Raw genomic sequence first — 57,671 nt, forward strand, 5'->3', positions numbered from 1 at the left:
TTGGGGCTGATTTATTCTGGCTACAGCAACGATCAGATCGCCGGGGAATTGGACGTGGCCGCCACCACCATAAAAACCCATATCCGTAATCTGTATCAGAAGCTGGGCGTGGCCCATCGCCAGGAAGCGGTACAACAGGCGCAGCAACTCCTGAAAATGATGGGCTACGGTGCCTGACAAATACCGAAAGGAACAATGGATAGTGAAAGATGTGGTTATAGATAACGCTAAAAAATCAGATGCAGCAGAAGTCGTAAGGCTTATCGCACTGGCGGATAAAGATGCTGTACTGGCCCTGTCAGGTAAAGACGATATCAACGAAGCCCTGTTTCAGTATGAAATGAACTTCGGCCGCAATGATGTGTATTTTGGCTACAAAAATGTCTTCGTCGCTCGGGACAAGGAAAAAATTCTGGGCTGCATCCTGTATTTCAAAGGAGAAGATGAGTCGCGATTCACAGCCATAACAGAACAGCGAGCTGAAATGGACAATGAATCAGAGCACGATGAAATATATATAGATTCCCTGGCTGTCCTGCCGGAGTGCCGAGGACGTGGGATAGCAAAGTCGCTGATTAGCCGTGTCGTTGAAGAATCCAGGTTACAAGGACTCAATAAAGTCGGCCTACTGGCAGATACAAAAAAACCGCATCTCAAAGCACTGTACCGTAAGTTAGGATTCAATGTGACGGCGCAAATTGAACTCCTCAATGACCACTACGAAAAGATGACGATTCATACCGAGGCGTCGTTCGTCAGAAACCACGTTGAAGTACGCCAGGTGTAATAAACCCTAATCTTCATCTGGTCTTAATTACCGCGAAATTGACTACAATGGCGGCATATTCATATTACGAGGCAGTCAGCAGTATGGAACAGTTTGAAGCGATCAACGTTGAGCAGGCGCACAGCCGTTGGAAAGACGATAGCGCCGCCTTGGTCGATATCCGCGATCCACAAAGTTTTGAAGCTGGGCACACGCCAGGCGCCTTTCACCTCACTAACGCGAGCTTGCAGACATTTATGCAGCAAAACGATTTTGATCGGCCGGTGATGGTGATGTGCTACCACGGCAACAGCAGCCGCAGTGCAGCACAATACCTGCTGCATCAAGGGTTTGATGCGGTGTACAGCATCGACGGTGGCTTTGAAGCCTGGGCTCGCCAGTATCCGCAGGACGTTGAAACCTCCGCATAATTCTCCCCGCCACCATCGGCGGGGTTCTTTCTCGCGTCGTTAGTGCGTGTTTTTGCTGGTTTTTCGCAGATCCGTTGCCTGCGCTCAGGATTTCGACGGTATAATCAGCCGTCAACGCCGCCAGGGTAACCGACGGCTAAATCATCTCATTAAACGGAATACCTATGGTTCGAGTCATCGCCGTATCCAATCCCCGCCTGGCGCAGGCCTTTGTCGATTACATGGCGACACAAAACATTGAGCTTAGGGTGCACAATACGGGCGAAGCTGCGGAAATCTGGCTGGCTGACGACAGCCATCTGGAGCAAGTACAGCACGAACTCCAGCAGTTCCTGGTCGATCCGCTCAATAGTCGCTATCGCGCCGCCAGTTGGCAGGCTGGGAATACCAACACCGAACTGCACTATCAGGGCTATTCCTATCTGCAAACTCTGTACAGCAAGGCCGGACCACTGACGTTGAGTGTGATGGTGTTGTGCATTGCGGTGTATATCCTGATGCAAGTCCTGGGCGATGACACCGTGATGTACTGGCTTTCCTGGCCACAAGACAGCAGCCAATACCTGCAACTGTGGCGCTGGGTCAGCCACGCCTTCCTGCATTTCTCACTGCTGCATATTACCTTTAACCTGATGTGGTGGTGGTATCTCGGTGGCCCGATGGAAAAACGCCTCGGTGCCGGCAAACTGTTCGTACTCGCCGTCGTTTCGGCCTTCTTCAGCGGTTGGGCACAATCTCTGTTCAGTGGAGCCCTGTTCGGCGGTCTGTCCGGCGTAGTCTACGCATTGATGGGGTATTGTTGGCTCAGCGGCGAGCGAGCACCTGAACGTGGCCTGATGCTACCGCGCGGTCTGATGGTGTTTTCCGTTCTGTGGCTGGTTGCCGGGTATTTCGATATTTTAGGAATGTCGATCGCTAACGCGGCACACGTGGCCGGTTTAGTGTTAGGGTTATTGATGGCATTTTGGGACACGCGTCATCGGGCGCACAACGAACAATAACAGCCAGGTACAAGCCAGGCGTTTTATAACCGTCATACTTCACGCTGCATCTTTGTTGGTTGCGTCCATTCACCCCAGTCACATAGTTCGCTATGCTCCTGGGGATTCACGGACTTACCGCCGCGATACGGCTCGAATTATTTAGGGTATAGGGGATTATCGTGAAGCAAACACAGCGTCATGACGCAATTATCGAGCTGGTACGTCTGCAAGGTTATGTCAGCACGGAAGAACTGGTCGAACATTTTGACGTCAGCCCGCAAACGATTCGCCGTGATTTGAATGACCTGGCCGATCAAAACAAAATCCAACGCCACCATGGTGGTGCAGCGTTGCCTTCCAGTTCAGTCAACGCCGCCTATAACGATCGCAAGGTGATGTGGTCGGAACAAAAAGCGCGTATCGCCCAGCGTGTCGCCAGCCAGATCCCTGACGGCGCTACGCTGTTTATCGACATTGGCACTACGCCAGAAGCGGTCGCCCACGCGCTGATGAACCACAAAAACTTGCGCGTAGTAACCAATAATCTGAACGTCGCTACCCTGCTGACCGCCAAGGAGGATTTTCGTCTGATCTTGGCTGGCGGTGAAGTACGCACCCGTGATGGTGGCATCATGGGCGAGGCCACGCTGGATTTTATCTCTCAGTTCCGTCTCGATTACGGCATTCTGGGCATCAGCGGCATCGATATGGATGGCTCACTGCTTGAATTCGACTATCACGAAGTGCGCACCAAACGCGCAATTATCGAAAACTCACGCTGCGTCATGCTGGTTACCGACCACTCCAAATTCGGCCGCAATGCCATGGTTAACCTCGGCAATATGAACCTGATCGACTACCTGTTTACCGATCAACTGCCGCCGCCAAGCGTAATGAAAATCATCGAACAGTACGATGTCCAGCTGGAGTTGTGCTGAGTCTTTTACCGTTCATTTAACCCTACGCTATCCCCGCCAGACCTGCCGTTTTAGACAGGGTTCAGCCTGCTGAACCCTGCAATGCCTGACTGCCATACCCCTTCACTTTGTATAACTACTATCATCAAACTGTTACCTCTATCACGCCTAAATGTTTTTGTTTGGTTAAGTCTTGGCTTGTTTGTTGGTTTTTGATTACAATCATGAGCGAAAACGAACATGAAAGAGCTATTTCGAACATCTGGAGGAAGTTGACGTGGAAACCAAAGACTTGATCGTTATCGGTGGCGGCATCAACGGTGCCGGCATCGCGGCGGATGCTGCCGGGCGCGGGCTGTCCGTTCTGCTACTGGAAGCGCAAGACTTGGCCTGTGCTACGTCTTCCGCCAGTTCCAAACTGATCCACGGTGGCCTGCGCTACCTGGAACATTACGAATTCCGTCTGGTAAGCGAAGCGCTGGCCGAACGTGAAGTGCTGTTGAAACTGGCACCGCATATTGCCTTCCCAATGCGCTTCCGCCTGCCGCACCAGCCTCATCTGCGTCCAGCCTGGATGATCCGCATCGGCCTGTTCCTGTACGATCACCTGGGCAAACGCACCAGCCTGCCAGGCAGCAAGGGTTTGCGCTTTGGACCAGAATCGGTGCTGAAGCCAGAATTGAAGCGCGGTTTCGAATATTCCGACTGCTGGGTCGACGATGCTCGCCTGGTGGTATTAAACGCCCAGGAAGTCGAAAAACGTGGCGGTGAAGTCCGTACCCGTACCAAAGTGACCCGCGCATGGCGTGAAAACGGCCTGTGGATGGTGGAAGCGGTTGATGTCGACAGCGGCAAAACCTTTACCTGGCGTGCTAAAGGCCTGGTGAATGCCACTGGCCCATGGGTGAAACACTTCTTCGATGATGGCCTGAAGCTGAAATCCCCTTACGGCATCCGTCTGATCAAAGGCAGCCACATTGTGGTACCGCGTGTGCATGACCAGCCGCAGTCCTATATTCTGCAAAATGAAGACCACCGTATCGTCTTTGTGATCCCATGGAACGATGAGTTCTCCATCATCGGTACCACCGACGTGGAGTATCACGGCGATCCGAAAGACGTGAAGATCGACGATAACGAAATCAACTACCTGCTGAAAGTGTACAACGACCACTTTAAGAAGCAGTTGGGCCGTGACGATATTGTTTGGACTTACTCCGGTGTCCGTCCACTGTGCGATGATGAATCAGACTCGCCACAAGCAGTTACCCGTGACTACACCCTGGACGTGCATGACGAACAAGGTAAAGCACCATTGCTGTCCGTGTTCGGTGGCAAGCTGACCACCTATCGCAAGCTGGCAGAGCATGCGATGGAAAAACTGGCACACTACTACCCTGGCTGCGGTCCGGCATGGACCAAAAACGGTTCACTGCCAGGCGGCGATATCGGTGGCGATCGCGACAGTTATGCTGCGAAACTGCGCCGTGAACACAGCTGGTTGCCTGAATCATTGGCACGCCGCTATGCACGTACCTACGGTAGCCACAGCGAACTGATTCTGGCCGATGCCAAGAGCCTCAACGATCTGGGTGAAGAATTCGGCCACGGCTTGTACGAAGCTGAACTGCGCTACCTGATCGACAAAGAGTGGGTAGTGGAATTGGAAGATGCTATCTGGCGTCGTACCAAATTGGGTATGTGGCTGGATGAAGCACAGCAAGCACGGGTCAAAACCTGGCTGGCAGAACACGCGAAAGCGAAAACGCTGTCTCTGGCTTCCTGAGATAACGCGTAAAAAAGGGCCGGTTATCCGGCCCTTTGTTTATTACAGTTTAATCGGCTTGATGTGCCAGATTTCATCTGCGTATTCCTGAATGGTACGATCAGACGAGAAGTACCCCATATTGGCAATATTCAATATCGCTCGCCGTGTCCAGTCATCCTGATTACGGTACACCTCATCCACTTTGTCCTGCGTATCCACATAGCTGCGGTAATCGGCCAACAGCTGGTAGTGATCCCCCAGATTAACCAGTGAATCAAACAGATTGCTGTAACGCTTTGGCTCCTCAGGGCTGAACGTACCGGTAGCGATCTGGGTCAGCGCCAGATGCAGCTCGGGATCCTGCTCATAGTACTGATGCGGGTTATACCCATTGCGCCGCAGTTCCTCTACCTGCTCTGCGGTATTACCGAAGATAAAGATATTCTCTTCACCCACGTGCTCCAGCATCTCTACGTTGGCACCATCCAACGTGCCGATAGTCAGCGCACCGTTGAGAGCAAACTTCATGTTACTGGTACCCGACGCCTCGGTGCCCGCCAATGAGATCTGCTCAGACAGATCCGCCGCCGGGATGATCATCTGCGCCAAACTGACGCCGTAGTTCGGGATAAACACCACTTTCAATTGAGTATGCATTCGCGGATCATTGTTGATCACTTTAGCCACGTCGTTGATCAGGCGGATGATCTGCTTGGCTGCGTAATAGGCTGAAGCTGCCTTACCGGCAAAGATCACAACCCTCGACACTCGTTCAGTTTCCGGATCTTGCAATAGACGGTTATACAGTGTGATCACGTGCAGTACGTTAAGCAGTTGCCGTTTGTATTCGTGAATACGTTTAATCTGTACATCGAATAACGCATCCGGATTGACCACCACATTCAGCGTTTTCGCAATGTAAGCAGCCAGTCGCTCCTTGTTCTGTCGCTTGGCAGCCTGCACCGCTTGTAGGAAGCTCGGGTAATCAACATTCGCCTTAATCTCGCTCAGCTGGCTGAGATCGGTGCGCCAGGTCTGGCCAATGCTGTCATCGAGTACCGAGGAAAGCGGCAGGTTAGCCAGACCCAACCAACGGCGTGGCGTAACACCGTTGGTTTTATTGCAGAAACGATCGGGAAAGATATGCGCGAAATCGGCAAACAGCGATTGCACCATCAGCTCGGAGTGCAGCGCTGAAACACCGTTAACCTTGTGACTCGCGACTACCGCCAACCAGGCCATACGCACCCGGCGACCGTTGGTTTCATCAATGATCGACACGCGTGCCAGCAACTCGTTGTCGCCCGGCGCTACCTCTTGCACATGCTTGAGGAAGTGATCGTTGATCTCGAAAATCAGCTGCAAGTGGCGCGGTAAGATCCTACCGATCATATCCAACGGCCAGGTTTCCAATGCTTCGCTCATCAGGGTGTGGTTGGTATAGGAGAACACCTGCTCCACCACCGCCCAAGCGTCAAGCCAGCTAAATTTATGTTCATCGATCAACCGGTGCATCAGCTCCGGAATCGACAATACCGGGTGAGTGTCATTCAGGTGAATGGCAATCTTGTCCGCCAGATTGTCGAAGGTCTTATGCATCATCCAGTGACGGTTGAGGATATCCTGCACCGTGGCCGACACCAGGAAATATTCCTGCCGTAGGCGGAGTTCACGCCCCGAATACGTGGAGTCATCTGGGTACAGCACGCGTGATACGTTTTCCGAATGGTTTTTATCCTCAACCGCCGCAAAATAATCACCCTGATTGAATTTACCCAAATTGATTTCGTTACTGGCTTGGGCGCCCCACAACCGTAGCGTGTTGGTAGCATCGGTATCAAAACCCGGGATCACTTGATCATAAGCGGTAGCGACCACCTCTTCGGTTTCCACCCACCGCGCCTTGGCACCCTCTTGTTGGATCCGACCGCCAAAACGCACCTTATAGCGGGTATTATGGCGTGGGAATTCCCACGGATCACCGTATTCCAACCAATAGTCTGGCGACTCCATTTGCTGACCATTGACGATATTTTGTTTGAACATGCCGTATTCATAGCGAATGCCGTAGCCACGCCCCGGCAGCGCTAACGTTGCCAACGAATCAAGGAAACAGGCAGCCAGACGCCCTAAGCCACCGTTACCCAGACCTGGATCGTTCTCTTCCTCCAGCAAGTCACTCAGGCTCAGCCCCATCTCATTTAGCGCATCGTCGATATCCTGATAAATTCCCATCGACAGCAACGCATTGGACAGCGTCCGGCCAATCAGGAACTCCATCGACAGGTAATACACCTGACGCACGTCCTGTGAAAGTTGTGCACGATTAGAGCGCAGCCAGCGTTCCACCATGCGGTCGCGCACCGCAAACAGCACGGCGTTCAGCCAATCATGCTGATTAGCGATAGCGGGATCCTTGCCAACAATAAACATTAACTTATAGGCGATAGAGTGTTTCAGCGCTTCAACACTGACCGTGGGTGAGGTGTAACTAATCGGTGAAGTCATAGCTTTTCGATCCCCTGAAGGGGGCGCATATATTCGCCACGGAATACATGCGTCCCACTAAACATGGGCGCAGCATGCTGCGCCCCTACAACCAGCAATCGTGGGTGTCGCTGTATGTCACAACGCTTACAACAAGCGTTGATAAAGCGACAGGTATTCCTTTGCCGCAACCTGCCAGCCAAAATCCACGCTCATTGCGTGGCGCTGGACGTGACGCCAATGCTTAGGTCTACTCCACAGCACCATGGCGCGCCGAATGGCGTTGCCCAGTGCGGCGGCATCACAATCATCAAAGACAAATCCGCTGGCGCTGCCGTCGGCCAGATTCTCCAGCGCGCAATCTACCACCGTGTCCGCCAACCCACCGGTGCGACGCACCAGTGGCAGCGTGCCGTATTTCAGGCCATAGAGTTGGGTTAGCCCGCAGGGTTCGAAGCGACTTGGTACCATGATCACATCCGCCCCGCCGATAATGCGATGTGAAAAGGCCTCATGGTAACCAATCTGTACACCGACCTGTTCCGGGTAGTCAGCAGCAGCAGCCAGAAACGCCTGCTGCAACACCGCATCACCAGCCCCTAACAGGGCCAATTGGCCACCTTGCTCCAACAACGCGGGCAGCGCTTCCAATACCAGATCCAGCCCTTTTTGGCTGGTGAGGCGGCTCACAACCGCAAACACTGGCAGCGACTCATCGACCTTCAGCCCCATGGCTTTCTGCAGATGAAGTTTATTCTTGGCTTTGTTTTTCAAATTGTCGGCGTCATAGCGCGCGGTCAGGCGCGGATCGTGGGAAGGGTCCCAAATCTTGTCATCCACACCATTGAGAATGCCGCTCAGCCGCCCCTGCCGGTGGCGTTCTTGTAACAACCCTTCCATACCGTAGCCGAACTCCGGTCGGGTAATTTCACGCGCGTACGTCGGGCTAACGGCAGTGATGTGATCGGCGTAATACAAGCCTGCTTTCAGGAATGACATCTGGCCGTAAAACTCCAGACCGTAAACATTGTAGAACGAAGGTGGCAACCACACTTCCGGTACGTGGTGGGCGGAAAACAGCCCCTGATAGGCCAGATTATGCACGGTAAAAATAGAACGCGCAGGGTGGCCGTTGGCCGCCAGATAGGCACAAGCCAACCCGGCATGCCAATCATGAGCATGCACCACTTGCGGTCGCCAGTAGCGATCCAGCCCTTTGGCCAGTTCACAAGCTATCCAGCCCAACAGGGCAAAGCGCCGATGGTTATCGGAATAGGCATTCATGGATTGGTCGTGATACGGGCTGCCTGGCCGCTCGTACAACCAAGGAGCGTCGATCAGATAGATACCCACGCCGTGGTATGTACCGTAACGCAGGCCAACCCGGCCAGCGAAAGAATCGATTTCCGCCACCAGCACCGAATCCGGTATGCCGTTGCGCACGTCAGGAAAAGCGGGCAATAACACCCGAACATCGCCACCTTCGGCGATCTGAGCTGTCGGTAATGCGCCAACCACGTCTGCGAGCCCCCCGGTTTTCAACAGAGGGAACATTTCAGAACATACGTGTAAAACCTGCATTATCACTCCTGAGAATCGGCTAAATTACTCTGGAAAAGCAGGCTTGCCGCTGTTGTTAATCCCGCGTTGTGCAAGCCATCAGTCCGTTTATATGGCGGCAGGCTATCGTTCTGCCGACTACCTTAACTCACAACTTTGACAACATTTCGCGCGTGACCAACACAATGCCGCCTTCTGAACGATAAAAACGCTTACTGTCCTCATCGGCATTTTCGCCAATCACCATGCCCTCGGGAATGTGACAAGCGCGATCGATAATGCAACGCCGTAAACGGCAGGATCGGCCGACATTAACGTCAGGCAGTAATACGGTAGAGTCGATGGTACAGAACGAGTTCACCCGCACTCGCGGGAACAGCACCGAATGCACCACCACAGAGCCCGAGACAATGCACCCGCCGGACACCAGCGAGTTCATGGTCATACCGTGGCTACCGGAACGATCTTGTACGAACTTGGCTGGCGGTAGCGGTTCCATATGGGTGCGGATTGGCCAGGCGCGATCGTACATATCCAATTCCGGCGTCACGGAAGCCAGATCGAGGTTGGCACGCCAGTAAGCTTCCAATGTGCCCACGTCGCGCCAGTACGGCGGCAGATCGGGGTTGGAGGTGACGCAGGACAACGTGAACGGGTGTGCCCATGCCGCTTTCTGGGCAGTGATTTTCGGGATCAAATCTTTGCCGAAGTCATGGGTGGAGCCCGGCGTAGACATGTCCTCCTCCAGTAATTGGAACAGATAGTCAGCATTAAAGATGTAGATCCCCATACTGGCCAGCGACATATCTGGGTTACCCGGCATCGGCGGTGGATTGCTCGGTTTTTCCAGGAACTTGAGGATCAGGTCGTTTTCGTCCACTTCCATCACACCAAACTCGCTGGCCTCATCGCGCGGCACCGGCAAGCAGGCCACGGTACATTGTGCGCCCTTTTCCACATGGTCGATCAGCATGCGCGAGTAATCCATCTTGTAGATGTGATCGCCCGCCAGGATCACCACATACTCGGCATCGTAACGACGAATGATATCCAGGTTCTGGTACACCGCGTCTGCCGTACCCTTATACCAATGCTCGGTACTGAGGCGTTGTTGGGCCGGCAGCAGATCGACAAACTCATTCATCTCTTCGTTGAGGAACGACCAGCCGCGCTGAATATGCTGCACCAGAGTATGGGACTGGTATTGGGTGATCACACCGATGCGACGGATCCCCGAGTTCAGGCAGTTCGACAGGGCAAAATCAATGATGCGGAATTTACCGCCAAAGTGGACGGCCGGCTTGGCACGGGTTGAGGTTAAATCTTTCAAACGCGAACCGCGGCCACCGGCCAAAATCAGGGCGACAGACTTAATCGGCAGTTGGCGTGCCAACATCAGGGGGTCTTTATTTTCAAACCTAACCATAGCTGACTCCTTTTATTTTTTCTTGACCAGCACGCAAATCGAGTGCGCAGCCTGGTTCCAGGCGGGTAAGACCGCCCGCGAATCTTCCTGAGTAAAGGGGGCGACAAGCTGCCAATCGCCAGCGGGCAACGTCATCTCCACCGCCTGCGGCGTGGCGTTCACCACCACCAGCCAGCGTTGTGACAGACAGATTTGCAACTGCAGATCTCCCTGCTCCCACTGCTGCGCGCTGAGTAATTGCCCCTGCGCGTTCAGCCACTGCACGTTACCGTCGCCCTCCTGCCACCAGCGGTCTTGCTGCAAGGCGGGGATTTGTTGGCGCAGACGGATCAGTGCAGCGGTGTACGTGGTGAGTGAGTCATCCGCCGTGGCCCAGTCGAGCCAGGTGATAGCGTTGTCCTGACAATAGGCATTGTTGTTGCCCTGCTGGCTGTGTCCATGCTCATCGCCGGCCAGCAGCATCGGCGTACCCTGGGACAGTAACAGCGTGGCAAGGAGTGCCCGCTGGCTAGCCCTGCGGTGTTGCACAATAGTGTCGTCGGCAATGGGGCCTTCAACACCGTGGTTGTTGCTAAAGTTACGATCACTGCCGTCACGGTTACCTTCACCGTTCAGTTGGTTGTGTTTGCGGTTAAAACTGACCAGATCCTGCAAAGTAAATCCGTCATGCGCGGTCAGCATATTGATGCTGGCGTAGGGTGCACGCCCGCGTCGGTTGAACAAATCACTGGAGGCGGCAAAACGTTGGGCAAACTGACCCAGCGAGACATCACCCTGTAACCAGAAACGGCGCATGTCATCCCGATAATGGTCGTTCCACTCAGCGAAGCGCCCGGGAAACTCGCCGACCTGATAACCCCCGGGGCCGATATCCCACGGCTCGGCAATCAGTTTGCAGCGCGACAACAGATCGTCCGCCAGCATCGCCTGGAACAGCGGTGCATCGCGATCAAACGCTGGCGTGCGGCCGAGTACGCTACCCAAATCGAAGCGGAAACCATCAACATGGCATTCACCTACCCAGAAACGCAGGCAGTCCATCACCCAAGCCACACCCTGCGGCTGATCCAATCGCAGGGTGTTACCACAACCAGTATCGTTCACGTAGTCGCCATCCGGTGTCAGCCAGTAGTAGCCCGGGTTATCAATGCCGCGTAACGACAGCGTTGGCCCATCCATATCAAGCTCGGCGCTATGGTTGAACACCACATCGAGAATCACTTCAATACCGGCCTTATGCAGCGCTTTAACCGCATCGCGAAACTCACGCAGCGGTGTCATGTCGGCTCGCAGGCTGGAATACCGGTTATCCGGCGCAAAAGGCGCCAACACGTTATAACCCCAGTAATTAATCAACCCGAGGCGCTGCAAGCGTGGCTCAGAGCTGTGCTGCTGCACCGGCAGCAGTTCCAGCGCCGTAATACCAAGGCGCTTGAAATACGCGATCATCACCGGATGACCGAGCGCAGCGAAACTGCCGCGCAGCACCTGCGGGATATCTGGGTGTTGTAGGGTCAAACCACGCACGTGCGCTTCGTAGATCACCGTTTTACCCCACGGCGTGGCTGGGGGACGGTCATCTTGCCAATCGTAAACCTCGTCGATCACCACGCATTTCGGCATCAACCCGGCGCTGTCATGCTGGTCTGGGCGGTCATAGCCACCATGCAGATAGGGATCGTCCGCCACGGGTCCCTCTACCGCACGGGCTGCTGGATCCAACAGCAGTTTATTGGGATTAAAACGCAACCCTTGTGCAGGATCGAACGGGCCATGTACCCGGTAACCGTAACGCTGGCCCGGTTTGCCTCCCGGCAGATAGCCGTGCCAGATATCACCGCTACGCGTCGTCAGCGGCAGACGTATTTCGCGTTGCTGTTCATCGAACAGACACAGTTCAACTCCCGTAGCATGGGAGGAATACAGGCTAAAGTTGATGCCATTACCGTCATAATGCGCCCCGAGAGGCGCGGCGATACCCGGCGTCAGCTCAGTCATGGCGCCTCCCGCAACAGGTAGATGGTCGCCAGCGGAGGTACGGTCACGCTAATCGAATGCTCGCGACCATGATGGCCTGTTTGCTCGGACACTACGCGGCCTTGGTTGCCGGTATTGCTGCCGTGATAATGGTGTGAATCGGTATTGAGAATTTCTCGGTATTCACCGGCGCGTGAAATACCGATGCGATAATGATGGCGCGGCACTGGGGTAAAGTTGCTGACAGCGATCAGCTCATTGCCCTGTGCGTCATAGCGGGCAAAGGCAAAGACCGAGTTATCGTGGTCATCCACAACCAGCCACTCAAAGCCGTCTGGGCGGTAATCCCGCTCATACAACGGGGCTTGTTGTTGGTAGCAATGGTTAAGATCACGTACCAGCCGCTGCACACCATGATGCCAGTTATCCAACCCTTCCAGCAGATGCCAGTCGAGACTGCTATCAAAATTCCACTCGCGCCCTTGGGCAAACTCACAGCCCATAAACAGGAGTTTTTTGCCCGGGTGCGCCCACATAAAACCATAGTAGGCACGCAGGTTAGCAAACTTTTGCCAGGCATCGCCGGGCATGCGATCGAGAATGGATTTTTTGCCGTGTACCACTTCGTCATGAGAAATCGGCAGCACAAAGTTTTCGGTGTAAGCATACAACATGCCAAAGGTCATCTGATTGTGATGATACTTACGGTGCACCGGGTCACATTGCATGTAATTAAGCGTGTCATGCATCCAACCCAGGTTCCATTTGTAGTGGAACCCCAACCCGTTAGATTCTGGCGGCAGTGTCACGCCTGGATAGTCAGTGGATTCCTCCGCCAACGTCACAGCACCGGGGCGCTCCTTGCCAACGGTATGGTTGGTATAACGCAAGAAGGCGATCGCCTCCAGATTCTCGTTGCCACCGTAATAATTTGGCACCCACTCGCCCTCGGCACGGCTGTAGTCGCGGTAAATCATTGAAGCCACCGCATCCACACGCAGCGCGTCGATACCATAGCGCTCTAGCCAGTAAAGTGCATTGCCCGCCAAATAGTTACGTACCTCATTGCGGCCATAATTGTAGATCAGGGTGTTCCAGTCCTGATGGAAACCTTCGCGCGGGTCGGCGTATTCATACAACGCGGTACCGTCGAAATTTGCCAGGCCATAGGCATCGCTGGGGAAATGCCCTGGTACCCAGTCCAGGATCACGTTGATACCCGCCCGATGCGCCGCCGCAACAAAATCTTTAAAGTCGGCCGGAGTGCCAAAGCGCCGTGTCGGGGCGTACAAGCCTAGCGGTTGATAACCCCAGCTCCCGTCAAACGGGTGCTCATTAATCGGCAGCAGTTCGATATGGGTGAACCCCATGTCTTTAACATAGCCAATTAACTGTTCTGCCAGTTCACCGTAGCTGAGCCAGAAATTATCATCAGTGTGACGGCGCCATGAGCCAAGATGCACCTCATAAATCGAAATCGGTCGGTCAAAATCATTGGCTCGCCGACGTTCGGGAGTATTTTCTACTACCTCCGGCAACGGCGTCACCAGCGACGCAGTGTCCGGCCGCATCTGCGCTTCAAAAGCGTAAGGGTCAGCCTTCAATTGGGTATTGCCATAGCAGTCAATAATTTCGTACTTGTACAACTGCCCGGCGCTCACTCCCGGTAGGAACAGCTCCCAAATGCCGTTTTCACGACGCAGCCGCATGGGGTGGCGACGGCCATCCCAGAAGTTGAACTCACCTACCACCGAAACACGCTGGGCGTTCGGTGCCCAAACGGCAAAGCTGACACCTTCAACATCATCAAGCGTAGCGAGATGCGCGCCTAAGCGTTCATAAGGGCGTAAATGGGTGCCTTCCGCCAGCAGCCAACTGTCGATATCTTGTAACAGCGTGCCAAAACGGTAGGGATCGTCGACGATCTGCTGGTGATCGTGCCAGCGGACCTCGAGTTGATAGCGAAATGGTGTTTTACGGCGTGGGACCGTGGCGCTGAAAAAGCCGCGATCATCGTCACAGTTGAGCTGTACCAATCGGCGGCCTGTTTGCTGTTCCAGCAACCAGACTTCACTGGCATCAGGCAACAGTGCGCGTACTTGCAAGCCGTTGTCAGCCGCATGCATGCCCAGCAGGGAAAAGGGATCGGCAAAGTTGCCGGAGAAAAGCTGATCAATCACGTCACGATCGGGAAGTACAGGCATAGTCTTCTTCCTAAGATTAAGAGCATGATTTATAAGAGGCCGCGTAATCCCATCGCCTTTCAGGTTACAGCGAAGAGGCTGTACCTTGAGATCCACAGGGCATAACGCTTAATCCATAGCCGTTTTGGTTATCATGCAATTCATTCGGTATCTAAAGCGTGATTGCGGTCGGTTATTGATCAATTCTCACCTTCCCGGTCCGAATTCCGCTCTTTATGCTTATTTTTAGCGCTGGTGGAAATTTATCCGCCAGTTCTTTAAGCATAGCTAATGTCGGTTAAAAACATTGCCCATTACCAAGGAAAACGCTTCATTAAGAAAACTGCCAGCCTGACAACGTCTTTGCGCTGCTGCCTGCATGGAGATGTGATGATGATTTGTGCGCTTTCTCCCCTTTACAGCAACTGAGTCCATGGCGCGCCGAAACAGAGAAAAAGAAAGAAAATAAGGCTTTTGGGGGCTGAAAGAGGTCAGCCCCCGGGAAGTACAGTTCAGGTTACAGCAGGATGCGCAGCATGCGGCGTAGCGGTTCAGCCGCGCCCCACAACAACTGGTCACCCACGGTGAACGCAGACAGGTATTCCGGCCCCATATTCAGCTTGCGCAGACGACCGACTGGCGTATTCAACGTCCCGGTTACCGCTGCTGGCGTCAGTTCACGCATGGTCAGTTCACGGTCATTCGGGATCACGCGTACCCAATCATTGTGCGTCGCCAGCATCTGTTCGATTTCCGGCAGTGAAACGTCTTTTTTCAGCTTCAGGGTGAACGCCTGGCTATGGCAGCGCAGCGCACCCACACGCACACACAGACCGTCGACAGGGATCACGCTACCGCTGTTCAGGATTTTGTTGGTTTCCGCCTGACCTTTCCACTCTTCGCGGCTCTGGCCATTATCGAGTTGCTTGTCGATCCACGGAATCAGGCTACCGGCCAGCGGCACACCGAAATTATCGGTTGGCAATTTACCGCTGCGGGTAGCTGCGGTGACTTTACGTTCGATATCCAAAATGGCCGAAGCCGGGTCCTGTAGCTCCTTCGCCACGTCGGCGTGCAGCATACCCATTTGGGTCAACAGTTCACGCATGTGGCGCGCGCCGCCGCCGGAAGCCGCCTGGTAAGTCGCCACTGACGCCCACTCAACCAAATCATTGGCAAACAGGCCGCCCAGAGACATCAGCATCAGGCTAACGGTGCAGTTACCGCCAACAAAGGTCTTGATGCCTTTATCCAGCCCCTGCTGAATCAGCGCACGGTTGACCGGATCCAGAATGATAATCGCGTCATCTTGCATACGCAGAGAAGATGCCGCATCGATCCAATACCCTTGCCAGCCGGTTGCACGCAGCTTCGGGTAAATGTCGTTGGTATAATCGCCGCCCTGGCAGGTAATAATAATGTCGAGCGCGCTCAGCGCATCAACATCGTAAGCATCCTGCAGCGTGCCCTGCTGGCCGCCAAATACCGGCGCCGCTGAACCGTGTTGCGAGGTAGAGAAAAAGACCGGGCGAATGGCGTCAAAATCGCGCTCTTGTGTCATGCGTTGCATGAGTACGGAGCCGACCATTCCGCGCCAACCGATGAAACCAACGTTTTTCATAATGACTGTCCTGCCTTGGAGGATGACTGCTATAAGTTGTGTGCAATATCTCTCCACCTTACAAAATGTCGGCGCAGGCGCAAAGTGAATTTATTCGATAGGTGAGCGATTCTCAGCAATCCTTCTTATATACCCGTCTATACCCGTCGTCTTTCAAGCCAAAGCGTTGTTATCTACCTTGGTTACGGTAGGGTGCGAATATACCCGCACTGCATAATACGGGCTCAGCATGCCGCGCCCCTGCAATACTGAGGGTACGCAAGCTGGTCGCCTGGCTGTAACTTGAAAGCCATAGGGTATAGGTTATTAAGCGGTCGGGATGGCCGACGCGTTTTTCAGATCCAGAGGTAGTAATGACAGAGATGATTTCAGTCACGGTATTGCTGTTTTTAATCATGGACCCACTGGGCAATTTGCCCATTTTCATGTCGGTACTCAAACACCTGGAACCGCGCCGTCGGCGAATGGTGCTGATCCGCGAGTTGCTGATCGCCCTGCTGCTGATGCTGATTTTCCTGTTTGCCGGCGAGAAAATCTTGGCGTTCCTCAACCTGCGTACCGAGACTGTGTCCATTTCCGGTGGGATCATCTTGTTTCTGATCGCCATCAAGATGATTTTTCCCTCACAAGAGGGCGATAGCAGCGGGCTTTCCGCCGGTGAGGAACCCTTCCTGGTGCCGCTGGCAATCCCACTGGTTGCAGGGCCTTCGATTTTGGCGTCATTGATGCTGCTTTCGCACCAGTATCCAAACCATATTTCGTATCTGGTGGTGGCACTGCTGATTGCCTGGGGTATTTCCGCCGCTATCTTGCTGATGTCAAACCTGTTCCTACGCCTGTTGGGCAGCAAAGGGGTCAGCGCGCTGGAAAGGCTGATGGGGCTGATTTTGGTGATGTTGTCGACCCAGATGTTCCTGGACGGCGTGCGGGCTTATATGAAGTTGTAGTGAGGGTACTGGCGCCTGCTCAGCGCCGGTACAGAATGGCAGCCCGGCTTACTGGGCTGCAACACGCCGAATATAGGCGAGAGTATCCGCGACCACACCGTCCAGCGGTTGGTTTATCTCGATCGCCTGCACGTCTTGTTCTTGCTCGTTAGGCTCTTCTAACGTAGCAAACTGGGAAACCAACATCTGCGGCTTGAAGAAATGGCCCTTACGCTGCTTCAAACGCTCCTCAATCACCGCCTTGTCACCCTTCAGATAGATAAAATGCAGGTTGCGGTTGCCTTCACGCAGGCGGTCACGATAGCTTTTTTTCAGCGCGGAACACACCAACAGGGAAACGTCGTTGGTACGCTCCATGGCAAAGATCGCGTCATTTAATGCCGCCAGCCATGGGGCGCGATCGTTATCGTCCAACGCATGCCCGGCAGCCATTTTGTTGATGTTGGCACGCGGGTGCAGGTAGTCGCCGTCCAGCATTGCGGCATTGGCTTCATGAGCGACGGCGCTGGCCACGGCGGATTTGCCGCTGCCTGAAACGCCCATCAGAATAAATACGTGGTGCTGTGGATTACTCATATGTCATGCCCTTATGGAGTCAGATACACGTTATGGCGGCAGTTCATGCCACCAGCGTCATCAAATACGCCCCAAACTCAAAATAGTTTCCGACACCACCCTGGCACCGAAAACCTCACTAAATACCAACGAATTTCACGTTACAGCCAGGTGGCCAACTCACCAATCCCCTGGGGTTGCAGGGGCGCTGCATGCTGCGCCCCTGCCATCATTGAGATTTGAACGTCACCGCTTTAAAGGCGACGGAGATGTTAGACGACCGTCGCCAGCAGCAGACAACCTACCAGGCCGCAGACTGAGATGATGGTTTCCAATACCGACCAAGATTTGATGGTTTCCATGATGCTCAAGTTGAAGTATTCCTTGAACAGCCAGAAACCGGGATCGTTGACGTGAGAGAAAATCACGCTGCCAGACCCAACAGCAATCACCATCAGTTCCGGGCTGACCCCGGTGGTGGCAATCAGCGGTGCGACAATACCACCAGCGGTTATTGCTGCCACGGTAGCAGACCCCAACGCCAGACGCAGAGCCGCGGCAATGGACCACGCCATCAGAATCGGTGATACATTACTGCCTTCCATCAGCGCGGCAATGTACTTCTCCACGCCGCTGTCGACCAGCACCTGCTTGAAGGCACCGCCACCACCGATGATCAACAACATCATGGCGATAATTTTGATGGAGTCAGTGATGGTCCCCATCACCTCATCCATAGTGCGCCCACGATTCAGACCAAAGGTGAAGATGGCGATCAGTACCGCAATCAGTGTTGCCATTACCGGGTCGCCGAAGAATTCGGCAAAACGCAGCAGGCTATGGCCCTTCGGCAGCACCATTTCGGCTACCGCACGCAGCGCCATCAGGATCACGGGTACCAAAGAGGTAGCAACACTGATGCCAAAGCTTGGCATTTCTGCTTCGGTGAAGATTTTTGGGTTATACAAACCTTCAGGAACCGGCTTGTCGATGCCTTTCAAGAAGCGGGCATAGACCGGACCGGCCAGGATCACCGTTGGAATAGCCAACAGCGTGCCGTACAACAGCGTTTTGCCCATATCCGCATGGAAGATGGTGGCGATCGCCGTTGGACCTGGGTGCGGCGGCAGGAAACCGTGGGTCACCGACAACGCAGCCGCCATCGGCACGCCGACATACAGCAGTGGCACACGTGCCGAAGCCGCAATGCTGAAGACCAGCGGTAACAGCAACACGAAACCGACTTCATAGAACAGAGCAAAACCGACGGTAAACCCGGTCAGCACCACCGCCCATTGAATATATTTTTGACCAAACTTCTCGATCAGCGTGGTGGCAATGCGCTGGGCACCCCCACAGTCCGCCAGCAGCTTGCCGAGCATGGCGCCGAAGCCCATGATCAGCGCCAGGCTGCCTAACGTGCCGCCAACGCCGGCCTTGATGGAGCCGATCACTTTATCGACCGGCATGCCCTGAGCGATACCCACCGCCAAAGCAACCAGTACCAGAGAGATAAAGCCGTTCAGCTTAAAGCGGATCATCAGCAGCAACAGCAGCGCAACGCCGCCTGCAACAATCACTAATGGCATAATTTTTCTCCAACCTTTTTATCGCAGACCCTCTTTACAATAGGTCGTAAAGCGCGCGTTTGTTGTATTTTTAGGCTCTTCCCGGTGTTAGAAGACGAGCTGTAGGTGGTGTTGAGTCAAAGGTTCTATCTTGAGCAATACAACCGCATACTCATTGTTACCGGTATCATGATACCGGTAACAGCATGATTGCCGGAACCGGGGTACGGGCTAAAATTCGCGTTCTGGGATAGAGATCAAACTTATGAGGGTAACAGGCGGCAAACTTACAGACGGGTGTGAAAACGCGCCAAACGACGCGCTTTCATCATTAAAATCGTTCAATCAGCGGGTTAAAACCGTTCAGATACTGCCGCCGGGGATCACGGTGAAACCAACGTCCACCATGCGTGGACTGACCGTTTCGCCACGCAAACGAGCCAACAGACGTTCAGCGCCGATTTGCCCCATACGTTCACGCGGCGTCAATACGCTCGCCAACTTCGGCACCATAACCTGGCCGATATCGTGGCCGTGGAAACCGGCAATTGCCATATCATTGGGGATCGACAGCCCTTGTCGCTGGCACTCAAAGGTCGCACCAATCGCCAGGTCATCGTTGGTGCAGAAGATACTGTCTATCTGCGGATAATCGCGCTGCGCCTGGCGCAACAGCTCACCACCGGCAGAATAAGACGACGAACGCGCAGTCATGACGCTGTATGGCTCCAGACCGGATTCGCGCATTGCCTGCTCATAGCCCTGCTGTTTGATAATGGTACGTTCATCCTGACGTGCGCCGAAGTACACCACGTGACGATGGCCGTGTGCGATGATTTGCTGGGTCATCTGGCGTGCCGCTTCAAAGTTATTGAAGCCTACGGCCAGATCGATGCAAGGTGAAACGCAGTCCATCAGTTCGACGACCGGGATCCCCGCGACCTCAATCATTTTCATGGTACGTGGTGTATGGTGCCGCTCAGACAGAATCAACCCGTCAATATTGTAAGACAGCAACGAGGTCAGACGCTGTTCTTCACGTTCCGGCAAATAGCCGTAGTGCGCCAGCATGGTTTGATAATTGTGCGCATCAGTCACGCTCTCAATGCCGCGGAGCACTTCGGCGAACACCTGGTTGGTCAACGACGGCAACAATACGCCAATAGCACGGCTGGTTGAGTTGGAAAGAATATCCGGCGCACGGTTGGGGATGTAGCCCAGCTCATCAAGCGCGACGGCAATTTTTTGCTGCAAGGCGACAGAAACCTGATCGGGATTACGCAGATAACGGCTCACCGTCATCTTGGTAACGCCAACCTTGTCCGCGACATCTTGAAGTACCGGCCGTTTTTTCTTCATTATCAATGAACTGGCTAACCGTGAATGGGCGCTCATTTTAGCAAAAAAAAACCGGGGCCGATATTGTTGGTTACTGGGAAGCCGAACGCAAAAAGGGCTCACCTTGTGAGCCCTTGATATTTACCACTTAATCAGACCGGTGGCAGATCGAACAACAGGATTTCACTGTCTTCATCGGCATGAATCGACAGTGCCGTTTCGTCCCACACCGCGAAAGCGTCGCTGGTACCAGCCTGCTGACCATTAACAACAACCTTGCCACGTACCACCTGGATCCAGACACGACGCCCTGCTTCAATTGGGCATTCCGCCTGTTCGTCTTTATTCAACGCCCAGCGGGACAGTGTCATATCCTGGAACACCTTCAGCGAACCTTCACGCGCATCCGGTGACAACACCAGCTGACGGCCCTGCGGCGCATCAAACATGCGTTGTTCATAGCGTGGTTCCAGCCCGACCTGATCAGGGATGATCCAGATCTGGTACAGGTGCAACGGACGATCGTTGTTACCGTTGTACTCAGAGTGACGCACCCCGGTACCCGCACTCATGATCTGGAATTCACCAGCCTGGATCTGCTCTTTATTACCCATGCTGTCCTGATGCTCTACTGTGCCGCTCAGCACGTAGGTCAGGATTTCCATGTCTTTATGCGGGTGAGTACCAAAACCCTGCCCTGCATCGATCATGTCTTCGTTGATCACCCGCAGCGCCGAGAACCCCATAAAGTCAGCATCATAATAGTTAGCAAATGAGAAGGTGTGCCAGCTATCCAGCCAACCATGATTGGCATGACCACGATCTTCTGCCTTACGTAAATAAATCATATTCAACTCTCCTCAATGTTTTTTACAGTCTAGTCCTGGCAGCAGAATAAGAAAGCGTAAAAAACTCATCCCTCTGTTCAAAAAATTAGATGGAGTAGTGAAGCAATTGGCAATGGATTTGTTGAAGGCATGCAGGGCTGAAAACAGGCAAAAAAAAAGCCAGCACCCGAGCTGGCTAAGTAATACTTGGAAGCAATGTGAGCAATGTCGTGCCTTCGCAGTGAGGATATCAAAGGTTGATACTCTCCCCGGAACGCATCGCAATAATAATCATTATCATTCGCACCTGTAAAGCGTTTTTTTAACCAACACGTAATAATATTGACTCGACACAATAAACGGATAAATTCAGAGGTTATTCAACCGGTAAGCCAAAGGAGCAGCGTAATGAGTGAAATCGTAGTTCGTCACGTGGAAACAACAGATGCACAGGCCCTGTACCAGCTTTACTCTCAGCCGAAGGCTTACCGTGACACACTACAACTTCCGTTACCGTCAATTGAGCAGTGGCACAAGCGCCTCGCCAACCTCGAACCGGGCACTCACAATTTGGTGGCCTGTATCGACGGGCAGGTCGTCGGTCAGTTGGGCCTACTGCTGAACCAGCGCGTACGGCGCCGTCACGTGGCAACCTTTGGCATTGGCGTCGATGACCACCATCACGGCAAGGGCGTCGGCAGCAGCCTGATGAAGGCGATGATCGACCTTTGCGACAATTGGGCGGCCATCGAACGCATCGAACTGACGGTGTTTACCGACAATCAGGCTGCCATTGCGCTCTACCGCAAATTCGGTTTTGAAATTGAGGGCACCAGCCGCGCCTATGCTATACGCGACGGCGAGCTGGTCGATTCCTATCATATGGCGCGCTTTCGCAGTGAACAGCGGAAAAACACATCATCATGAGTGATGCCAAAAGTAGATCAGGGGCGGTTAACCGCCCCTTAACCGTCAGCCGCCGCACCTTTGTACAAACGCTGGCCTGCGTAACGGGTGCTATTGGCATCCTTTCTCCTACCGCACTCTTGGGGGCTGCAATGCCAACCTCTCCTGCCGTACGCACCGGCACCCGTAACCTGATTACCGACGTGCCTGGCTTACGGGTCGGCATCGCCCAAGACAGCCATGTACGCACCGGCACCACAGTGATCCTGCCCGATCACCCCACGATCGCCGCGGTTGACGTGCGCGGTGGTGGCCCTGCAACCCGGGAAACCGATGCGCTTGGGGAAGATAACCTGGTGCAGACCATTGATGCTTTAGTACTTAGCGGCGGTTCCGTATATGGTTTGGCGGCGGCGGATGGTGTGGCAGCCTGGCTGGGGCAACAAGGCAGAGGTTATGCCCTTCGCCCGGCGCCCGGTGTGCCGGTGTCTCCGATAGTGCCCACGGCCTGCCTATATGATTTAAGCAACGCAGGTGATAAAAACTGGCAGCTTAATCCACCTTATCGTCAACTGGGGATAGAGGCCGCAAGCAAAGCAGGCCTCGACTTCCCGCTCGGCACGGTGGGTGCAGGCTATGGCGCAATGACCGGTATGGGCAAGCTGAAAGGCGGCCTGGGTTCAGCGTCAATCCTGGCAACGAATGGCGCTACCGTCGGTGCACTAGTGGCGGTCAACAGTCTGGGTTCTGTGGTGGCCCCCGGCACCCACGCCTTCTGGGCCACACCTTATGAAATCAACGGCGAATTTGGCAACGGCGGAGCCGCGGCACTGGCACAACTGCACGGCCAGGGCGAAGACTGGATGCCCGAAGAGCCGACGGGCGGCAGGAAGAACACCACCCTGGCCTGTATCGCCACCGATCTGGCCTTAACTCGGGTAGAACTGAAACGCGTGGCGATCATGGCACAGGACGGCATGGCGCGCGCCATCCGCCCACTGCATAGCCCGTTCGACGGCGACGTAGTGTTTGCCTTATCCACCGGGCAGCGCAAAGTCGAAGGGAGCCGAGAGCTGGCGGTGCTGCAAATTGGCGCACTGGCAGCGGACACGTTGGCGCGAGCGATCGCCCGTGGCGTTTACGCCGCCACTCCTTGGCCTGATGGACAAGTTACCACCTGGAAAACACTGACCTGATACCAATAAAAAAGGGCGCCTTGATTGCTCAAGCGCCCCTTGACGTTCTCAGTCAGGTTAAATACCGGCGGTCTCTTTGATATAACGACGTGCTTTCACCGCATATTCAAACGGGTTAGCCAGCGCCGGATCTTGCTCAGCCTCGACCACCATCCAGCCTTTGTAGCCCCGCTCATCCAGTAATTTAAATACCGGTAGGAAGTCGATTACCCCATCACCCGGCACGGTGAAGGTGCCTTTCTTCACACCGTCAAGGAAGCTCAGTTTATTGGCCTTCACTTCTGCAACAATCTCATCACGCACGTCCTTCAGATGTACGTGGTTAATACGCGGCAGGTATTTTTCCAGTATTGCCATCATCGCCTGCTGGCTGCCTTCCGAATAGTAAGCATGCCCGGTATCAAACAGCAGGTAGACGTCGTCGTTCACCATACTCATGTAGCGATCGATCTCTGCGGTAGTCTGAATGCCGGTACCCATATGGTGGTGCAGGCAGACCTGCATACCTTTATCGGCAGCAATTTTTGCCAACTCATTGTAACCATCGGCCACCCGCTGCCACTCTTCATCGTTGAAATATGGCTTCTCTTCAAACACCCCTTTGGTGGTGCCCTGAATACTCTTGCTCTGCTCGGAGCAGCCAATCACTTTTGCTCCCATCGCATGCAGGAAATTCATATGGTTAATAAATTCATCGATGGTTTTTTCTTTCAGGCCATCGGCAAAAAATGTGCTAAACCAGGCATTGCAGATTTGAATGCCGCGAATGTCCAACATCGGCTTCAGCACTGCCGGATCTCGTGGGTACTTGCTGCCGACCTCGCTGCCGGTGAACCCGGCCAGTGCCATTTCACTGACGCACTGCTGGAAAGTGTTTTCTTTGCCTAACTCTGGCATGTCGTCATTGGTCCAGCCGATCGGGGCGATGGCCAGTTTTACGTTGTCTTTATTCATTTTCAGCCTCAGTAATATACCGTCGTCTTTCAAGCCGCAGGGTATAGAGCCGGTCTGTAGGCGATTTTCACCCGCGCAGCCGGGAAATTATTTACCCAACAGCTCTTTTTCGATGCGCTCTCGGGTCGCTACAGCCTGGGTTTTCATTCTTTCCGGGTAACCAAACAGTGAGGTGCAGATAATCGACTCGCCGCCGACCTTAAAGTTGCGATTAGCAAACTCCATATCACGCAAGGTCTGGAACAAAGTCTCGAAGTCCACTTCTCCTTCGCCGATACCCATATGCTGATGCACCGCAGCATCAACACCAGGCGGATTGACGATATAGCGACAGTGTTTGGTATGGTTCATGGTGTCGGCGATAAGCACATGCGAGAGATCGTCACCGGCATATTGCAGCATGCCAGCCACGTCACCCTGACCTTTGTCGTAGTAAAAGGTATGAGGCACGCTGTAGAGATATTTAACGTGATCGCTACGCAGCGACTTGACGATATCCGCGGTTTCGTTGCTCAGTTCGCAGAAGTCCCATGGATGTGACTGGATCTCCATGCGAATACCTTCCCGCTCGATAATCGGCAACAGCTCTTCCATTGAGCGATACCACAACTCTTCACAGATTTCCGGCTCATTAGGATTGCCCGCCAGTTCGGTATTGATTACCTGCACGCCCATTTCTACCGCGATTTCGATCATCCGGCGCCAATTTTTGACTGCCGCCTGACGACGATCCTCACCTGGGCCAGACCAGCGATAAACGACAATAAACGAGGAAATCTCCACGCCGGTGGCCTTCAGGACGTTTTTGTATTCCGTCATGACCTCACGCCCAGCTTTCGGATGCTTATAGAACGGATTGATCTGCGGGTGAGGTGACTGCTCAATATACTGATAGCCCCAGTCCGCCACCTGCTGAACCATTTTCGTGATGCCCAGGTCTCTGATGACATCAACATCAAAAGCGATCTTCATGGTCATTCCTCGTTAAACGTGGATACGGGTGGTCAGAACACTATTTGTTGTAGAACGACGGACGTGGTGGCAAGGTCACAGGGACAATCTCACCGCTGAGCTGCGCAGCCACACAGGCATCAGCCGTCACCGCCGCAGCATAACCATCCCAAGCGGAAGGACCTGTCAGCGAACCTGCCAGTACGTCGTTGATAAAGCCTTGTAACTCAACGTCGTAAGCATCAATGAAGCGGTCTTTCCAGTCAGTTAGAATCTCGGTAGACAGCTTGGCACCGCTGCGCATCTGCACTGATGACGGTTCTGGCAGTTTGGCGATACCACTTTCACCGACGACTTCACACTGGATGTCATACCCGTATTGGCAGTTAACGAAGATTTCGACATCAATACGTGTACCCTTCGCGGTTTCAAACAGCACAATTTGCGGATCTTTCAGATGCGGGAACGCCTTGGCGCTTTTACGTGGGAATACCACCTGTACCGACACATAGTCGTCATCCAGCAGCCAACGCAATACGTCAATCTCGTGGATCAAGGTGTCAGTGATCGCCATATCTGTGGTGTAAGCTTCACCGACAGTCGGGTTGCGGTGTGCACAATGCAGCATCAGTGGCTCACCAATTTGTCCACTGGTCAGCACTTGCTTCAGCGCTCGGTAGCCTTGATCGTAAGGGCGCATAAAGCCCACTTGCACCAGACGTTTGCCGTGCTTTGCTTCAGCCTCAACGATGTTTTTACATCCTTGAGCCGTGACTGCTAACGGCTTCTCACAGAACACTGGCTTTCCAGCAGCAATCGCTGCCAGCACGAACTCTTCGTGGCTCGGGCCCCAGGAAGTGACCAGCACCGCCTGCACGTCCGACGCTTTGACCAAGTCATGGCCATTGTCATACACCTTGGCGTCCAGTTTCAGGTCGCTCACGACCTTGGCGGCGTTGTCACGGTTAATATCGTTGACCGCCACGATGCGGCTGCCCTGCAACACCTTGCTGCAGCGACGAATGTGATCCCGACCGATTGCACCGGTACCAATAACCCCAATGTTCAGTGTCATTTTCGTTATCCTCTTCAAATAGTTGCGGCAGACGCAAGGTCTGGGTAATCAAGCAATGCGTTAATCAGTAGTCGCGGGCCTTGTCGATGTTCTCTTGCAGCTTGCGAGCCACAGCGACAATTTTTTCATTGTCGGCAACCTGGGCTCCGCCCACGCGCCACCAGCTGAGATACTTGTGCACCATGGTTTTTGGCAGCACTTTAATATCCAGCAGGGTAGAAACGGTTTGCCGACGGGCATCGGCTAATGCCTCGATCAATTGTTGCTCGGTCGTTACGCTGTAGGTTTTACAACCGTAAGCTGCTGCCAGCATCGCGAAGTTGACCGGTACCAACTTGCCGTCAAGTTTGCCACCCTGCGGGTTACGGAAGCGGAACTCGGTGGTATAGCTGTCCATGCCATGTTCCATCTGCAGATTGTTAATGCACCCGTTGGTCATGTTGTCGAACAGCACTACGTTGATTTTGCATCCTTCCTGAATCGACGTAACCAGCTCGGAATGCAGCATCATGAAGGCGCCATCGCCCACTATGGCGTACACCTCACGCTGCGGCTCGGCCAGTTTGACCCCCAGTGCGGCATTAACCTCGTAACCCATGCACGAATAGCCATACTCCACGTGGTAGCCATGTTCACCATGGTTCTGCCACACGCGTTGTAAATCGCCCGGCAAGCTGCCGGCGGCGGCCACGATCACGCTGTCCTGCGGCAAGTGCTGATTCAGTACACCCAGAACCCGGCTTTGGGTCAGCAGCGAGTCGGTCTTTTCGATGAACTCAGCAAACACGCTCTCGCGATCGAGGTGGTCGTCAATTTCCGGCACAAAACCTTCGCCGGTATATTCCACCGCATAAACGCGGGCTGTTTCTTGTTGCTGTGCGCTGCGCGCTTCGCTAATCGCCTTGCCCCAACCAGCACGGTAATCAGATTGTGCCAACAGCGTGCCCAACGCGGACAACGCTTCGCGGGCATCGGCAAGAACCTGCACACCGTCGAGCTTGCCAGCATCAAAGGCACTGACGTTAATATTGAGAAAATCGACGTTGGCATTTTGGAACAGCCATTTTGACGAGGTGGTGAAGTCGGTATAACGGGTGCCCACGCCAATCACCAGATCGGCCTGTCGGGCAAGGGTATTGGCAGCCAGACAGCCGGTTTCGCCGATGCCGCCCAAGTTAAATGGATGATTAGACGGTACAGTCCCCTTACCGGCCTGAGTCTCCACAAACGGAATCTGGAAGCGTTCGGCAAACTCGCGTAGCGCCTGACCAGCCTGTGAGTATTTCACCCCACCGCCGCACACCAGTAGCGGTTGGCGTTTGGTCGTTAGCAACGCCAGGGCATCCGCCAGCATACCTTCCGTTGCCGGTCGGCGATCAAGCCTGTGCACTCGCTTCTGGAAGAAATAGTCAGGGTAGTCGTAGGCTTCGCCCTGCACGTCTTGCGGCAAACTCAGCGTCACCGCACCGGTTTCTGCCGGATCGGTCAGCACGCGCATTGCATTGATACAGGCGCTCATAAGTTGTTCTGGCCGTACAATGCGATCCCAGTATTTGCTCACCGCACGGAAAGCATCGTTGGTGCTAATGCTGAGATCGTAGGTTTGTTCAATCTGCTGCAACACCGGGTCTGGCTGTCGCGAAGCGTAAACATCACCTGGTAGCAGTAATAAGGGAATACGGTTGGCGGTAGCCGTTGCAGCGGCGGTGATCATATTGGCAGCGCCCGGACCGACAGAAGAGGTACAGGCGTAGATCTGCTGACGCAGTTTCTGCTTGGCGAACCCAGTCGCTGCGTGAGCCATGCCCTGCTCGTTTCGCCCCTGGTGCACGATCAAGTCACCGCTGTCTTGTTCCAGCGCTTGCCCAAGACCGAGTACGTTGCCGTGGCCAAAAATCGCAAAGATACCTTTAACGAATTTGGTTTCCACGCCATCGACCAGCAGATACTGGTTGTCGAGGAACCTGACGAGTGCCTGTGCCATGGTTAACCGAATCTTGCCCATTTACTCACCCTTTTAGATTAGTCACGCCCGCTCCGACACCACCCGCATGCCGAACCATAGAAAGTGTGTAATGCCTGTCGTCTTCAAGCGTGTTGCTCAACTTAAACCGACTATGTGAAACGTGAAGCGATTATAAACAAATATATTTTTCATAAAATCACATTACAGAAGAAACATTTCATTTTGCGATAAAGATCGCATTATGATGAAAACCCCGTTTCATCCATGCCTTTAGAATTCACTGACTTAGCCATCCTTTCCTGCATTGCAACTACCCCTCCATCGTGGCTGAACTCACCGCAACCCTTGATAGTGTCTGGCTGTCACACAAGATATATCTCTGCCGTTGGCTGGCGCTTTCCCGGCAAGCAGGACGCAGTTTCCCGCCCCTTTAACCTCGATCTTTAAGGTGTTTTAAATGCATCACATTTTCGGGGTGTAAATTTCATTCATTCTTGAAATTGAAATTTTTATTCCTCATACTTCAAAATATGCTTCGTAGTCGGGGTTTGGCTTAATACAGAAGGAAACGGGTATGGCTACACAAGAAAAACAGCTTGATGTCATTTGTCTCGGGCGTATCGCCGTCGATTTCTATGCACAACAGATCGGCGCACGCCTGGAAGATGCCAGCACATTCTCCAAATATCTCGGCGGATCTTCCGGCAACGTGGCCTATGGCACCGCAATCCAGGGTCTGAAGTCCGGCATGCTGGCCCGCGTCGGCGACGAGCATATGGGCCGTTTCCTGCGCGAAGAACTGCAACGCGTCGGTGCCGATACCCAAAGCCTGATCACTGACCCACAGCGCCTGACCGGCCTGGTGATCCTCGGCATCAAGGATCAGGAAACCTTTCCGCTGATTTTCTACCGTGAAAACTGTGCCGATATGGCACTGACACCGGACGATATCGACGAATCCTACATCGCATCATCACGTGCTCTGGCTATTACCGGCACCCACCTGTCCCACCCGAATACTCGCGCTGCGGTGTTGAAGGCGCTGGAATACGCCCGCCGCCACGGTTTGCGTACTGCGCTGGATATCGACTACCGGCCGGTACTGTGGGGCCTGACGTCTCTGGGCGACGGTGAAACCCGTTTCGTCGAGTCAGAGAAAGTGACCCGCGAGCTACAAGAAGTGCTGCACCATTTTGATTTGATCGTCGGCACTGAAGAAGAGTTTCATATTGCCGGTGGCAGTACCGATACCCTGACCGCGCTAAAAAATGTGCGCAAAGCGACGCAAGCCACATTGGTCTGTAAACGCGGTGCTCAAGGTTGTTCGGTGTTTGAAGGCGAGATCGCCGCCGACTGGCAGCAGGTAAAACTGCATTCCGGCGTGCGGGTTGAAGTCCTGAACGTGTTAGGCGCAGGTGATGCCTTTATGTCTGGTTTGCTACGCGGCTATTTGAATGATGAAGGTTGGGATCAAGCCTGTCGTTATGCAAATGCCTGTGGCGCACTGGTGGTGTCGCGCCACGGTTGTGCACCGGCAATGCCCAGCAAACAGGAACTGGATGATTATCTAGAGCGCGAACGGGAAGTGAAACGCCCTGACCGTGATGAGCGGCTTAACCATCTGCACCGGGTCACTACCCGTAAACAGCAGTGGCCCGAGCTGTGCGTGTTTGCTTTCGATCACCGTAAACAGTTGGCGGATATGGCTCGCGAAGCCAACGTCAGCGAAGAACGCATTCCTAAACTGAAAACCCTGCTACTGGCTGCAGCGCAACAGGCAGCCGAAGTCGCTGGTCTACAGGGTAATAGCGGTATTCTGGCCGACACCACCTATGGTCAGGCAGCACTGAACGAAATTACCGGCCAAGGCTGGTGGATCGGCCGACCGGTCGAACTGCCCGGTTCACGTCCGTTGCGGCTGGAGCACGGTAATATCGGCTCACAACTGATCGACTGGCCGCAAGAACACGTGGTGAAATGCCTGGTGTTTTACCACCCACATGACGCCGTCGACCTGCGCCGCGAGCAGGATGAACTGATTAGCGACGTATATCGCGGCTGCTGCAAGTCTGGCCACGAATTGCTGCTGGAGGTGATCCTGCCGGAAAGCAATGCCGACAAAAACGAAAGCTACTATCTGGAGATGTTGCAACACTTTTATCAATTAGGCATTAAGCCTGACTGGTGGAAATTACCACCGTTGAGTGCAGAGAACTGGCAACAGATCGGCGCCTTGATCGACGCTAACGATCCTTTCTGCCGTGGCGTACTTATCCTGGGGTTGGACTCACCGGAAGAAACGCTGAAAGCCGGTTTCGCCGCGGCTGCCGACGCGCGTTGGGTGAAAGGCTTTGCCGTAGGCCGCACCATCTTCGGACAGCCTTCACGGCGTTGGCTGCTGGGTGAACTGGACGACGTGGCTTTAATTGAACAGGTGAAACAAAAATACCTGACACTGATTGGTTTCTGGCGTCAATACCGCCCGACCTCCCACCAGCATTAATCGCAGAACCCTCCCCTTAAACGGATTTTCGCCGCTTTAAGGGGATTTTTTGCCTGTTTTCTGTGAAGTAACGCAACTTGCAATCGAATAAATCGCTTTTTGGTGAAATGAAATTTCCGCTCCATCTGTTAGAATGTCTTGTCAATAACTCAGGCGTCAGGCCGATACGCCTTAGCCCCCACTGCGAGCCGAATGGATGAACAACCCAACTCAACTTTCGCTGTTACAGGACGAAATCCGCCACCGCTATGAAACGCTGAGCAAGCGTTTAAAACAGGTGGCGCGTTACATTTTGGATAACAGTAACAGCATTGCTTTCGATACCGTCGCCTCCATTGCCGCACAGGCCAGCGTCCCGCCGTCCACCCTGATCCGCTTCGCCAATGCCTTTGGCTTCAGCGGTTTCAACGAAATGAAACAGGTTTTTCGCCAGCACCTGATGGAAGAAACCGTCAACTATACCGAACGAGCACGCCTGTTTCGTCAGACCTCTACCGACGATAATGTCGCACCGGAAAAGCCGGCAGAAATCCTTAACGTTTTCACCATGGTGAACTCCCAGGCACTGCAACAGCTGGCAATGCAAACCAGCCCCGAACAATTGGATCGAGCAGTTGAGTTACTGAACAACGCCGAGAATATTTACGTGATTGGTCTGCGCCGCTCATTCAGTGTCGCCTCCTATCTCACCTATGCATTGCGCCACCTGGAACGCCGGGCGTTCCTGATCGACGGGCTGGGCGGTATGTTTACCGAACAGCTCAGCATGGTGAAACCTAATGACGTCGTGATCGCCATCAGTTACTCCCCCTATGCTCAGGAAGCGCTGGAACTGGTTGAACTGGGTGCCAAGAGCGGTGCGCAGCAGATCGCCATTACTGATAGCCAGGTTAGCCCGCTAGCCGCCTTTAGCGACGTGTGCTTTGTCGTACGTGAAGCCCAGGTGGATGGATTCCGTTCTCAGGTCGCGTCAATGTGTCTGGCGCAGACTCTGGCAGTGTCACTGGCATTGAATAACGCCAAAGAAGAGTAACCCGCTCATAGATCAACAAGGCCCGGCAAGCCGGGCCTGATAAAGATTATTTGGCCGCTGGGTAGCCGTCGGTGTTAATCCATGAGTGGTCTTTTTCCCACGTGAATTTCCATAGCCGTACAGGCCCCGCCATCACATTGAGATAATAATTGTCGTACCCGGCTAACGTCGCCACAGGGTGGTAACCGCGCGGTACCTTGACCACATCACGGTTATACACCGGCATGCACTCATCCAGTGAGCGATCGTCGGTATACACCCGCTGCATACAAAAACCCTGTTCCGGCTGAATCCGGTGATAGTAGGTCTCTTCCAGATAGGTTTCATCCGGCGAATCTTCCTGATCGTGCTTGTGGCTAGGGTACGAACTGGTATTGCCTTCATCCGTATACACTTCTACTACCAGTAAGCTGTCTGCCGGTTCGCTATCGGGTAGAATATTGTGTACCAGTCGCTGGTTACGCCCTTTACCACGACGTTCGACACCCACCTCCGCCGGAGTAATCAACCGCGACGGCAGATGCCCATTACCCGGCGCACTGCAGACCGCCAACTCCAGGGCGCTTTCCGCCCGCACTTCAACCTTGTCGTGATGCGGCACGTATACCGCATAAGGCGGTGTACGTTCAAACGGGCTCATGCGTTTGCCGATGCTCGGGTATTCCGCTCGCAAGGTGGCAACGGAAGCGATGCCGGCGACCAGCACCAGGCATAGCTCTTTGTCGCCGCTTTCCAACCGCAGCGATTGACCGGCTTCAAGGCGATAAACATCAAACCCAACAAAGCGCCAGTCAGCATTCTCTGGGGTGACATGCTGAATGCGGCCCTGACCATCCGGCTGCTGACACTTGGCAAGTAATGAAGACATAGTGATCCTCCGAATTAACTCCCCGTCGACTTTCAAACTGTAGCGTTGTTACCTGCACTCAGTTGCGTGGCCCCATCCGTGGGCCACGCAACTGAGTTGGCCGCTGAGCTACAACTCGAAATCCATAGGGTATTGGCATAGCTCAAGCGTAGAACCTTAACCCAACGTCGGCATACTGTATTCAGACACCGTCTGCTGCCCCGTTGGCCAGCGAGCAGTGGCCGTTTTCATGCGGGTATAGAAGCGCACGCCGTCAGTACCATGAACGTTCAACGCCCCAAACACCGAGCGCTTCCAGCCACCGAAGCTGTGAAATGCCATAGGAACCGGTACCGGCACGTTAACCCCGACCATACCAGCCTGTACTTCTTGCACAAACTGACGTGCATAGTGGCCGTTACTGGTAAAGATAGCGCTGCCATTGCCAAATTCATGGCTGTTTACCGTATCGATCGCCGTTTGGTAATCCGGTACGCGGACAATGCCCAGCACCGGTCCGAAGATCTCTTCGCGGTAGATACGCATGTTCGGTTTGACGTGGTCGAACAGGGTGCCACCAACATAGTAGCCATCCGGGTAGCCCGACACTTGATAATTGCGGCCATCGGCGACCAGCGTTGCGCCCTCTTCGACGCCCAGATCGATATAACCCAAAACCTTCTTCTGGTGCGCTGAGGAAACCAAAGGCCCCATTTCGTTTTCTTCACCGCCATGCTGAATCCCAGGGCCAACGCGCAATTGAGCGATCAAGGGTTTCAATCTGGCAATGAGTTTATCGGCCGTGTCATCACCGACGACCACGGCAACGGGCAACGCCATGCAACGCTCACCGGCAGAGCCAAATGCGCCGCCCATCAGGGCATTGACTGTCGCATCCAAGTCGGCATCCGGCATAATGATGGCCTGGTTTTTTGCGGCACCGAAGGCTTGTACCCGCTTGCCGTGGGCGCTGGCCGTCGTATAGATATGTTCTGCCACTGCCGACGAACCTACAAAGCTTACTGCCTGAATGTACGGGTCGGTGCACAGCTGCGCGGCGTCTTCGTTAGCGCAATGCACGACGTTGAACACGCCGTCCGGCAGGCCTGCCTCCTTCAGTAATTCCGCCATCCGTACCGATGCCGAAGGCACTAATGCCGGAGGCTTAAGGACGAAAGTATTGCCGCAGGCCAACGCAATAGGGAACATCCACATCGGTACCATTGCCGGGAAATTGAACGGGGTAATACCCGCCACCACACCCAACGGCTGCATCAACGAGAAACTGTCCACGCCGCTGCCAACATCCGCTGAATATTCGCCTTTAATCAAATGCGGAATACCACAGGCAAACTCAACCACTTCAATCCCACGGGTCAGCTCACCCAAGGCATCAGAATAGACCTTGCCGTGCTCACTGACGATCAACGCCGCCAGTTCGTCACGATGCTGTTCCAGCAGCGCCTTAAAATTGAACATGATGCGCGCACGGCGTAACGGTGTAGTGCGTGACCAATCGGCAAACGCCTGGTGGGCCACATCAATGGCCTGCTTTACCTCGGCGGCGGTGCTTTGCGTGACCCGACGTTCAACCTGCCCAGTAGCCGGGTTATGCACGTCGACGGTTTGATTGCTGCTGCTCAGGCACACCTGCCCGCCAATAAAGTTACCCACGGTTTTCATGTCTCGCCCTCTTTTAAGTCTGCTGTCGCCGGACAGTGTGCGCAGTACCGCACGCCGTAGCGTTTTCATCACACCGCTTACCGGGTTATACCCATAAGCAGGCTAAATCCTGACCTGATGAAGCAAACTCTATTTCATTGAAAAAAAAGTTTCAAATAAATTATTTTAGAAAATTTGTTTTTAGTGCGAGAGGTCGCAGTTTTGCCAGATCATTAGCAGGAGGATTACATTTCAGGAAAAAACCTGTGATTTCACCTATTCGTATTGCCGTGGTGATTAGCCCTGACTTTTATACAGAAATAGGCACTCTAGTCGGCAATACGCTGAAAACTGTTGCTCAAAGATGGCACTGCATCGCTTGTAGGGTGTTTGCGTTTTTTTTTGAACTGGATCTAAAAATCAATATTTCATTATTCACTAATTATGAAATAAATGTTCTTGTTTAGAGAAGAAGCATTCAAATATCACCGCCTTAATGACAGGCACGGTTCACACCCTTCCGCCTCCCTCTTCCCTACAACCTACTGCGCGGGTGGAAGCCAGGATAAAAATCGGAGCAACACATGTCATATCAGCGTAAGCATAATACCGGGTACATATTGCGAATTTGCGGCATTGCGGCACTTGGCGGCATTCTGTTCGGTTACGATACCGCCGTGATCTCCGGCGCAATCGAAGCGCTAAAAGCCTATTTTGATCTCAGCCCGGTCGAAACCGGCTGGGCGGTCTCTAACGTGGTCATCGGTTGTGTGGTCGGGGCTTTTGGCGCCGGGCCGCTGGCCGCGCGCTACGGCCGAAAAAAAGCCTTGATGCTGGCAGCAGTGCTGTTCACCATTTCGGCAATTGGTGCGGCTCTGGCTGCCACCTTCAGCTGGTTTGTGATTTACCGCATTATCGGTGGTTTGGCCGTCGGTATCGCCGCCACGGTTTCCCCAATGTACATGTCGGAAGTCTCTCCAAAAGACATGCGTGGTCGTGCGCTCAGCATGCAGCAATTTGCCATCGTGTTTGGCCAGATCGTAATTTTCTACGTTAACTTCAAAATCGCCAGCATCGCCAGTGAAGCCTGGTTGGTAGAAATGGGCTGGCGCTGGATGATCGGCTCAGAAGTCATCCCGTGTATTTTGTTCTTGATGTTGGTGTTTATCATTCCAGAATCGCCACGCTGGAGTGTCATGGTTGGTCGTGACGATCAGGCTTTGGCCATGTTGACCAAAATATCCAATGCCACCCATGCGCAAAAGTTGTTGTTGGAAATCAAAGATTCACTGCATCAAGACCAGAAGCAACACCAACAGAAGCTGAGCTACGGTGACGTACGGGTACGTTTCATTCTGTTTGTTGGCTGCATGATCGCCATGTTGCAGCAGGTCACCGGCGTTAACGTGATGATGTATTACGCACCGATGGTGCTAAAAACCGTCACCGAAAATGCCCAGGAAGCGCTATTCCAAACCATTTGGATCGGTGTACTGCAATTGGTTGGCTCTGTGATCGGCGCCATGCTGATGGATCGCATCGGTCGTATCCCACTGATGCGTTACGGCACTCTCGGCGCGATCGCCGGGTTGCTGATCACCTCTTACGCGCTCTACACCCAAGCCACCGGCTATTTCGCCTTGTTCGGTATGCTGTTCTTTATGGTGTTCTACGCGCTGTCATGGGGTGTGGGTGCATGGGTATTGGTATCAGAAATCTTCCCTAACCGTATGCGCGCGCAGGGCATGAGCATCGCCGTCGGTTGTATGTGGCTGGCCAACTTTGTCGTGTCACAGACCTTCCCGATGATCAACGACAATCCTTACCTATTCTCGAGCTTCCACGGCGCCTTCCCGATGTGGATCTTCGCCGCCTGCTGCCTGTTCAGCTACTGGTTTATTGGCCGCTATATTCCTGAAACTAAAGGTGTATCGCTGGAAAAAATGGAAGACGTGGTGATGGCAAAACGCTATCGCCAAGCACAACCCGAAACACAACGCACGCCGCTTTAAGTCGGTGAATCTTAGGTTTTCTCAACCTTCTCAGGAGTAATGCATCATGACCATTGCGCCAGACCGTTTTTGCATCAACCGCAAGATCGCGCCAAATCTCGATTTGGCACAATTTTTCAGCCTGGTGAAAAAGTGTGGGCTCAGTAAAGTAGAGCTGCGCAACGATATGCCGAGCGGCAAGGTGACCGATAACCTGAGCAACGATCAATTAAATGCGTTGGCAGCAGAATACGGTATCGACATTATCACGATTAATGCCCTCGGCATGTTCAACCTACTGGACGATCAGGTCACGTTGCTGAAAAACGCCGAGGCGCTGTTGTCACAAGCTCAGGCTATTCATAGCAAGGCATTGGTGCTGTGTCCGCATTGCAGTGCAGGCGATTCACGCAGCGAAGAGCAGAAAAAAACAGATACATTGGCAGCCCTGAAGCTACTGGCGCCACTGTTCACGAAATACGGCGTGCAGGGTTATGTAGAACCGCTGGGGTTCGGCATCAGTTCTCTGCGCTCATCGTTGCTGACACAGTCCCTCATTCGTGATTCCGGTGCACCGTACAAAATCGTGCTGGATACCTTCCACCATTATTTGAGCGATGTCGCACAGCCTGAGTTTGATGCGCAAATTCAGATCGACGGTATTGGTTTAGTGCACCTTTCCGGAGTGGAGGATCCACAAGCCAAAAACACGTTAAGCGACGAAGAACGTATCATGTTGAGTGACAAAGACAGACTGGAAAGCAAAAAACAGGTGCAGAATTTGGAACGCCTCGGCTACACCGGCATTTATGCCTTTGAGCCATTCTCTTCACAACTGGACAGCTGGTCAGAGGCGGATATTGAACGTGAAATCCGCCAAAGTATCGCCCTGCTGCAAGGGTAATGGTCGTAGCGTAGGGGTCGAGCATGCTCGACCCGATTTAACCGGGCGCAGCACGCTGCGCCCCTACCATTAAATCATAGGCTCTACTTCAACGAGCTAACCACCAATTGATGACGAGCATTGTAGAACTTACGATACGCCAGATAGCAGGCAATAATCGTCGACAAGCTAGCGGTAGAAAGCAGCATAAAGGTCACCATTATCTGGTACTTAATCGCTTTAACTGGATCAATACCGGCGAAGATTAAGCCGGACATCATCCCCGGCAGACTGACCAGCCCAACGGTTTTGGCCGAATCCACCGTAGGGATCAACGACGCGCGGATACTGTCACGGATCAACGCCGCCGAGGCAAACTTCGGTGAAGCTCCCAGACTGAGCATCTCCTGAATCTTTTGTTGATCGCTTTTAAAACGCTGCCCAAGGTTGTTGTAACACAGCCCGACGGCGACCATCGCGTTACCGGCAACCATGCCGGAAATTGGAATCACCTGCATGGGAGTGAACTCGATCGAACCGGTCAGCACTAACACCACCAGCGTTAATACTGCCCCAGTGGTGATGGCAATAAACGACGTCACAAACGCATGATCGATATATTTACTGCGTTTTTTCGCGTTGTAAGCGGCGTTAACGCAGATGAACAGCACCATCAGCACCGTAAGAATGGCGTTGTTCACATCAAAAATATATTTCAGTACATAGCCGACAATAATCAGCTGCACCACCGCCCGGCAAATGCTCCAGATAATGTCTTTTTCCAGCGCCAGTTTTTCTTTATGGCTGATTAAAATGGCAATAATCACCAATACCATCGACAGGGCTAAGGATTCATTGCTGATGTTATGCTGATTCATCGGTTTTCTCCTGTGCCCGAGCGCCGTGTGCACTTAAGGTAATCACATCATCCGCATGTTTGATTTCATCTTTATCGTGTGTCACCCATAGAACTGCGACACCCTGTTGCGCAACCAACTGATGAATAATTTCATTGACGTTACGTTTGTTATCTTCATCTAACGCGCTGGTAATTTCATCCAACAACAACACTTTGGGGGTAAACTGCAGATTACGGATCAAAGAAATACGCTGTTTCTCTCCGCCCGATAATTCGTTAACGCTTTTTTTCAGCATATTCTCCGGCAACCCGAAACGCTCCAGGTCAGACCGCATTTTTTGCTCATCCGGCTTTTGCTTACGAATCTGATAAGGCAAAGCAATATTGTCAAACACACTGTCGCCAAAAAGTGAAGGTGTTTGAAAACAGTAAGAGACCTGTTGGCGATATTCTTCCGGCGGTATATCGGTAATGGCCTTACCGGCAAAAATAATTTTTCCACGGGTCGGATCGATCAGAGAGGAGACGATTTTAAGCAGGGTGCTTTTTCCACAACCAGACGGCCCGGTAATCAGTTTAAATTCACCCTGATTCAGGCCGAAAGAGACGGAATCCAGAATAACCTGCTCGCCTATTTGATAATGAATATCATCCAATAACAGTAGTTCTTTGCTTTCCTTCATTATAAGCCCGTATCCCTCATATCAATATTTGTACTCAGGTGACCAGTATAGGGCTTGGAAAAACACACTGGCAATGGCTGGTCATTAGTCGTAACAAAGGAGTCGGGCTGAGGAGCTGGTAGCCCCACAGCCCTATATTAATCCGCTGTGAAAGGTAGTCAAAAACACAAGGCAGGAAAGGAATTACACTTTTTTTGGCGATACGCAAATATACCAGCGTAACGAGTTATTGATACTTCGGTGGGTACAGCTCACTTTACCCTCTTTTTCCAACGCCAATAATAATGTGCGCGTGGTGTAAATATTCTCACCGCATTTATCCGCCAGTTCCCTGGTTTTAGGCCAGTGTTCCGGCGCGGGCGGATGATGCCCTCCCGCCCCAGCGGCACGTTCCATACACAGTTTTCGTAACACGTTTAGCATATGTGACTTCCTGATTTCATATGTTATCGGCACCTTGGCCATCGCGTTCTCCTTGAGTTACTTTCGTCTACTCCTGTCCTGCGGTAGCGCGTCGGCCACGCGCAGGGTGTAAATCATGGTTGCTCCCGGTGGAATAGCGGGTGGACTCCCCTTATCGCCATACGCCAGCGCAGGTGGGACCACCAGCGTAATGGACCCGTGTTTATTCAATTTGCTAATAGCTGCGCGAAACAGCGGGGGATATTTTGCTAACGGTTGTGAGATCACTGTGCCGGCGACGTCCATATCCTTAATCACTTGTCCATCAGGCAGGCTCTCGCGCACGACAATATCGACATTGTCATCTGCGGCTATCTGACCACTGCCGGCATAATCCACACGGTAATAGAAACCGAGCTCATCCTTTTGCACCCCAGGTTGTTTGGCAAAATCGGCAAGGTACTCCTTGCCATCCTGTCCAATAGACTGTTGCCGTTTCTGCTGAACCTGTTGAAGCACCTCGTCTGCTGCCTGCAACGCGCTGTCAACGGCCGCATCGTCCAGTCGCGGCTTGCCTGTCAGTGTGTCCGCAATTCCCGCAAGCAAGCGTGAGCGATCGACATCGATACCCAGCAGACGGTTCTCTTCTTGCAGTTGTAAGATGTCGCGCCCGAGCGAAACGCCAGCGGCATAAGCCTGTTTATCCAGATCGCTGGCCAGCACCGGCAACTGTCGCAGGGCTGCCAACTGATGGTTAAGCCGCTGCAACTGCTGATCTTGCTCTGTGGCTACCCGTTGTTGCCGAGCCAGGGATGCCGCCATTGCTATCAGCTCCGGAGGGGGTGCGATGGCCCGACGAATCCCCTTCAGCGCCGTTACAAGTGGTTTGATATCCACAGCGGGTTCCTTGGTTACCGGCATGGGAGCAGAAGTCTGAGCCGCTAATTTCTGTTCAAGCAGGCGGATAGTGTCAGCCTGTTGCTGTAGGGTCTGATTCAGTGCGGCCAACCGAGCCCTCTCCCCCCCCATTGAAGTGGTAAGTTTGGGCTTGGCGATAGCCGGCTGCCGAGACGTCGGCGGGGCTTTTTCTACAACCGGTACCGCCTGCTGCTCGGCAAATTTCAACAACGCGGGAATACCGTCATCACCCGCAAACGCAGTCTGTCCCGTCAATAACAACAGCAAAGCAGCGGCTCCTTCCGCGCACTTTCTCATAGCTATAAGCTCTCCACCCGGCTGGACAGATCGGACATCAACTCATGTTCAACGTCAGCGCAGAATTTCTCAGTTTTATATTTATAAAGCGCGTCTATCGCCTTACGTGTGCTTTCATCAACATTGCTACGAATACCAGCATATCCAGAAGCGTTGGTCAGCAACCCGTTAAAATAAGCAATCCGTTTCTCATAGCTTTGCGGATTAATATTCTTAAGTGAATTAACCCGCTGCTGACAGAGCGCGATACGTTGCTCATCGGTTTTTTCCTTAGGATTGTTCTGTGAAACATTTTTCACAGCAACAGTACCAACACTGTTTTTCCCTGCACAACCTGACAACAGTAAGAAAGACATTATCAGCACAGATGTAGCGACTACAGATCGGCGCATTGAATCATTAATTATGGTAATCATTCCGTTTATCATCTCTTAATTATCACTTAGGTCATTATTATGTCGCGAAGCCCTGCTAGATCTGACTGTTTCTGATTAATCCTAACGAGTTAAATAACAAAAAATCGCAATGACTGGTGGATATTGGTAATAATCCTACCCACATTGACATTGTTATAATTTTGTTAATCACTGAAAAGAAATTATCGTCGCAACGATGAATAAAAGCCGCATTCCAAGCCAGTATTACTGACCTGCTTACCTTTCAAAACAAAGAGTTAACTTTTAACCTATGATTAACAGCCAGAATTCATCATCTGCTGCCTGATGGCGATATTATCAAAACAATATTGTTAATTGTAGTGTGAACACTAATTCTGGCGATCTAATATCTCGCATATTGCCATTTATATAGTCATTTATTCTGGATAATATTTGTATACGATCTATTGATTTTCAATCATATATATTTCTTTTTCCTTTTGGTTTTATATTCTGTATTTGACTTAAATTAATAAAAGCTATTCCCAATCACGCCTATTATTTGCAAGAATAATCCCAGCAAGACGCTATGGTGATATACCTATTTTTCTTTTAAGGATTTCGATTTTACGATTTCCAAAAACTTTCGTTATTCACTCATGAATAACGGATGGTGGCGTATTGCCCAGAGCAAAAGGATCTGGCTCCAACTACGGCGTCGGCGACATGACGTTGCCGCTGTTGTGGGGGATTTAGATGTGCTGTTCTTTTTATTTAAATACTCTCTACAGGAACTTGAGAAATGAAACTGAATAAATTAATGCTGGCAACCGTGATTGCTTTCGCTTCTGCATCTGTTGCTCATGCCGCATCTAACCAGGGTAGCGGTAAAGTTACTTTTACCGGTGAAATTATTGATGCGCCATGCAGCGTAGCACCGGAATCTGTTGACCAGACTGTACCAATGGGCCAAATCAGCAGCCGTCTGCTGGCTAAAGAAGGTAAATCCAGCTCCGAGCCATTCAGCATTGAACTGAAAGACTGCTCTATCGCGACCATGAAGAACGTCCAAGTGACCTTCACAGGTACCCCAGATCCAGATAACAGCAAACTGCTGGCTCTGAGCGGTACTGCAACCGGCGCTGGCATCATGATCTATGACAACCTGCACTCCAAAGATGTTGAGTTGGGTACAGCGACCGATGGTCAGGGCCTGACCGAAGGTAACAACTCCCTGAAATTCGCCGCCTATCTGCAAGGCAGCAGCGCTTCTGGCGCCGTGGTTCCAGGCGAGTTCACCAGCGTTGCAAACTTCACTCTGGCATACCTGTAATCCCGTCGGGGACGCCGTTTTGGTGTCCCCGTTTTACCTGCACGGATATTGGGTAACGGGACCAACGGCAACAGGGAGACGCCAGCATGACAAACCCAATTTGGGGCGTACTGCTTATCGCGCTCAGCGTTTGTAGCGCGGGGGCGGAGGCAGCGGCAAAAAATCAGGGCCACGGCACACTCAGTCTGGGCGGCGAAATCGTCGAAACCCCATGTGGAATTGCCAGTGAAAGCCTGGATCAGACCGTCGATTTCGGGCTGGTATCCATGACCGATGCCTCCTTGGATTCGCAGCCGGTACTGATTGGCAGCCGACGCAATTTTGAGATCAAGCTGGTGAACTGCGAACTGGCCAGCATTGTAAAACCCGACTTTATCTATCGCGCAGCCACAGTCACTTTCGACGGTACAGCAGACAGTCGGGATCCTGCGTTATTGGGTGTTTATGGTGAAGCACAGGGTGTAGCCATTGAGCTGCTGACTGCAGCCGGTACCCCGATCCCTTTAGGTAGCACCACAGCGGATTACCAAATTGTTGCTGGCGACAATACGCTGCGCTTTGGCGCCCAGCTACGCATTCACCCTGATAGGGCCCGAGCCGGCGGATTCAACTCACTGGCAAAATTTACCCTGTCTTATCTGTAACGCCTTGTTAGGCGGGTGCCGATTTTGGCACTGAATGACATCACGTATTACGTATTCAGGTCGTACAGGATGACCTGCTATTGGGCGCGGATTTGCCATGAGTGATTATTCTATGACGTCATTACTGACACGGAAAAAAATACCCCTCACCGTCATTCTATCTTTCCTCTGGGTGCATTCGGCTTTTTCCGCCACGGAATTTAATACCGACGTATTAGATATTGGCGATCGCAGCAAAGTGGATTTATCACGCTTTTCCGACGCCGATTACGTCATGCCCGGCGCCTATCTGCTGGATATTAAGATCAACCAGAAAACCCTGCCACAGCGCAGCATTCACTATTATCCGTCGTCGGATAAACAGGATCGCTCCCGTGTCTGCCTGCCACCCGATCTGGTGGAAAAAATGGCGCTTAAAGAAGAAGCCGCCAAGAAAATCACCCTGTGGCATAACAACAGCTGTGCCGATATCAGTGGCATCAAAGGGGCGACTATTTCCGACCGTATTGGCGGAGGCGTTCTGGCGATCACCATCCCACAGGCCTGGATGAAATATTCCGATCCGGATTGGACCCCACCGGAACAATGGGATGACGGCATCCCCGGATTGCTACTGGACTACAGCATCAGCGGCCAGGTCGGTAAACAGAGCCACAATAACAACACCGCAGAAAACCTCAGCAGTTACGGGACGGTAGGTGCCAACATGGGTGCCTGGCGTCTGCGCGCCGATTATCAGGCTAATTACAACCAGCAGGCCGGCGAGCGCGACAGTAATTTCGACTGGAATCAGATCTACGCCTATCGCGCGCTACCGATGCAGGCCGCCAAACTGACCCTTGGCGAAATTTTCCTCGACTCGGGCGTGTTCGATTCTTACCGTTTTACCGGCCTGAATCTGGCCAGCGACGAACGTATGCTGCCACCGAACTTGCAGGGTTATGCACCGGAAGTTCGCGGTATTGCCAAAAGCAACGCCAAAATCACCGTGTCGCAAGAAGGCCGCACGTTGTATGAAACCACCGTACCCGCCGGGCCGTTCGCCATTCAGGATCTCAACAGTTCGGTACGCGGCCGTTTAGATGTAAAAGTGGAAGAGCAGGACGGCAGCGTATCAACTTTCCAGGTAGATACCGCCACCATCCCTTATCTGACGCGCCCTGGCTATGTACGCTATAACGTCGCCGTAGGCAGACCCTCAGCTTACGATCATCGCATGCAGGGGTCGCTGTTCTCCGCCAGTGATTTCTCCTGGGGGCTGACCAGCGCCTGGTCACTGTATGGCGGGGCACTGCTTGGCGGTGATTACAACGCTTGGGCAATCGGCCTGGGCCGTGACCTAAATGTGTTTGGTGCCATGTCGTTGGATGTGACTCAATCCATCGCCCGCCTGCCCAATGAACCGACCGCCAGTGGTCTGTCGTTCAAGGTCAACTACGCCAAACGTTTCGATGAGTTGAACAGCCAGATTACCTTCGCCGGCTACCGCTTCTCACAGCGTAAATTCATGAACATGTCGCAGTATCTGCAAGAGCGCTACAGTGACTACGATGAACGCTACGACGGGCGCCAGAAAGAGCTGTACACCATTACCGCCAGCAAAACCTTTATGGCGGAAGACAGCGCCAAAGCGATCACCGCCTACCTGACCTATTCACACCAAACCTATTGGGATGCGAGAGCGCAGGACCGTTACGGATTGTCCGCCAGTAAATTGTTCAACGTCGGCAATATCAGCAACATCACTGCATCGCTGTCGGCTTACCGCACGACCTATCACGGCCGTACCGATGACAGTGTGATGGTGAATTTCAGTGTGCCTATTGGCGATCGCCGTCGGGTGGGTTACTCGCTGCAAACCAGCAATAGCGACGTTACTCAGATGGCGTCCTACAACGATTACACCGACCCGAACAATACCTGGCAGGTAAGCGGCGGCTTTAACCAATCCGGTAAATCACTGGCCCGTGGCTACTACAGCCATAACGCATCGTTTGGCTCACTTAACGCCAGCGCCTCTTACCAACAAGACAGCTACTCGTCGATTGGCGGTACTTTCCGCAGTGGCATTACCACTACCCGACATGGCGTTGCCGCGCATCAGAACTCCAGTAACGGCGGCAGCCGGATGATGCTGGATACCGACGGTATTGCCGGGGTGCCAATCAATAACGGCCGCGCCTACAGTAACCGCTTTGGCCTGGCGGTGATCTCCGACATCACCAGCTACTACAACACGGATACCCGCATCGACGTCAATACGCTGGCTGACGATGTAGAAGCCACCCGCGCAGTGGTGCAAGGCACGTTGACCGAAGGTGCCATCGGTTACCGCCACTTTGAAGTCGTTAAAGGCAGCAAACTGCTGGCCACCATCAAACTTGCCGACGGCAGCGAGCCGCCGTTTGGTGCCACGGTGCTGAGTGAACGCGGTCGCGAAGTGGCAGTAGTGAACGACGGCGGCTCGGTCTATCTGACCGGTGTACAGCCGCAAGAACAACTGGATGTCGCCTGGGAAGGTCAGCGCCAGTGCCGCATTGTCATACCGGGCGCCGCCAAGCCGCTGGACCAGCTGTTGCTGCCGTGCGCCAAACTGTAATCCGTAACACAGAGAATTGATGATTATGAATAACTCCCCGTTAGCAAAAATGGCCGCACTGGGCCTGGCATTGGCCGCTGTAGCACCTGTTGCCAATGCGGCGATATCACTGGATCGCACTCGTGCCGTCTATCTGAGTGATGCGAAGTCCATCAGCCTGAATATCGTCAACGAAAACAAGGAACTGCCTTTCCTGGCCCAGTCTTGGCTAGAGAACGAGCAGCACCAGAAAATCACTTCTCCTCTGGTGGTGTTGCCACCGTTGCAGCGGGTTGAGGCCAACGAACGGAGTGTGGTGCGCATCACCAAGACCCCTGAGGCTGACCGTCTGCCACAGGATCGCGAATCGGTGTTCTATTTCAATCTGCGTGAGATCCCACCGAAAAGCAGCAAAACCAATGTGATGCAGTTGGCCCTGCAAACCCAGATCAAACTGTTTTACCGGCCGAAGGCTATCGTCGCGCCAAAAGGTGAGGTGTGGCAGGAAAAGCTGGTGTTCCACAAAAGCGCTGGCGGCTTCACCGTTGAAAACCCTACGCCGTTTTATATCACTCTGACCGGTATGACCCGTCAGACGCAGAAACAGGGCGGCGGCGCACTCAGCGATTTCCAGCCCGTCATGCTGAAACCGAAATCCAGCGAAACGCTCAAGCTACGCGACAATGGCCTCAACAGTTTTGTCGTCACCTATATCAATGACTACGGCGGCCACCCGGAGCTGCGCTTTGCCTGTAACGGCAGCGTCTGCAACGCCGTGCCCGATGCAAAAAAATAAGGAGATTACGCATGGCTGAATTCACCGGCGGCCGTCTGCGGCCCCTGCTGCTCGGCGTATTGCTGTTCACAGGCAGTGCAACGGCGGCGACACCACTGGGCGTAATCCAAGGCACCACTGGCACCGTCAGCTTTCATGGTGGCCTACTCAGTTCCCCCTGCAGCTTGACGCCGGACAGCCAGGATCAGGCCATTGATTTGGGCGACGTCAACGCACGTGATTTCCAAAATGCCGGCGATCAAAGTACGCCGGTGCGTTTTCGCCTTTCGTTCCGCAACTGTCTGCTGGGGGCCAAAGCACTGGCGGATAACCCCGCCGGTCAGCGAAACGGCGATGCCGGACAGCTGTATTTAAAAGGTGAACAAGCGGCCACGCTGGTGTTTCTCGGCGACAGCGATATCAACAACCCGGACCTGCTGAAACTTAACGGCGGCGTGCAAGGTATTGGCCTTCGGTTGAAGGATCAGCAGGGACGTGCGCTGTCACTTAACCAACAGAGCCAGCCCTACATTCTACAACCCGGCAGCAATACGTTGTGGTTCAGCGCCAGCGTGGAGTCAACACAGCGGGCAGTGATGGCGGCCGGCTTTTCCGGCGTGGCACACATTCAGGTGATTTACCTGTGAGGTTCAAAAACGCGATGAAAAAAACCTACCTGAACACTTGCCTGCCGCTAGTACTGACGCTGTCGACCCCTGTAGTTTGGGCTAACGGCTATGTGACGCCAGACGGCGGCCCAAAACAGTTTTATATCGATCTGAACGAAACTAACATTACTAATACAGTCGGCTTTACCAAGCTGTTTCCCTATGATCTGGGCGGCACTTATACCGGTAAAGTCTATTGCGATACGCCTATTCCTACCAGCCCGCACTTTTATAAGTCGGATTCGGCACTACCGCCTTCCGAATACGGCAACGGTTATTTAAAACTTAATGATTTTCTGGATTTAAAAGCCGAAGTTTGGATCGCCGGCAATAAAAATGCCTATATCACGGTGCCGTTTTATAACGAGTCCAACCTGTTAAACCAGCATTCTTGCCGACCGCCTTATTTGCAGGTCAATAATTACGGCAGCGGCTCCAAAGGCAAAATCACGTTCCGGGTACGCAAAAAAATCATCAACGGCGTGCAGATTAATGACCGACAAATCATCGAGATGTATGGCCGGTTAGGATCAACAGACGCAGGTTTTGGTCCTAACCCGATGGCACAGGTGTTTATTCAGTCCGCCATTTTATATGTGCCGGATAAATGCGTGGTGAATGAAGGCCAACTGATCAACGTCGAATTCGGTGAAATCAGCGGCAGCAACCTGAACGGTGCCAGCTATCCACAAAGCATACCGGTACGTTTTCAGTGTGAAGGTGGCAGCTTCGAGGACGGCACACTGAATATCAAACTGGCGGTATCCGGCACCCCTGCGCCTTTTACCAATAACGCGTTTAAAACCGATAAATCCGATCTCGGTATCGAGATCAAACATAACGGCCAATTAGTGATCCCAAATGAGTTTTATCCGGTACCCAATATCGGTAATGGCGGTAGTTGGAATTTAGTTGCCGCACCGTTGGCCAACGGCGGTAAGGAAATCGCGGAAGGGGAATTTAACGCCTCAGCCACCATTGTGGCAGCCTTCGAGTAGCTCAGGGAGAAAAGACGATGCGTTTACGTGCTTTAGCACTACTCAGTTGCACACCCTTATTGTTTGCAGCGCTGCCCACCCAGGCGGACACCGAGCTGGTCGGTTCGCCATTGCAGTTTCACGGCACTGTCGTGAGCCGGCCGTGCAATATCGAACCACAATCAGCCGATCAGGTGGTGGAGATGGACACCGTGATCGTCAAAACCCTGTATCGCTACGGCCATAGCACTCCGGTACCGTTCAGCATCAAGCTGACCGACTGTAAAACAACGGTGTTCAAATCCGTCAATGTGACCTTTAGCGGTACCGAAGACGGCGAGTTACCGGGCAAGTTGGCGATTAATAACGGTACCAACGGCGCTGCCATCGCCCTGTTTGACAGCAAGGGAGCAGATATTGATTTGAACCAGGCCACCAGCGCGGTGACATTGCAGGACGGCGCCACTATTTTGAATTTCACTGCCTATGTGCAAGGTCATCCCAGCGCGATACAGAATAAAACCATTACCGAGGGTGAATTCAGCTCGGTAGCCAATTTCGTACTGGCTTACCAATAAGCCCGGCGTCTGCAGGAAGAAGTGATGATGTCCAAATCAAAAGCAGCCTGGTTATTCGGGCTGGTGGCGTTTTATTGCCTGATCGCCATGCACATTTACTGGCCCAATCGCGGCGGCAGTGGCTTTTATCTGCCGTGGAATCTGGTCGGTGGGATATTTATCGCCCTGATGATTCTCGGTGCGATGCTATTTAGTCAGCGACCGTTGGTGACCTCGGTCTTTTTTAACCGACTGGCGTTGGGCGGCCTGATTTTATTATTGCCGTTGCTATGGACACAGCAACCCTGGCTGAGTGAAGCCCTGCCGCGTCTGATGGGACTGGTACTTGGCGTGCTCGCCTACTTCGCACTGCTGCAAATTCCACTCGATCGCGTACGCAGGCGCAACCTGCTGATTCTGTTACTGGCAGCGACGGTGATCGAAGCCTTGTTCGGTCTGGTGCAATACACTCTGCTGCAACCGGGTAACTGGATCGGTTACAACAGCCTGAAAAACCGCCCTTACGGTATCTTCCAACAGTGGAACCTGATGGCCAGTTTTATGGCCACCGGTTTGGCGTTGGCACTCTATCTGCTGAGTAACCAACGCCGCATGTCATATCGCCTGCAATGGCTGAGCGCCTCTATTCTGGTTTTGGCACCGCTATTACTGATCGTTATCGCCTCACGCGTCGGCCTGTTGGCGGCACTGCTGCTGTCGCCACTGCAACTGTGGATGTTGTACCGCCTCAATCGTCGCCGCGCCACCGCTGCCCTACTGCTACTGATCGCCGGGGTGGCTACCGGGATACTTTTGGTGATGCTCAACGGAGCGACGAGGGTAATCACCGTCGCAGAACCGATTTTTTACCGACTGACTTACTGGCAGGAAGCGCTGCGCATGATCGCCGAGCGCCCATGGTTTGGCTGGGGCTATGGGCATTTTCAGCACGATTTCCTGCATCACTTTTACACCACTCATAGCACGGGCATGGAAAGTGTCGCTATCAGCCATCCGCACAACGAAATATTGCTGTGGGGCATTGAAGGCGGTCTGTTGAGCCTGAGCGGCGTTACCGTGATCTGCTGGGGATTTTGGCACTTGCTGCAACGCACGCGCGCTCTGCCTTTGCGCCCTGCGCCATGGATGGCGGCGCTGCCCATCCTGTTACATATGATGGTGGAATATCCACTTTACCTTTCTGCTGCTCACGCCGTGTTGTTGTTGGTGATTCTCCGCACGAGCGATGTGCGCCGCCGCTTGCGATTACTGCCCCGCTCACAACTGACATTGCGTCTGCTGACTGCGGGAGTGGCTGCACTGATGTTGCCTTATCTGTTCAACGGCCTGCATAGCGCACTGATCATTACCGCCGTGGAAAAAACCGGCCTGCGGCAATTTGCGCCCATGAGCCAGGTGATGGCACCCACGCCCTGGCAGGTACGCTATGACTACGATGTGCAGTTGCAGCGGCTACTGCAATACCCACAAACCCGCGATACCGCGACGCTACTTCGCTATCAGCAGTGGGCGGAAAACGAGATCCTCGTGCGGCCGGACGCCAATATCTACATCAATCTCATGGCTGTCAGTCGGTTATTGCAACAGCCACAGCGGGCCGCCGATCTGCAACATCAGGCACGCCGGTTATTTCCACACGATATGCGTTTTGAGGAGTAATCATGCTTAATATCCGATTCACCCTGCTGGGCAGTGATAACTTTTATCAATTCGGTTTACGGCTGTTGCTGGAAGAATATCTGCATGATCTGAACGCATCCAGTCGGGCATATCCCGTTGATCTGCAAAATCTGGAGCCGATCGAGATCGTGTTTCGTACCCTCGAAGACACTTGTGGCTGCGCCCGCTGCTACCAAAGCCCGCACCAGACACCGCGCCACCGGCAAATGACCGTGTTGATCCTCGACGATCGCGATACCCGCTATTTGCATGCCCACCCTGCGCTGTTCAGCATTAATCGACGCGATACCCCTACGGTTATCCGCAACACGTTGCAAATGTCATTGGAACGTTTTTGCCAACAGCCTTGGGTGGCACTGCACGCCAGCGGTATCTGGAAATGCCGGCAATGCCGCATCGCCGCCTTGAGCAGCTGTGAAAAAAAAGTACTGAGGCTGATGAGCACCGGTATGTCTGCCTGTACCATCGCTGGCATGCTTCACCGCAGCCAAAAGACAATCAGCGCCCATAAACGCTCGGCAATGCGTAAACTGAATGTCCACAAAAGCACCGAGTTGCATAAAATGCTGCTTAATCAGATGGGGTTGAACTGAAACAATGTGTAGGGTTACATCACGGCCCGTTTCTTTTGCAGGAAGATCTCCGCCAGCATGCATCGTGCCCCGCCGCCGCCAAGATCTTCAATGATGTCGATAGGCCCCAGTGCCAACCGGGCATAACCGCCAATCAGTGCCTGCTGTTGTGGTGTAAAACTGGCCCAGGCACGGGTCGACATGGCGTAAACCGGGTTGCCATCTTGCGCACGCAGCTCCAAAACATTGCAGGCAAATACCTCCATCTGGGCGAAACTGACGTCAATGATGGTTTTTCCACTGCGTTGCAGCATGGCGATCAGGTCATTTTTTTGCGCCACCCCGCGGATGCTTTCAAGGCACACGATGGCATATTGAGCGCCAACGCTCATCATCACATTAGTGTGATAGATAGGCCGGTTATGACGATCCGCAGCATCAAACCAGACAATCTGATAACCGGAATGCTGTTCGAACTCTCGTCCCACTTTAGGTGAGCTACGGGAAGATTGGCAGGCATAAGCCAGCTTGTGCTCGTGATCCAAAATCAGCGATCCGGTACCTTCCAGAAAACACCCCGTCAGTTCGTGGCCGGAGAGATCGACACACCTTTTAATCACAAAGTCATCAGCGAGCTGCGCAATAATATCCTGGCGGCGTTCCCGTCGCCGGTTCTCCACTTCCATCGGGAAAGTGAACAGGGTGCCGTCTCCCAACAGTGCAATCCAGTTATTGGGAAATAACGCGTCTGGTGTCGCCTGCCCACGTATCTCATCAATGACCCTGACATCGATGCCCGCCTGTTGCAGAGCCTCGACGTAATGGTTGAAGGCCACTAGCGCCTCAGCCGTGTGATTCTCATTTGTTTCCGTGAATTTCTGGAAAAAATTGCTGTGTCTGGTTTCTTGATTGGCTGCAAAGTCAGATGGCCTGATCATAAAAACGGATTGGGTGGTTTGCATGGTCTTTGTCACCGGGTTCAGAGGATTAGCCAGGGGCTGGCGCGAGACCATTATGGATAATCAACTTGGCGCCAAACAGTGTGAAAAATGACTAAATTGCTCTATATTTTTACAAATCGACACTAGCCAGTGACACTTTGACAACATGAATGATACCGACCGCCAGATCCTCTTACTGCTGCGTGAAAATGCCCGTGCTTCGATTACCGAGATCGCAAGCAAGGTGCGCGTCTCGCGTGCTACGGTACAAAAAAGAATTGAGGCGCTGGAAGCACAGGGAATCATTACTGGCTATACCATCCGTATAAAGCCGGGCGTGGAACATAACCGCATTCGCGCCTGGATGTCTGTGGCAGTTGAAGGCACCAAGGCGCAAAGTGTGTTGCAGCAATTGCGTATTGAACCTTCGGTCTTCACCCTGCATACGACCAACGGCAAATGGGATATTTTGGTGGAAATCCGTACCGACAGCCTGGAGAACTTCGATAAAATTTTGGGGCGTATCCGCCGCATCACCGGCATCTCCAGCACCGAGACCAGCATCCTGCTGTCAACACACAAGGCCTAGCCACCCCTGGGGTGTTTGACCACCCCAAATTTTAAACAGGCGATGCCGCAGATGATGAGTAAAAAACCCAACAACTTAAACACCGATATCGGCTCTTGAAACAACAGATAGCTCAGTGATGCGATCAGCAAAATACCAATGCCTTCCCAAAGCGCATAAGCAATGCCCAAAGGGATTTTCCTGATTGCTTTGGCAAAGAAGAAGTAGGACGTGCATATCGCGACCAGTGTAATAAGGTGAAGTTTATTGCACTGATAAACTTGCGCGTACTTAATAAAAATGGTTCCTGTTACTTCAAATGAAATAGCCAGAAGCAGCATAACCCATTGCATTATCCTTCCTGATAATTTAGATGTAAGTTAAGGCGGGGTTAATTTCAGATCGGCAGGGCGTGCACGAAAACGTTCTTTGTCTTTTTCACTCCAATCCGGATCTATCAGGCTTAATTTACCTTCAGTGATTTTTATAATGCTTTCACCGGCCACGGCCGTTCCATAGATAGAGGACAATGCATCTGCCATACCTCTACCGTATTTTTGGATAAAAGCCACGGCCAAGCGTGGGGTTTCCGTCCCCTGATTAATGTCACAAATACGCCCCTGAATAAAACGAGTCAGCTCTCTTTCACAAATGACGATCGCTATGGTCATATCTTTCATGATATCAAACCTAAAAAATGAAACGGAATGGGTTAGTCGTGGATACGATGTTGCATCTCCAACTCAAAGATAATCGCCTCCGCCTGGCAGGAAAACGTCATATCAATTCTGGCAATGTACTTTTTATTCAATATCTTAATGGTATGTGCCATATGACAGGGATACTTTTCTGATGCCACATTGTTGGCACTGATTTCCATCTCTTCAAAGTGCGCCATTGCCTGCTCATAGGTATCAAAACGGTTAGTCACAGTGACCGTGCAATTTTCATTATCCAGCACTGAACCAATATCAATGGAGCACCCTTTATCGCTGCATTTATCCAATAGATCTTTCATTTATTTTCCTCGTCAGCATGTTGTTGGCATCATGTTAATAATTAACTTTTTGCGTTAAAAAAATGAGGGAACAAAAGTCGGAAATCATCGTTCCCCCAAAACCAGAAAATTGGATTCACAAATTGCATACTTAACGCCATCGCTACCTAGGATTAACGGATAACCACCTCCTTTGAATTTACGTTTTGCGACTGCTTTGCTTTCGATGATTGATAATAAACATTGTTAACGATCGAATTCAACGCCCACGTTAATATAAAAAAGTAGTCATGATAACCGGTTATTCAGGTTTGATTTAAATGCCTTCTGGGTAGACTCTATTATCAAGATAATCATAATAGAAAAGGAGAGTCGTATGCTTTATAAAAATATTCTTGTGGCATTGGACTTGAAAGACAACAACAAGAAACTGCTCGACCGTGCTCTTTCCCTCAGCAATGCCACCCAGGCTAAATTGTATGTAGTGCATGTCGGCGTCGATGTCGGTGAGCTTTATTCTGGCGTAGTTATCGATCGTCTGGATAACTTTCAAACCCGAGTGATTAACGATGACGTTAACCTGTTAAAAAAATTTCTACGCGATGGTGGCTATGATACGTCATCGATTGTTGAAGCACTGGAGGTCGTCGGTGACTTTAATCGGGAAATCGAAAAAATCCTGTTTGAAAAACATATCGAACTGCTGATCTGCGGGCATCGGCATAATTTCCTGAGCCGACTCATGCCGACGTCTCGTCATTTGATCAACAATGCCAAAACCGATGTTTTGCTGGTGTCGTTGCCCGAGAAAATCGATAGCTGAGCGCCATTGCTTTCAGGGCGCAAACCTTGGGTCACTCAGTCTTTGCGGAGGAGGAACATCGCCTCCAGCCTTTCGACGATCAGCGCCAGTATAATTGTCTGATCAAGAACATCGACATCAAGATGCAGCCAAAAACACCATTCAGGCTGCATCTTGATGTTTAGTGCGGTGATTTCAGGAAACATAATGCTGCCACGGGAACCTGGCGCTGTTGCTTTTAAAATTGTCGCTATCCATTTTGAGGGAAAGCACGCCATACATCTGGAATCCCCTCAGACGATCGTTACTCTCCCCAAACGTGATTGCCCGCAAGTGCCGATGTTGGTGAGAGGTATCAATGCCCAAGTGCCTACTACAGCGTAAAATTCCTCACTCGAGGCCGGGCGCGGTTGATCAGCGCCCCGGCAGTGAGGAAAGCCCTTAACCACATATCTCGCTATGCACGTCTGACATCAACAAAAATACCTGCGGGATCATAATGCTGACGCAGCGTATTCAGTTAAATCATTAGCCAGTCAATGTAGATGAATTAAAAACCGTCAGTTTAAAATTAAGATATAAATCCAACCAGCAAGTATAATAAAAAACATCGTGCTAACAATCTACTTATTTCAAATTAAAAATATTACGCAATGAAAAACACAAAAACATATAAAATAACGAATTAATTAAAACCGTCTTTTATATGTTTACTGTGATTATTTTCATATACCAATAAATATTAAACCAAAATATCTTAACTCATTATTTCTGCACAAGCGCCAGCGCTTGTGCGCACGCCCAAGCCGAGCTCCAGGCCCATTGGAAGTTATAGCCCCCCAGCCACCCTGTCACATCCACCACTTCACCGATAAAGTACAGACCTGGCACCTTTGCCGCTTCCATAGTCTTAGAGGAAAGTTCCTTAGTATCTACACCGCCGAGTGTCACTTCAGCCGTGCGGTAACCTTCGGTACCGTTCGGCTGAACGCGCCAATTCTGCAATGTTTCTATCAGCGCCGCCTGCTGCGTAGGGTTCAGTTGCTTCAGCGTAACTTCCGGTAATTGCCCCAACGTCTGCAAGCACTCCACCAGGCGCTTCGGCAGATGCAGCGCGAGAGTATTCTTCAGGCTTTGGTTAGGATGAGCCTGGCGTTGCTCATTTAGGAAGCCCGCCAGATCAAGCGCAGGAAGTAAGTTAACGCTTACATACTCACCGGGTTGCCAATAACTGGACAGTTGCAATACCGCCGGGCCAGACAAACCACGATGGGTGAAAAGCAGACTTTCACGGAAGCTGACACCGTTTTCGGCGGTGATCACCGCAGGCACAGAGACGCCGGACAGGGTTTGCAGGTGTTCCAACAGCGGTTTATGCAGCGTGAAGGGCACCAGCGCGGCGCGTGTTGGCAGCACCTTCAATCCAAATTGTTCGGCCAACTTGTAGCCGAACGGTGAAGCGCCCAATCCCGGCATCGACAGACCGCCGCTCGCGACCACAAGTGAGCGAGCGCTCACTTTCTCGCCATTCAGTGTCAACTCGAAGCCTTCCGTGGTTTTTTCCACACTCAGCACCTCGCTGCGCAGGCGCGTCGTCACCTGGCCCAGTTCACACTCTTTAACCAACAGTTCGACAACCTGCTGCGCCGAGTCGTCGCAGAACAGCTGTCCCAGCGTTTTCTCATGGTAGGCGATGCCATAGCGGTTGATCAGATCGATAAAATCCCACTGGGTGTAACGCGCCAGTGCCGATTTACAAAAATGCGGGTTATTCGACAGGTAAGCAGCCGGTTCGGTGTACATATTGGTAAAGTTACAGCGTCCGCCGCCGGACATCAGGATTTTACGCCCCGGTTTTTTGCCGTTGTCGAGCAGCAGCACCCGGCAACCGAGTTGCCCTGCCTGAGCCGCGCAAAACATGCCCGCTGCGCCCGCACCTATTACCACGACATCAAACTGTTCCACCTGCGCCTCTCTGAATAAAAACCACAATCGCGACAAAAGGCCGCCATATTACGCCGTTTCGCCACCGGTAACCGGCAACTTTACGGCGGCAGATTGTAAAGCCATGACGCCGACAACGCCATAGTAAGAAAATATTACAACGGGCCAGACAGCATAACGCGCTGATATTTCATATCTTTGTCATAACAACGCCATCATTTCGTCATATCTAAATCAAAAAAACGTCATATTTTCCTTTTCCCCGGCCCCGGTTGTCACTGATAATGCGCGGCGTTCATGTCCACAAACTGGCGTAACGCTTATGCTGCATTTGTTCGCTGGCCTGGATTTCCATACCGGCCTGATGTTAATTCTCGCATTGTTGTTCGTGTTGTTTTATGAAGCCATCAATGGTTTTCATGACACGGCCAATGCGGTTGCTACAGTAATCTATACCCGTGCCATGCGCTCGCAACTTGCGGTCGTGATGGCTGGTTTGTTTAACTTTCTTGGCGTTATGCTCGGCGGTTTGAGTGTTGCTTACGCCATTGTTCATCTGTTGCCAACAGATCTGTTGTTGAACGTCAGTTCAGCACACGGATTAGCCATGGTGTTCTCCATGCTGCTGGCGGCTATCATCTGGAACCTCGGCACCTGGTATTTCGGTCTGCCGGCCTCCAGCTCCCATACGCTGATTGGCGCAATTATTGGTGTGGGTTTGACCAACGCACTGATGACACACACTTCGGTGGTGGATGCGCTTAACGTCCCGAAAATGATTGGTATTTTCCTGTCATTGCTCATCTCGCCGCTGGTTGGCATGATGGTCGCCGGGTTGATGGTGTTTGCCTTGCGCCGCTATTGGAGTGGCACCAAGAAACGCCAGCGTATTCACATGACCCCTGCGGAACGTGAAAAGGTCGACGGCAAACGTAAGCCGCCGTTCTGGACGCGCATCGCATTGATCCTGTCGGCTATTGGCGTCAGCTTCTCGCATGGCGCTAACGACGGTCAGAAAGGTATCGGCCTGATCATGCTGGTGCTGATCGGCGTTGCACCCGCTGGCTTCGTGCTCAATATGAATGCAACCGGTTATGACATCACTCGTACGCGTGATGCCGTGGCCCACCTGCAGCAATATTACGAGCAACACAGCGATGCCCTGTCGCACGTGGTCGCTCTCACTCCGTTGGTGCCAAGCCCGGATGAGGACGTATCGCCGGATAAACCCGTCGAGTTCCACTGTGACAGTGCCCGCGCTATGCCAGCGATTCAGCTTGCTTCCGGCTTGCTGAACAATCTGCAAAGTTACGATCAACTGACGGTAGATCAGCGCAGCCACCTGCGCCGCCTGCTGATGTGCGTAACAGATACCGCAGACAAGATCGCTAAGCTGCCTGAAACCTCTAGCCAGGACCAACGTTTCCTGAAAAACCTGCGTCAAGATCTGCTGCAAACCGTTGAGTATGCACCGATCTGGATTATCGTCGCGGTTGCTCTGGCGTTGTCACTCGGTACGATGGTTGGTTGGCAGCGCGTGGCGACCACCATTGGCGAGAAAATCGGTAAGAAAGGCATGACTTACGCTCAAGGCGTGTCAGCTCAGATGACCGCAGCCTTGTCGATTGGTGTTGCCAGCTATACCGGCATGCCGGTTTCCACCACCCACGTACTTTCTTCGGCAGTCGCCGGGACAATGATCGTGGACGGTGGCGGCGTGCAAAGCAAAACCGTGAAGAATATCCTGTTGGCCTGGT

53 protein-coding genes (2 of these 53 cut by a window edge) are annotated in these 57,671 nt (G+C 52.7%); 26 read left to right on the forward strand and 27 right to left on the reverse strand.

Annotation, left to right across the window (positions count from 1 at the left end):
- From malT to glpD, 6 genes are all read left to right on the forward strand, one after another.
- Positions 1-177: the 3' end of an HTH-type transcriptional regulator MalT gene (gene malT, locus SGBXF1_RS22665; RefSeq protein WP_061808520.1), read on the forward strand. The gene continues 2,538 nt to the left of window position 1, outside the view; the window shows 177 of its 2,715 coding nt (coding positions 2,539-2,715); its start codon lies off the left edge, out of view; its stop codon occupies positions 175-177.
- 25 nt (positions 178-202) lie between these two features.
- On the forward strand, positions 203-787 hold the full coding sequence (locus SGBXF1_RS22670; RefSeq protein WP_037426555.1) for a GNAT family N-acetyltransferase: 585 nt from the start codon (positions 203-205) through the stop codon (positions 785-787).
- An 83-nt stretch (positions 788-870) separates the two neighbouring features.
- Complete coding sequence (gene glpE, locus SGBXF1_RS22675) at positions 871-1,197, forward strand: thiosulfate sulfurtransferase GlpE (RefSeq protein WP_020837374.1); 327 nt, start codon at positions 871-873, stop codon at positions 1,195-1,197.
- 164 nt (positions 1,198-1,361) lie between these two features.
- On the forward strand, positions 1,362-2,198 hold the full coding sequence (gene glpG, locus SGBXF1_RS22680; protein ID WP_037426557.1) for a rhomboid family intramembrane serine protease GlpG: 837 nt from the start codon (positions 1,362-1,364) through the stop codon (positions 2,196-2,198).
- A 161-nt stretch (positions 2,199-2,359) separates the two neighbouring features.
- Positions 2,360-3,118 carry a DeoR/GlpR family transcriptional regulator gene (locus SGBXF1_RS22685; RefSeq protein ID WP_020837378.1) on the forward strand — a complete coding sequence of 253 codons (759 nt, stop codon included), beginning with the start codon at positions 2,360-2,362 and terminating at the stop codon, positions 3,116-3,118.
- Positions 3,119-3,374: 256 nt separating this feature from the next.
- A complete protein-coding gene (glpD, locus tag SGBXF1_RS22690) occupies positions 3,375-4,883 on the forward strand; it encodes a glycerol-3-phosphate dehydrogenase (RefSeq protein WP_061808521.1) in 1,509 nt (502 codons plus the stop codon).
- 42 nt (positions 4,884-4,925) lie between these two features.
- Here the strand turns inward: glpD and glgP are convergent, their stop codons facing one another.
- The 6 genes from glgP to asd all read right to left on the reverse strand — a co-directional run bounded on the left by glgP (position 4,926) and on the right by asd (position 16,119).
- Positions 4,926-7,373 (reverse strand): glycogen phosphorylase, encoded by a 2,448-nt coding sequence (gene glgP / locus SGBXF1_RS22695; protein ID WP_186427575.1) that lies wholly within the window; start codon positions 7,371-7,373, stop codon positions 4,926-4,928.
- A 126-nt stretch (positions 7,374-7,499) separates the two neighbouring features.
- Entirely contained in the window at positions 7,500-8,933 is a 1,434-nt protein-coding gene (glgA, locus tag SGBXF1_RS22700; RefSeq protein ID WP_061808523.1) for a glycogen synthase GlgA, read from the reverse strand.
- 127 nt (positions 8,934-9,060) lie between these two features.
- A complete protein-coding gene (glgC, locus tag SGBXF1_RS22705; protein ID WP_037425021.1) occupies positions 9,061-10,338 on the reverse strand; it encodes a glucose-1-phosphate adenylyltransferase in 1,278 nt (425 codons plus the stop codon).
- Between the two features lie 12 nt (positions 10,339-10,350).
- Positions 10,351-12,336, reverse strand: coding sequence for a glycogen debranching protein GlgX (gene glgX, locus SGBXF1_RS22710; protein WP_186427576.1), 1,986 nt, complete (start codon positions 12,334-12,336; stop codon positions 10,351-10,353).
- Complete coding sequence (glgB, locus tag SGBXF1_RS22715; RefSeq protein WP_037425025.1) at positions 12,333-14,519, reverse strand: 1,4-alpha-glucan branching enzyme; 2,187 nt, start codon at positions 14,517-14,519, stop codon at positions 12,333-12,335. The genes glgX and glgB overlap by 4 nt, the downstream gene beginning before the upstream one ends.
- Positions 14,520-15,015: 496 nt before the next feature.
- Positions 15,016-16,119 carry an aspartate-semialdehyde dehydrogenase gene (gene asd / locus SGBXF1_RS22720; protein ID WP_061808526.1) on the reverse strand — a complete coding sequence of 368 codons (1,104 nt, stop codon included), beginning with the start codon at positions 16,117-16,119 and terminating at the stop codon, positions 15,016-15,018.
- Between the two features lie 353 nt (positions 16,120-16,472).
- Here asd and SGBXF1_RS22725 point away from each other — a divergent pair, with 353 nt between their 5' ends.
- Positions 16,473-17,066, forward strand: a complete 594-nt coding sequence (locus SGBXF1_RS22725) for a YhgN family NAAT transporter (protein ID WP_061808527.1) — start codon at positions 16,473-16,475, stop codon at positions 17,064-17,066.
- 48 nt (positions 17,067-17,114) lie between these two features.
- On the opposite strand, the gene gntK is transcribed toward SGBXF1_RS22725, so the two are convergent.
- The 4 genes from gntK to SGBXF1_RS22745 form a co-directional block, all read right to left on the reverse strand.
- Complete coding sequence (gene gntK, locus SGBXF1_RS22730) at positions 17,115-17,642, reverse strand: gluconokinase (protein ID WP_037425031.1); 528 nt, start codon at positions 17,640-17,642, stop codon at positions 17,115-17,117.
- A 251-nt stretch (positions 17,643-17,893) separates the two neighbouring features.
- Positions 17,894-19,210 carry a gluconate transporter gene (gene gntT / locus SGBXF1_RS22735; protein WP_037425035.1) on the reverse strand — a complete coding sequence of 439 codons (1,317 nt, stop codon included), beginning with the start codon at positions 19,208-19,210 and terminating at the stop codon, positions 17,894-17,896.
- Between the two features lie 342 nt (positions 19,211-19,552).
- The gene (gene gntR, locus SGBXF1_RS22740) at positions 19,553-20,548 is read right to left on the reverse strand and encodes a gluconate operon transcriptional repressor GntR (protein ID WP_061808528.1); all 996 of its coding nucleotides are present in this window, start codon (positions 20,546-20,548) and stop codon (positions 19,553-19,555) included.
- 131 nt (positions 20,549-20,679) lie between these two features.
- Complete coding sequence (locus tag SGBXF1_RS22745) at positions 20,680-21,375, reverse strand: pirin family protein (RefSeq protein WP_037425040.1); 696 nt, start codon at positions 21,373-21,375, stop codon at positions 20,680-20,682.
- Between the two features lie 387 nt (positions 21,376-21,762).
- Here SGBXF1_RS22745 and SGBXF1_RS22750 point away from each other — a divergent pair, with 387 nt between their 5' ends.
- The gene (locus SGBXF1_RS22750) at positions 21,763-22,281 is read left to right on the forward strand and encodes a GNAT family N-acetyltransferase (protein ID WP_037425043.1); all 519 of its coding nucleotides are present in this window, start codon (positions 21,763-21,765) and stop codon (positions 22,279-22,281) included.
- The gene (locus SGBXF1_RS22755; RefSeq protein WP_186427577.1) at positions 22,278-23,456 is read left to right on the forward strand and encodes a P1 family peptidase; all 1,179 of its coding nucleotides are present in this window, start codon (positions 22,278-22,280) and stop codon (positions 23,454-23,456) included. Before SGBXF1_RS22750 ends, SGBXF1_RS22755 begins: the two co-directional genes overlap by 4 nt.
- Positions 23,457-23,513: 57 nt before the next feature.
- On the opposite strand, the gene iolE is transcribed toward SGBXF1_RS22755, so the two are convergent.
- From iolE to iolD, 4 genes are all read right to left on the reverse strand, one after another.
- Positions 23,514-24,410: a myo-inosose-2 dehydratase gene (gene iolE / locus SGBXF1_RS22760; RefSeq protein WP_061808530.1), complete on the reverse strand. Its 897-nt coding sequence runs from the start codon at positions 24,408-24,410 to the stop codon at positions 23,514-23,516.
- Positions 24,411-24,497: 87 nt separating this feature from the next.
- Positions 24,498-25,382 (reverse strand): sugar phosphate isomerase/epimerase family protein, encoded by an 885-nt coding sequence (locus SGBXF1_RS22765; protein ID WP_037425050.1) that lies wholly within the window; start codon positions 25,380-25,382, stop codon positions 24,498-24,500.
- Positions 25,383-25,422: 40 nt separating this feature from the next.
- The gene (iolG, locus tag SGBXF1_RS22770) at positions 25,423-26,436 is read right to left on the reverse strand and encodes a bifunctional inositol 2-dehydrogenase/D-chiro-inositol 1-dehydrogenase (protein WP_037425052.1); all 1,014 of its coding nucleotides are present in this window, start codon (positions 26,434-26,436) and stop codon (positions 25,423-25,425) included.
- 64 nt (positions 26,437-26,500) lie between these two features.
- Entirely contained in the window at positions 26,501-28,441 is a 1,941-nt protein-coding gene (gene iolD, locus SGBXF1_RS22775) for a 3D-(3,5/4)-trihydroxycyclohexane-1,2-dione acylhydrolase (decyclizing) (protein WP_186427578.1), read from the reverse strand.
- Positions 28,442-28,976: 535 nt separating this feature from the next.
- Here iolD and SGBXF1_RS22780 point away from each other — a divergent pair.
- Both SGBXF1_RS22780 and SGBXF1_RS22785 read left to right on the forward strand, forming a co-directional pair.
- Positions 28,977-30,905: a bifunctional 5-dehydro-2-deoxygluconokinase/5-dehydro-2-deoxyphosphogluconate aldolase gene (locus tag SGBXF1_RS22780; protein WP_186427579.1), complete on the forward strand. Its 1,929-nt coding sequence runs from the start codon at positions 28,977-28,979 to the stop codon at positions 30,903-30,905.
- Positions 30,906-31,101: 196 nt separating this feature from the next.
- Positions 31,102-31,938 (forward strand): MurR/RpiR family transcriptional regulator, encoded by an 837-nt coding sequence (locus SGBXF1_RS22785; protein ID WP_037425059.1) that lies wholly within the window; start codon positions 31,102-31,104, stop codon positions 31,936-31,938.
- A 46-nt stretch (positions 31,939-31,984) separates the two neighbouring features.
- On the opposite strand, the gene iolB is transcribed toward SGBXF1_RS22785, so the two are convergent.
- Together iolB and SGBXF1_RS22795 are read right to left on the reverse strand one after the other, a co-directional pair.
- The gene (iolB, locus tag SGBXF1_RS22790; RefSeq protein WP_186427580.1) at positions 31,985-32,806 is read right to left on the reverse strand and encodes a 5-deoxy-glucuronate isomerase; all 822 of its coding nucleotides are present in this window, start codon (positions 32,804-32,806) and stop codon (positions 31,985-31,987) included.
- Between the two features lie 156 nt (positions 32,807-32,962).
- On the reverse strand, positions 32,963-34,468 hold the full coding sequence (locus SGBXF1_RS22795; RefSeq protein ID WP_037425063.1) for a CoA-acylating methylmalonate-semialdehyde dehydrogenase: 1,506 nt from the start codon (positions 34,466-34,468) through the stop codon (positions 32,963-32,965).
- 245 nt (positions 34,469-34,713) lie between these two features.
- On the opposite strand from SGBXF1_RS22795, the gene SGBXF1_RS23935 reads away from it, so the two are divergent.
- The 3 genes from SGBXF1_RS23935 (at position 34,714) to SGBXF1_RS22805 (ending at position 37,342) form a co-directional block, all read left to right on the forward strand.
- A complete protein-coding gene (locus tag SGBXF1_RS23935) occupies positions 34,714-34,914 on the forward strand; it encodes a hypothetical protein (protein ID WP_130382313.1) in 201 nt (66 codons plus the stop codon).
- 117 nt (positions 34,915-35,031) lie between these two features.
- On the forward strand, positions 35,032-36,459 hold the full coding sequence (locus tag SGBXF1_RS22800) for a sugar porter family MFS transporter (RefSeq protein ID WP_037425065.1): 1,428 nt from the start codon (positions 35,032-35,034) through the stop codon (positions 36,457-36,459).
- 46 nt (positions 36,460-36,505) lie between these two features.
- The gene (locus tag SGBXF1_RS22805; RefSeq protein WP_186427581.1) at positions 36,506-37,342 is read left to right on the forward strand and encodes a TIM barrel protein; all 837 of its coding nucleotides are present in this window, start codon (positions 36,506-36,508) and stop codon (positions 37,340-37,342) included.
- 83 nt (positions 37,343-37,425) lie between these two features.
- Here the strand turns inward: SGBXF1_RS22805 and fetB are convergent, their stop codons facing one another.
- From fetB to SGBXF1_RS22830, 5 genes are all read right to left on the reverse strand, one after another.
- Positions 37,426-38,199 (reverse strand): iron efflux ABC transporter permease subunit FetB, encoded by a 774-nt coding sequence (gene fetB / locus SGBXF1_RS22810; protein ID WP_037425072.1) that lies wholly within the window; start codon positions 38,197-38,199, stop codon positions 37,426-37,428.
- Positions 38,186-38,863 (reverse strand): iron efflux ABC transporter ATP-binding subunit FetA, encoded by a 678-nt coding sequence (fetA, locus tag SGBXF1_RS22815; RefSeq protein WP_186427582.1) that lies wholly within the window; start codon positions 38,861-38,863, stop codon positions 38,186-38,188. Before fetA ends, fetB begins: the two co-directional genes overlap by 14 nt.
- Before the next feature lie 183 nt (positions 38,864-39,046).
- Positions 39,047-39,328: a FaeA/PapI family transcriptional regulator gene (locus tag SGBXF1_RS22820; RefSeq protein ID WP_186427583.1), complete on the reverse strand. Its 282-nt coding sequence runs from the start codon at positions 39,326-39,328 to the stop codon at positions 39,047-39,049.
- Positions 39,329-39,343: 15 nt separating this feature from the next.
- The gene (locus tag SGBXF1_RS22825) at positions 39,344-40,480 is read right to left on the reverse strand and encodes an FKBP-type peptidyl-prolyl cis-trans isomerase N-terminal domain-containing protein (RefSeq protein WP_186427584.1); all 1,137 of its coding nucleotides are present in this window, start codon (positions 40,478-40,480) and stop codon (positions 39,344-39,346) included.
- A 2-nt stretch (positions 40,481-40,482) separates the two neighbouring features.
- A complete protein-coding gene (locus SGBXF1_RS22830) occupies positions 40,483-40,896 on the reverse strand; it encodes a hypothetical protein (RefSeq protein WP_186427585.1) in 414 nt (137 codons plus the stop codon).
- A 763-nt stretch (positions 40,897-41,659) separates the two neighbouring features.
- Here SGBXF1_RS22830 and SGBXF1_RS22835 point away from each other — a divergent pair.
- The 9 genes from SGBXF1_RS22835 to SGBXF1_RS22875 all read left to right on the forward strand — a co-directional run bounded on the left by SGBXF1_RS22835 (position 41,660) and on the right by SGBXF1_RS22875 (position 50,683).
- Complete coding sequence (locus SGBXF1_RS22835) at positions 41,660-42,190, forward strand: fimbrial protein (protein ID WP_006317526.1); 531 nt, start codon at positions 41,660-41,662, stop codon at positions 42,188-42,190.
- A gap of 86 nt (positions 42,191-42,276) precedes the next feature.
- Positions 42,277-42,834, forward strand: coding sequence for a fimbrial protein (locus SGBXF1_RS22840; RefSeq protein ID WP_061808537.1), 558 nt, complete (start codon positions 42,277-42,279; stop codon positions 42,832-42,834).
- 97 nt (positions 42,835-42,931) lie between these two features.
- Positions 42,932-45,433 carry a fimbria/pilus outer membrane usher protein gene (locus SGBXF1_RS22845; protein ID WP_186427586.1) on the forward strand — a complete coding sequence of 834 codons (2,502 nt, stop codon included), beginning with the start codon at positions 42,932-42,934 and terminating at the stop codon, positions 45,431-45,433.
- Between the two features lie 19 nt (positions 45,434-45,452).
- A complete protein-coding gene (locus tag SGBXF1_RS22850) occupies positions 45,453-46,208 on the forward strand; it encodes a fimbrial biogenesis chaperone (RefSeq protein ID WP_082797649.1) in 756 nt (251 codons plus the stop codon).
- Positions 46,209-46,219: 11 nt separating this feature from the next.
- Positions 46,220-46,834: a fimbrial protein gene (locus tag SGBXF1_RS22855; RefSeq protein ID WP_061808539.1), complete on the forward strand. Its 615-nt coding sequence runs from the start codon at positions 46,220-46,222 to the stop codon at positions 46,832-46,834.
- A 14-nt stretch (positions 46,835-46,848) separates the two neighbouring features.
- Positions 46,849-47,853 (forward strand): fimbrial protein, encoded by a 1,005-nt coding sequence (locus SGBXF1_RS22860; RefSeq protein WP_186427587.1) that lies wholly within the window; start codon positions 46,849-46,851, stop codon positions 47,851-47,853.
- Between the two features lie 17 nt (positions 47,854-47,870).
- Complete coding sequence (locus tag SGBXF1_RS22865) at positions 47,871-48,410, forward strand: fimbrial protein (RefSeq protein ID WP_186427588.1); 540 nt, start codon at positions 47,871-47,873, stop codon at positions 48,408-48,410.
- Positions 48,411-48,434: 24 nt separating this feature from the next.
- Positions 48,435-50,069, forward strand: a complete 1,635-nt coding sequence (locus tag SGBXF1_RS22870) for a PglL family O-oligosaccharyltransferase (protein ID WP_186427589.1) — start codon at positions 48,435-48,437, stop codon at positions 50,067-50,069.
- A gap of 2 nt (positions 50,070-50,071) precedes the next feature.
- Positions 50,072-50,683, forward strand: a complete 612-nt coding sequence (locus tag SGBXF1_RS22875) for a helix-turn-helix transcriptional regulator (RefSeq protein ID WP_037426222.1) — start codon at positions 50,072-50,074, stop codon at positions 50,681-50,683.
- Positions 50,684-50,697: 14 nt separating this feature from the next.
- On the opposite strand, the gene ctlX is transcribed toward SGBXF1_RS22875, so the two are convergent.
- Positions 50,698-51,624 carry a citrulline utilization hydrolase CtlX gene (ctlX, locus tag SGBXF1_RS22880; protein ID WP_186427590.1) on the reverse strand — a complete coding sequence of 309 codons (927 nt, stop codon included), beginning with the start codon at positions 51,622-51,624 and terminating at the stop codon, positions 50,698-50,700.
- A gap of 145 nt (positions 51,625-51,769) precedes the next feature.
- Between ctlX and SGBXF1_RS22885 the strand changes: the two genes are divergently transcribed.
- Positions 51,770-52,192, forward strand: coding sequence for an Lrp/AsnC family transcriptional regulator (locus SGBXF1_RS22885; RefSeq protein WP_186427591.1), 423 nt, complete (start codon positions 51,770-51,772; stop codon positions 52,190-52,192).
- On the opposite strand, the gene SGBXF1_RS22890 is transcribed toward SGBXF1_RS22885, so the two are convergent.
- From SGBXF1_RS22890 to SGBXF1_RS22900, 3 genes are read right to left on the reverse strand one after another with little or no spacing between them, the layout of a single operon-like run.
- Positions 52,189-52,524 (reverse strand): SMR family transporter, encoded by a 336-nt coding sequence (locus SGBXF1_RS22890; RefSeq protein WP_061808543.1) that lies wholly within the window; start codon positions 52,522-52,524, stop codon positions 52,189-52,191. The genes SGBXF1_RS22885 and SGBXF1_RS22890 overlap by 4 nt on opposite strands.
- Before the next feature lie 27 nt (positions 52,525-52,551).
- Positions 52,552-52,851: a hypothetical protein gene (locus SGBXF1_RS22895; protein ID WP_051922626.1), complete on the reverse strand. Its 300-nt coding sequence runs from the start codon at positions 52,849-52,851 to the stop codon at positions 52,552-52,554.
- A gap of 32 nt (positions 52,852-52,883) precedes the next feature.
- Positions 52,884-53,189, reverse strand: coding sequence for a DUF406 family protein (locus SGBXF1_RS22900; RefSeq protein WP_037426231.1), 306 nt, complete (start codon positions 53,187-53,189; stop codon positions 52,884-52,886).
- Between the two features lie 355 nt (positions 53,190-53,544).
- Here SGBXF1_RS22900 and SGBXF1_RS22905 point away from each other — a divergent pair, with 355 nt between their 5' ends.
- Positions 53,545-53,991, forward strand: a complete 447-nt coding sequence (locus tag SGBXF1_RS22905) for a universal stress protein (protein ID WP_061808544.1) — start codon at positions 53,545-53,547, stop codon at positions 53,989-53,991.
- A 35-nt stretch (positions 53,992-54,026) separates the two neighbouring features.
- Here SGBXF1_RS22905 and SGBXF1_RS22910 read toward each other — a convergent pair whose 3' ends face one another.
- Positions 54,027-54,248 carry a hypothetical protein gene (locus tag SGBXF1_RS22910; RefSeq protein ID WP_186427592.1) on the reverse strand — a complete coding sequence of 74 codons (222 nt, stop codon included), beginning with the start codon at positions 54,246-54,248 and terminating at the stop codon, positions 54,027-54,029.
- A gap of 487 nt (positions 54,249-54,735) precedes the next feature.
- Complete coding sequence (locus SGBXF1_RS22915; protein WP_186427593.1) at positions 54,736-55,935, reverse strand: BaiN/RdsA family NAD(P)/FAD-dependent oxidoreductase; 1,200 nt, start codon at positions 55,933-55,935, stop codon at positions 54,736-54,738.
- A gap of 301 nt (positions 55,936-56,236) precedes the next feature.
- Here SGBXF1_RS22915 and pitA point away from each other — a divergent pair, with 301 nt between their 5' ends.
- A protein-coding gene (pitA, locus tag SGBXF1_RS22920) for an inorganic phosphate transporter PitA (protein ID WP_037426237.1) crosses the window boundary here: on the forward strand, positions 56,237-57,671 show its 5' portion. 68 nt of this gene lie beyond the right edge of the window; the window shows 1,435 of its 1,503 coding nt (coding positions 1-1,435); its start codon is at positions 56,237-56,239; the stop codon falls past the right edge of the window.

This window comes from Serratia grimesii (assembly GCF_900186025.1).
GTDB classification, from domain to species: domain Bacteria; phylum Pseudomonadota; class Gammaproteobacteria; order Enterobacterales; family Enterobacteriaceae; genus Serratia; species Serratia grimesii.

Bases quoted from the DNA above. Each gene is read 5' to 3' on its own strand.
- iolD (WP_186427578.1), bottom strand. From the start codon at position 28,441: ATGGGCAAGATTCGGTTAACCATGGCACAGGCACTCGTCAGGTTCCTC.
- SGBXF1_RS22855 (WP_061808539.1), top strand. From the start codon at position 46,220: ATGGCTGAATTCACCGGCGGCCGTCTGCGGCCCCTGCTGCTCGGCGTA.
- SGBXF1_RS22750 (WP_037425043.1), top strand. From the start codon at position 21,763: ATGAGTGAAATCGTAGTTCGTCACGTGGAAACAACAGATGCACAGGCC.
- SGBXF1_RS22840 (WP_061808537.1), top strand. From the start codon at position 42,277: ATGACAAACCCAATTTGGGGCGTACTGCTTATCGCGCTCAGCGTTTGT.
- SGBXF1_RS22800 (WP_037425065.1), top strand. From the start codon at position 35,032: ATGTCATATCAGCGTAAGCATAATACCGGGTACATATTGCGAATTTGC.
- glpG (WP_037426557.1), top strand. From the start codon at position 1,362: ATGGTTCGAGTCATCGCCGTATCCAATCCCCGCCTGGCGCAGGCCTTT.
- glgX (WP_186427576.1), bottom strand. From the start codon at position 12,336: ATGACTGAGCTGACGCCGGGTATCGCCGCGCCTCTCGGGGCGCATTAT.
- gntT (WP_037425035.1), bottom strand. From the start codon at position 19,210: ATGCCATTAGTGATTGTTGCAGGCGGCGTTGCGCTGCTGTTGCTGCTG.
- iolG (WP_037425052.1), bottom strand. From the start codon at position 26,436: ATGACACTGAACATTGGGGTTATTGGTACCGGTGCAATCGGTCGGGAT.
- SGBXF1_RS22890 (WP_061808543.1), bottom strand. From the start codon at position 52,524: ATGCAATGGGTTATGCTGCTTCTGGCTATTTCATTTGAAGTAACAGGA.
- gntK (WP_037425031.1), bottom strand. From the start codon at position 17,642: ATGAGTAATCCACAGCACCACGTATTTATTCTGATGGGCGTTTCAGGC.
- glpE (WP_020837374.1), top strand. From the start codon at position 871: ATGGAACAGTTTGAAGCGATCAACGTTGAGCAGGCGCACAGCCGTTGG.
- SGBXF1_RS22885 (WP_186427591.1), top strand. From the start codon at position 51,770: ATGAATGATACCGACCGCCAGATCCTCTTACTGCTGCGTGAAAATGCC.
- asd (WP_061808526.1), bottom strand. From the start codon at position 16,119: ATGAAAAACGTTGGTTTCATCGGTTGGCGCGGAATGGTCGGCTCCGTA.
- SGBXF1_RS22830 (WP_186427585.1), bottom strand. From the start codon at position 40,896: ATGATTACCATAATTAATGATTCAATGCGCCGATCTGTAGTCGCTACA.
- glgA (WP_061808523.1), bottom strand. From the start codon at position 8,933: ATGCAGGTTTTACACGTATGTTCTGAAATGTTCCCTCTGTTGAAAACC.
- SGBXF1_RS22780 (WP_186427579.1), top strand. From the start codon at position 28,977: ATGGCTACACAAGAAAAACAGCTTGATGTCATTTGTCTCGGGCGTATC.
- SGBXF1_RS22825 (WP_186427584.1), bottom strand. From the start codon at position 40,480: ATGAGAAAGTGCGCGGAAGGAGCCGCTGCTTTGCTGTTGTTATTGACG.
- glgC (WP_037425021.1), bottom strand. From the start codon at position 10,338: ATGGTTAGGTTTGAAAATAAAGACCCCCTGATGTTGGCACGCCAACTG.
- SGBXF1_RS22745 (WP_037425040.1), bottom strand. From the start codon at position 21,375: ATGATTTATTTACGTAAGGCAGAAGATCGTGGTCATGCCAATCATGGT.
- fetA (WP_186427582.1), bottom strand. From the start codon at position 38,863: ATGAAGGAAAGCAAAGAACTACTGTTATTGGATGATATTCATTATCAA.
- SGBXF1_RS22755 (WP_186427577.1), top strand. From the start codon at position 22,278: ATGAGTGATGCCAAAAGTAGATCAGGGGCGGTTAACCGCCCCTTAACC.
- SGBXF1_RS22845 (WP_186427586.1), top strand. From the start codon at position 42,932: ATGAGTGATTATTCTATGACGTCATTACTGACACGGAAAAAAATACCC.
- SGBXF1_RS22835 (WP_006317526.1), top strand. From the start codon at position 41,660: ATGAAACTGAATAAATTAATGCTGGCAACCGTGATTGCTTTCGCTTCT.
- SGBXF1_RS22850 (WP_082797649.1), top strand. From the start codon at position 45,453: ATGATTATGAATAACTCCCCGTTAGCAAAAATGGCCGCACTGGGCCTG.
- SGBXF1_RS22895 (WP_051922626.1), bottom strand. From the start codon at position 52,851: ATGAAAGATATGACCATAGCGATCGTCATTTGTGAAAGAGAGCTGACT.
- SGBXF1_RS22870 (WP_186427589.1), top strand. From the start codon at position 48,435: ATGATGTCCAAATCAAAAGCAGCCTGGTTATTCGGGCTGGTGGCGTTT.
- SGBXF1_RS22785 (WP_037425059.1), top strand. From the start codon at position 31,102: ATGAACAACCCAACTCAACTTTCGCTGTTACAGGACGAAATCCGCCAC.
- SGBXF1_RS22765 (WP_037425050.1), bottom strand. From the start codon at position 25,382: ATGAAGATCGCTTTTGATGTTGATGTCATCAGAGACCTGGGCATCACG.
- glgP (WP_186427575.1), bottom strand. From the start codon at position 7,373: ATGACTTCACCGATTAGTTACACCTCACCCACGGTCAGTGTTGAAGCG.
- iolB (WP_186427580.1), bottom strand. From the start codon at position 32,806: ATGTCTTCATTACTTGCCAAGTGTCAGCAGCCGGATGGTCAGGGCCGC.
- SGBXF1_RS22805 (WP_186427581.1), top strand. From the start codon at position 36,506: ATGACCATTGCGCCAGACCGTTTTTGCATCAACCGCAAGATCGCGCCA.
- SGBXF1_RS22900 (WP_037426231.1), bottom strand. From the start codon at position 53,189: ATGAAAGATCTATTGGATAAATGCAGCGATAAAGGGTGCTCCATTGAT.
- SGBXF1_RS22875 (WP_037426222.1), top strand. From the start codon at position 50,072: ATGCTTAATATCCGATTCACCCTGCTGGGCAGTGATAACTTTTATCAA.
- SGBXF1_RS22910 (WP_186427592.1), bottom strand. From the start codon at position 54,248: ATGGCGTGCTTTCCCTCAAAATGGATAGCGACAATTTTAAAAGCAACA.
- SGBXF1_RS22860 (WP_186427587.1), top strand. From the start codon at position 46,849: ATGAAAAAAACCTACCTGAACACTTGCCTGCCGCTAGTACTGACGCTG.
- SGBXF1_RS22795 (WP_037425063.1), bottom strand. From the start codon at position 34,468: ATGAAAACCGTGGGTAACTTTATTGGCGGGCAGGTGTGCCTGAGCAGC.
- SGBXF1_RS22905 (WP_061808544.1), top strand. From the start codon at position 53,545: ATGCTTTATAAAAATATTCTTGTGGCATTGGACTTGAAAGACAACAAC.
- iolE (WP_061808530.1), bottom strand. From the start codon at position 24,410: ATGAATAAAGACAACGTAAAACTGGCCATCGCCCCGATCGGCTGGACC.
- SGBXF1_RS22865 (WP_186427588.1), top strand. From the start codon at position 47,871: ATGCGTTTACGTGCTTTAGCACTACTCAGTTGCACACCCTTATTGTTT.
- ctlX (WP_186427590.1), bottom strand. From the start codon at position 51,624: ATGCAAACCACCCAATCCGTTTTTATGATCAGGCCATCTGACTTTGCA.
- glgB (WP_037425025.1), bottom strand. From the start codon at position 14,519: ATGCCTGTACTTCCCGATCGTGACGTGATTGATCAGCTTTTCTCCGGC.
- gntR (WP_061808528.1), bottom strand. From the start codon at position 20,548: ATGAAGAAAAAACGGCCGGTACTTCAAGATGTCGCGGACAAGGTTGGC.
- SGBXF1_RS22820 (WP_186427583.1), bottom strand. From the start codon at position 39,328: ATGGCCAAGGTGCCGATAACATATGAAATCAGGAAGTCACATATGCTA.
- SGBXF1_RS22725 (WP_061808527.1), top strand. From the start codon at position 16,473: ATGACAGAGATGATTTCAGTCACGGTATTGCTGTTTTTAATCATGGAC.
- fetB (WP_037425072.1), bottom strand. From the start codon at position 38,199: ATGAATCAGCATAACATCAGCAATGAATCCTTAGCCCTGTCGATGGTA.